Below are 54894 nucleotides of genomic sequence, written 5' to 3' on the forward strand. Positions count from 1 at the left end.
CTGTTGACCGTCACACCCCGAATGTCCTCGATATCCCCCCGCGTGACCGGTTGCCGGTAGGCAATGATGGCCAGGGTTTCCATGGTGGCCCGGGTGTAGCGTGGCGGCTTTTCGGGGTGCAGACGGTCCAGGTATTCACGCATTTCGGGACGGCTCTGAAAGCGCCAACCCGTCGCTACCTGCACCAGTTCTACCCCGCGCTGCGCCCAATCAAGCTGAAGCTCCTGTAACAATACCTTGAGGGTATCGGACCCCAGCGCATCATTGAACAACACCCGCAGCTCGCGAACAGGCACAGGCTGCTGCGCACAGATCAACGCAGTTTCGAGGACCCTTTTGGCATCCACCGTGTTCATGGTTCAGCGATTCCTGGAAAAGTGCCACGCGTTGCAACGGGTGTCACATCAACAGCAGGGGCAATCATTGGTGCGCCGCGCAATGACGCTGGCGCATTGGTAGGGCCCGGCGGGATTCCGGCTGCGGGCTAGGGCCGGCGAGGCCGGTCAGGGCGCATTGTAGCCCAGGCTCCATTCAGACAGCGCCTGGCGCATATCGTCCGGCACAGGGGCACGGAACTCCAATGCCTCACCTGTCACGGGATGCGCAAAAGCCAACCGGTAGGCATGAAGGCCCTGACGTTGCAAGGCCCCAACCGGCGCACCACCGTAGAGGGCATCGCCCACCAAAGGGTGGCGCAGAGACGCCATGTGCACGCGGATCTGGTGCGTGCGCCCGGTGTGCAGGGTGCACTGCACCCAGCACCCGTGGTCGGCCCCCTCTAGAAACAGGAAATCGGTACGGGCTGTTTTGCCGGGATGCAGAGCCAAGTCCACCACCGCCATGCGCAGACGATTGCGAGGGTCTCGCCCGATGGGGGCATCCACCGAGCGGGTCGGGGCGCCCGTCCAGGCCCCATGCGCCATCGCCACGTACTGGCGCCTGACCTTGCGCTCGGCAATCAACGCCACCAGGGCGTCCATGGCCGCACGGTCCCGGGCGACCACCATGAGGCCGCTGGTGTCCTTGTCCAGACGGTGAACGATGCCTGCGCGTGGCACCAGCAGTGCTTTTTCGTCGCGCGCCAACAGACCGTTGAGAAGGGTCCCGCTCCAATTTCCAGGCGCGGGGTGCACCACCAGGCCTGCGGGCTTGTTCACCACCAGCAGGTGTGCATCTTCGTACACCACATCGATGGCCATGGGCTCGGGCCGGAAAGCCTGGCTTTGCAGCGTAGGCCGCATTTCCAGCACCACTTGGTCGCCAGCCTTGACCCGCGTGGCCGCCTTGAGAACAGGCTTGCCATTGAGGCTGACCAGCCCCTGGGCCAGCAACTGCTGCAGATAGCTGCGCGAGAACTCGGGAACCAGATCCACCAGCGCACGGTCCAGCCGCTCGCCGTGTTGGCCTGACCCTATCTGCAGGGAGCGCAACTCGCTGTCCGCGTCGGCCAGTGCTTCCGATTCATCGGCCAGCAGGAGAGATTCGCCCTCCCGCGCCGCAGCCGTTTCGTGTGCTTCGGGAGCACCGCCCGGCGAGTGATCCGCCATCGGACTCAACGGGACGGCAGATAGCGTGTGGGATCGACCGGCTTGCCCTGCCGGCGGATTTCAAAGTGCAGCTTGACACGGTCGGCGTCGGTATTGCCCATTTCGGCAATCTTCTGGCCCTTGCGCACCGCCTGGTCTTCCTTGACCAGCAGGGTCTGGTTGTGTGCGTAAGCGGTGAGGAACGTGTTGTTGTGCTTGAGGATGACCAGGTTGCCATAGCCGCGCAAACCCGCCCCGGCATAGACCACGCGACCGTCGGCCGCCGCCAGCACCGGGTCTCCCGCCTTGCCGGCAATGTCGAAGCCCTTGTTGCGCGCCTCGTCAAACCCGGCAATCAGTGAACCCGATGCAGGCCAGATGAAAGCCAATTCGTCCTCGCCCGCAGGCGCTGCTGCAGGTGCCGGTGTGGCTGGCGCCACCGCCACCACCGTGCCCGACGCAGCAGAGGCTGCGGGCTTGGCACCACTGGCTGCCGATGCAGGAGCCGCAGCAGGGGCGCTAGCGGGAGCGACGGAGGAGGACGTGACCGGGCGTGTCACCACGCCATTGTCGGCAGACGCCACAGCGGCCGGGGCAGCGGAAGGCGGCAACACGCGCAGCACCTGACCAACTTCGATCAGGTTGGCGTTTTCCAGATTGTTCCAGCGGGCAATGTCTTTCCAGCTCTGCCCAGACTCCAGGCCGATGCGAATCAGGGTATCCCCAGGCTTGACCGTGTAGTAACCCGGCTTGCCGGCGTTTTCTGCACCCGGCAGAGGCTTGATGGGCGTGCCCACCACCAAGCCCGGCTGTGCGGCGGGCGCAGGAGCCGAGGCCGACGAAGATGTGCCCCGATCTTCCACAGGAGCCTTGTTCATGCGGGTGCCACAGCCGGAGAGCACCAGCCCCGCCATTGCCACGGTAAAACCCACCACCAGACCACGCGATACGAACATAAGCAATTCCCTTTACGCAATCCCCGATTTTAGGGGGACAAAATGCACGGGTTCGAGCACGTTTTGTTTCAATCCGTGCGGGGTTTTGTCGATCACCAGCAACATTTGCTGCCCGCCCGACAGTGCCATGGGCGCCACCAGACGCCCCCCCACGGCCAATTGATCACACCAGGCCAGGGGCACGGCGTCTCCCCCGGCTGCGGCAATGATGGCCGCGTACGGAGCACCTTTGGCATAGCCAAGCATGCCGTCGCCAAACAGCAGGTGTACGTTGGCCAAGCGAAACGGCCGCAGGTTGTCACGCGCTTTGTCGTGCAGCCCACGCAGACGCTCCAGGGTGTACACCTCGCGGGCCAGCAGGCTCAGCACTGCGGCCTGGTAGCCGCAGCCCGTGCCGATTTCCAGCACACGGCCCAGCCCGCCATGGCGCGCGCTCTCGGCTCCCAGCAGCAGTTCACACATGCGAGCCACCACGCTGGGCTTGGAGATGGTCTGGCCCAGCCCTATCGGCAGGCTGGTGTCTTCGTAGGCCTGATTGACCAGCGCACTGTCCACAAACCGGTGGCGCTCCACGGCGCCCATCGCCTGCAGCACGGGGGCCGATGTGATGCCGCCCGCCGCCAGCTTTTGCACCATGCGCGCTCGGACAGCCGACGAATCCAGCCCCACTCCGGCGGGCGCGGCAGCCACGGCCGGCTTGCGCTGTGCGGCGGACGCCGGTGGTACCACCGGCTTGCCCATGGCGGCGTTGCCGGAAACCGGCAGCTTGGCCGGAAACCCCGGGCGGCGCTGCATCACGCGCCGGGGGCGGCAGCCGCCACCGCTGCCAACCGGGCTGCGGTCTGCGCCCAGTAGCCGAGGTTGTCGTGATCGGTCAGATCCACCTTCAGGGGCGTGATGGACACATGGCCCTGCGCGGTGGCATGAAAGTCCGTGCCCTCGGCATCGTCCTTGGCGGCACCGGCGCCGCCGATCCAGTACATGGCTTCGCCACGGGGGCTTTCCTGCACGATGACACGTTCTGCTGCATGGCGGCGCCCCAGGCGGCACAGCTTGGCGGGGCGCAAGGCCTCCAGCGGCATGTTGGGGATGTTCACGTTGAGCAGCCAGGGGGTTTCATTGACCAGTTGCTGCGCACGCATCTGCGCCACCAGTTCCCGCGCCTTGGCTGCGGCGGCTTCCAGCTCGGCCCAGCCTTTGTCTACTTGCGAAAAAGCGATGGCGGGGATGCCAAAGAGATACCCCTCCATCGCCGCACCCACCGTGCCCGAATAGATGGTGTCGTCGCCCATGTTGGCGCCATTGTTGATGCCTGACACCACCAGATCGGGCCGGTAGCCCAGCAAACCGGTGAGCGCGATGTGCACGCAGTCTGCCGGGGTACCGTTCACGTATCGAAAGCCGTTGGCAGCCTTGTGTACATACAGCGGTGAATGCAGTGTCAGCGCATTGGACTTGGCACTGTTGTTGTGCTCGGGCGCCACGACCTCCACCTCGACGCCTTCGAGGGTCTTGAGCGCATCATGCAGCGCCACGATGCCGGGGGCCTGGAAGCCGTCGTCATTGGAAATCAGGATCTTCATGGTCTGGGTAGAGGTTGCAACGGATTGTAGGTGGGCGGGCAGTCGCTGCACCGTCGGGTGCCGGGGGCGCCTCCGTCGTGGCCCGTCGCTCGTGGGACATCTGGCACGCCAGCGCCCCACCTATCATGCGGGCCATCATTGACAAGACCGACCGACAGGAGACTTTCCCATGCATGCCTGGCTTTGCACAAACCCCACCGGCGTCGAGGCGCTCACCTGGACGGAGCTGCCCACCCCCACCCCCAACGCGGGCGAGGTGCTCATCGAGATCAAGGCCGCCAGCCTGAATTTCCCCGACCTGCTCATCGTGCAGAACAAGTACCAGATGAAGCCGCCACTGCCCTTTGTCCCCGGCTCGGAATACGCTGGCGTGGTAGCTGCCGTGGGCGAAGGCGTCACCCACCTGAAGGTCGGCCAGAACGTGGCCTGCCTGTCGGGCACGGGTGGCTTTGGCACCCACACCCTTGCACCCGCAGCCCTGTGCATGCCGCTGCCTGATGGGTTTTCGCATGTCGATGCGGCCGCTTTCATCATGATCTACGCCACGTCGCACCACGCGCTGGTGGACCGCGCCCAGCTCAAGGCGGGCGAAACCGTGCTGGTGCTGGGCGCTGCCGGGGGCGTGGGCACGGCCGCCATCCAGATCGCCAAGGCCATGGGCGCACGTGTGATTGCAGCGGCATCCAGCGACGAAAAATGCGCACTGTGCACCTCCATCGGCGCCGACGCGACCATCAACTACAGCAAGGACAACTTGCGTGAGGCCATCAAGACCCTCACGGATGGCAAGGGCCCGGACGTGATCTACGACCCGGTGGGCGGCGACTTTGCCGAACCCGCGTTCCGTTCCATCGCCTGGCGCGGCCGCTACCTGGTGGTCGGTTTTGCCTCCGGTCCCATCCCGGCACTGCCTTTCAACCTGGCATTGCTCAAGGGTGCGTCCATCGTGGGTGTGTTCTGGGGTGACTTTGCCAAGCGCGAGCCGAAGGCCAACGCCGCCATGATGGGCGAGCTGGCGCAGTGGTATGCCCAGGGAAAGATCAAGCCCGTGATCGACCGCACCATGCCCATGGCCGAGCTGCCCGCTGCCTACGCCCACATGGGCTCGCGCGGGGTGATGGGCAAACTGGTCATGGTGAACTGAAGGCCAGCCGCGCCCCTTTGGAACGTGTGGACAGATCTCGCAAGGGGTCCTCCCCATGTTCTTGGCTGGCATACCCGTGTGGCCCGGTGTGCCAGCACGCACAGCGCCTCGCCTGTGTCACACTTGTGCATTCCAGCATCCTGACACTGGTGCCCGCCCATGGCCGACCGACCACCTTCCGAGATCGCGCGCGAGACGCTCAAACAACTGGCCGCACGCCGACTGGCCCCCACGCCAGACAACTACCTCGCGATCTACGATGAAATAGCGGGCAGCCGCAGCCCGCAGCCTTTCCCTGAGGGGCCACTGAGTAGCATCCAGCGCGTGCTGCCCGGCCAGACACCCGCACAAAAGCGCCTGCTGGGCCAGTTTGAACGCGCCATCATCACCAAGGACTGGACGTCGCTGCAAAGCGTGATGGTGGGTTACGCCAACCTGGGGTTGCATCCGGCCACTGCCTCCAAGCCCATCGAGGTGGCCGATGCGCCCACCGCGCTGGGCGAACTGCACGCCGAGTTTGCCGAGGCACTGGCCCGCCTCATCGACAACACCCTGCCCGCGCTGGGCGACGACGACCCTCGCGTCATCGACATGGCGCAGCAGCTCGTCACCTTCCTGCGCGAGCCCGCCCCCCTGGTGACCACCGCGCAGCTCATGCTCGGCAACTTCAGCTATCGCCTGTCGTTTGCCACCGAAGAACAAGCCTCCATCCGCGCGAGCCTGCTGGAGCTGCTGCACATGATCTTCGAGAACATCGCCGTGCTCAGCGTGGACGACCGCTGGCTTCAGGGCCAAGCCGAGGCGCTGATGAGTGCCTCGACCCCGCCCCTGACGCTGCGGCGACTGGACGATGTGCAGCGCCGGCTCAAGGACGTGATCTTCAAGCAGACCGAAGCCAAGGCGCGGTCGCTCGAGGCGCAGGAGCAGATGAAAGAGATGCTGGCCACGTTCGTCGAGCGGCTGGCACGCATCACCGCATCCAGCACCAGCTACCAGGGCACCATGGAGCGCTGCGCCGACCTGATCGGCAAGGCCAGCACCCTGCAGGAGATTGCCCCCGTGCTGCAGGAGGTGATGAGCGCCACCCGCGCCATGGCGCTCGACAGCCGCGTGACCCACGATGAGCTGCAGGACCTGCGCGAGCGCACAGAAGCCAAGCGTGCCGAGGTCGCCAAGCTGCAAGAAGAGTTGGACCGCGCCAGCGCCCAGGCGCGACACGACCCGCTGACCGGCAGCCTCAACCGCAAGGGCCTGGACGAGGCCGTGGAACGCGAGATCGCCCGCGCCCGCCGCCTGGGCTCGTCGCTGTGCCTGGCACTGCTGGACGTGGACAACTTCAAGACCATCAACGACCGGCTGGGCCACGCGGGGGGCGACGCTGCCCTGGTGCACCTGGCGCAGGTCACGCGCGAGGTCATGCGGCCGCAGGACTTGCTGGCACGGTACGGCGGCGAAGAGTTCGTCATCGTGCTGCCCGACACCACCGTCGAAGCCGGCGTGGCGGCCATGACCCGCTTGCAGCGCGAACTGACCACGCGCTTCTTCCTGCAAGGCACCGAAAAGGTGCTCATCACCTTCAGCGCGGGCGTGGCCCAGTTGGTCGAAAGCGAGAGCGCCACCGACGCCATCGTGCGGGCCGACCAGGCGATGTATCTGGCCAAGCGCTCGGGCAAGAACCGGGTGATGGCGGCGTGAGCAGGAACACCCCCCTGAGGCGCTGCGCGCCTTCCCCCCGCTCTCGCAGCGCTACGCGCTGCGGGCAGGAGGACGCCGCCAGCGCGGCGGGGCGGCCCTTGCGCGGCGGCCACTGGTCTGGGTTGCGTCAGTTTCTGAGCACGGCGCCCGACGCAAAGGGCAGCTGAATTGACATCCGAGCAAAGACGGCAGTTCCTGCGCAACGCAGCCCTGGCTGCCTCCGTCGCCACCCTCCCCCGCTGGGCCTGGAGCAATCCGCCCGCGCTGCAAAACAACCCCTTTGCCCTCGGCGTCGCCAGCGGCGACCCGGCGCCTGATGGCGTGGTGCTCTGGACGCGGCTCTTGCTGGTCGATCCAGCGCACATGCTGAGCACCCACACCGTGCGGTGGGAGGTGGCGCATGACGCTGGGTTTGCCCAGATCGTGCAAAAGGGCGAGGCCACTGCGCTGCCCGCGCTGGGCCACAGCGTGCATGTGGAGCTGCAAGGCCTGCAACCCGCACGCTGGTACCACTACCGCTTCATGCTGGGCGACGCGGTGAGCGCCACGGGCCGCACGCGCACCGCGCCTGCGGCGGGCGACATGCCCGGGGCGCTGCGGGTGGCGTTTGCCTCGTGCCAGCGCTGGGAGCATGGGCACTACGCGGCCTGGCGCCATCTGGCCGCTGACCAGCCAGACCTGGTGCTGTTCCTGGGCGACTACATCTACGAATACGCCACACCCAAAACCACCACCGATCTGGCGCGCACCCACAGCCTGCGCCATGCCACCACGCTGGCCGACTACCGCGACCGCTACGCCCTGCACAAAAGCGACCCCGCCCTGCAGCTGGCCCACGCCACCTGCCCGTGGGCCGTGACCTGGGACGACCACGAGGTGCAAAACGACTATGCCGCCGAGGCAAGCCGTGGCGAGGGCCCGGGCAGCGCCGCCTTTCTGGCCCAGCGCAGCGCGGCCTGGCAGGCGTTTTACGAGAACATGCCGCTGCGCACGACCAGCCTCCGGGGCCCCGCGTCCGCCGCCGGCTGGGACACGCTACAGATCTACCGCCGCCTGCGCTGGGGCCGACTGGCGCACATCCACCTGCTCGACAGCCGCCAGTACCGCAGCTGGCAGGCCTGCCGCACACCCGAGGCCAGCAGCGCACCCGCCGTGCGCCCCGCCGACTGCGCAGAGCTGGCCCAGCCACAGCGCAGCCTGCTGGGCAGCGCGCAAGAGCGCTGGCTGGACGCAGGCCTGGCCACCGATGCAGCCGGCGTCCACGCCACGCGCTGGAGCGTGATCGCACAGCAGACGCTGTTCTCGCCGCGCCACTACCCGTCTGGCACCGTGCCCACCGACGCCTGGGACGGCTACCCCGCCGCACGCCAGCGCCTGCTGCAATCTGTGGCCCGGCACACGCCGCGCAACACCGTGCTGCTGGGCGGCGACATCCACCAGAACTACGTCTGCCGTGTGCACGCCGACGCCACGCGCGCCAACTCGGCCGTTGTGGCCAGCGAGTTCTGTGGCACGTCCATCAGTTCGCGGTCGGGCACCACGCAGGCCAAGGTGGACGCCATCGTCCGCCACAACCCGCATGTGCTGCTGGCACGCTGCGACCAGCGCGGCTACGGCCTGGCCGACATCACCCCCACGCGCTGGTCCACCACGCTGCGTGTGGTGGACGACCCGCTGCGCGCTGACAGCGGCGCCTCCACGCTCGCCCGGTTTGTGGTGGAAGACGGCCGCGCGGGGCCCCAGGCAGCCTGAGAGGGCGCGGCGCAAGCCTCCAGGCCCGGGAGCCCCTTGTCACTACGCCGCACCAGGGCTCAGAGATGGCCGGAGAACAGCTGCTGACGGTCGGCAACAACTATCTTTTTGATAGCTGCTCAGGCATATTGCACTAGCGCTACCGCCACAAAACACCTTCAATCGCTGCGAAAACCCCTCCAGCAGCCCCTGGCACGCCCTCGCAGGCTGCAGTAAGGCCCCTTACCATGGCCGCTTCGCTGCTTGCACCCACAGGAGACCCGCATGTCACCCACTGCCCTGCCTGCCACGTCGCCCCTGCGCCGCCCGTTCAGTCACAACCTGCTGGCCCCTGCGGCCCTTGCCACCCTGGTGGCCCTGGCGGGCTGCGCCAGCGCTCCCTCCCAGTTCGCCTACACCGTACCCGCGCAGCCCGAGGGCTCGTCCGGCTACACCGAAAAACCGGGCTGGGCCACCGAGAAGTTCGCCGTGGCCGCTGCCAACCCACTGGCCACCGATGCGGGCTACCAGATCCTCAAGGCCGGAGGCTCGGCGGTGGATGCCGCCATCGCCGTGCAGATGGTGCTGACGCTGGTGGAGCCCCAGTCCAGTGGCATCGGCGGCGGCGCCTTCCTGCTGCACAGCAACGGCAAGGTGGTCGAGGCATTTGATGGCCGCGAAACCGCCCCCGCTGCTGCCGATGAAAAACTCTTCCTGGGCGCCGACGGCAAACCCGTGCCGTTCTACGACGGCGTGGTGGGCGGCCGCTCGGTGGGCGTGCCCGGCACCGTGCGCATGCTGGAGATGGCGCACAAGCAGCACGGCAAGCTGCCCTGGGCCACGCTGTTCCAGCCCGCCATCACGCTGGCCGAAGGCGGCTTCAAGGTCAGCGCGCGGCTGCACACCCTGGTCAAGGCCGACGCCCACCTCAAGAAGGACCCGGTGGCCGCCGCCTACTTCTACAAGGCCGATGGCGACGCACGCGATGTGGGCGTGAACCTGCGCAACCCCGAGCTGGCCGCCGTGCTGCGCCGCATCGCCGCCGAAGGCAGCAAGGCCCTGCACGAAGGCGAGATCGCGCAGGCCATCGTGGACAAGGTGCAAAAGCACCCCACCAACCCCGGCAAGCTCAGCCTGGCCGACCTGGCGGGCTACCAGCCCAAGAAGCGCGAGGCGCTGTGCCACGACTACCAGGTGCAAACCAAGGACTACCGCGTTTGCGGCTTCCCGCCACCCAGCTCCGGGGCCATCGCCATCGGGCAGATCCTGGGCATCCTGAAGAACACCGACGCCGCCGCCAAGCCCCTGCAGGACGGCCTGCCCAGCGCGGACTGGCTGCACCTCTACACCGAGGCCGCCCGCCTGGCTTTTGCCGACCGCGCCCAGTACGTGGCCGACCCCGACTTTGTGCAGCCGCCAGCCGGCAGCTGGACCAGCCTGCTTGCGCCCGCCTACCTGGCCGAGCGTGCCAAGCTCATCGGCACCCAGAGCATGAAGGTCGCCCAGCCCGGCAACCCCGGCGCCATCAAGACGGGCTTTGCCCCCATGCCCGACCAGCCTGAATACGGCACCAGCCACATCAGCATAGTCGATGCGTTTGGCAATGCGGTCGCCATGACCACGACCATCGAAGACCAGTTCGGTGCGCGGCAGATGGTGAAAGGCTTCCTGCTTAACAACGAACTCACCGACTTCAGCTTTGCCCCCAACGACGCACAAGGCCAGCCCATTGCCAACCGCGTGCAGCCCGGCAAGCGCCCGCGCTCGTCCATGGCGCCCACGCTGGTGTTCGACAAAGCCACGGGCGAGTTGCTGATGAGCGGCGGCAGCCCCGGCGGCGCGGCCATCATCCACTACACGGCCAAGACGCTGTACGGCGTCTTCAACTGGGGCCTGATGCCGCAGCAGGCCATCAACCTGCCCAACTTCGGCTCCATGAACGGGCCCACGCTGCTGGAAGAAAAACGCTTCCCGCCCGCCACCGTGGAAGCCCTGCGCGCACGCGGCGCCGAGGTGCGCGAGATGAACATGACCAGCGGTCTGCAAGCCATCACGCGCGGCCAGGCACATGGCAAGAAGCTGTGGCTGGGCGGTGCCGATCCACGCCGCGAGGGCGTGGTGATGGGCGACTGAGATCCTGCGCTGCGCAGCCCCACCACGGGGGCGCGCAGCTGCTGCAACGCTCGCACGCTGGCGCGCCCGAACGCCAGCGAAAATCTCCACCATGAATATCCACCGATTGATCCCGACGCTACCACTGACCGCGCACTGGTGCCTGTGGCGCAGCTGCGAGGGCGCAATGCTGGCCTGGACCCTGTGCGTGGCGCCTGCGCAGGCTCAGGTGCGTGCGAGTGCGCCACCGCAGGCGCAGCCCGCCGCGCTGGCCATGGCCGCGCCGCCCCCATCGCCCACACCTGCTGCCCCGCTACAACCGCTGCCAGCGGGCGTGGAGCTGGGCATGGGCGCTGACGCCCTGCGCGAAGCAGTGCCCGGTGCAGCGCGCGTATCGCGCCCGCAGCGCGTTGCCGGAGGTCTGACCGGCCTCTGGCGGCTGGAGCCTGTAGTGATCGCTGGGGTGTCCGGTGCGCAAACCTTTTTCTTCGGCGGGCGGGAACTGCGGCGGGTCGAGTTCGTCGCCGATGCCAGCGACCAAGCCGATGGCGGCGCAGCCGCATTTGGAGCCATGCTCGCCTTTGGCCGCAGCACCTACGGGCTGGAGACCGCCGCCAACGACCCCAGCGGCAGCTATGCCGCATGGACCCACGGAGGCCTGGAGGTGTATGCCCAGCGTGTGCCCGCACCGCGCGCGACCGTGCGGTGGGTGATCAAGCAGAGCGAGGGCAAGGACGCCAGCGAGCTGTGATGCGCGGCCGGGCAATCGCACACGCGACTTTACGACTCCGACGCGGTGATGTGAATAAAAAAGGCCGATAGTGCTTATGAATAAAGCGCCAAAAGCTCCTAAATCAGGAGCGATAGCATCAACGGCAAAGCACCACCAGGCGCCTGTCAATCCGACGAACCTACGATACCACCATCGGCGAGCGGGCTCAGTGCGGTGTCGATGCTGAAGCGGTTCTTGCCCGCCTGCTTGGCTGCATACATCGCGGCATCGGCCTGGGCGAGCAGCGCATCGGCATCGCTGCCATGGCGCGGGAAAAGCGCCGCGCCCACGCTGGCCGAGATGTGTGCAACAGCACCGTCCAGCAGAAAAGGCTGTTTCATCGCAGACAGCACCTTGCCCGCCACAACCTCGCAGTGGTCAGCATGCTCGATGGTGGCCAGCACGATGCCGAACTCGTCGCCGCCCAGGCGCGCCACGGTGTCTTCGGCGCGCACGCAGTCTTCAAGCCGCCGGGCCACCTGCTGCAGCAACAGGTCGCCCGCCGCATGGCCCCACTGGTCGTTGACGGACTTGAACCCGTCCAGGTCCACGTAGAGTACGGCAGCATGCCGCCCATAGCGGCGTGCCGATTCGAGAACACGCGCCAAGCGGTCGTGGAACATCACGCGGTTGGACAGGCCCGTGAGCGCGTCGTGCAGCACATCGTGCGACAGACGCATCTCCAGCTCCTTGCGCGCGCTGATGTCCTGCGTCACCACCACCAGAAAGTCCGGGTGACCCTGGGCGTCTTTGACGAGGCCCAGCGCTTCGTACACCCACAACAGGCCGCCGTCCTTGCGCCGGTAGGCCTTTTCCATCTCGGGGGAGAACACGGGCGAGTGCGCCACCAGGCGCCGTGCCAGGAATCGGCGCACGGCTTCACGTTCGCTCTCGTCACTCAGTCCGAGGAGGTCGCGCTGGCGCAACTCGTCTAGCGAGTAGCCCAGCATGCGGCAGAACTTGTCGTTGGCACGCAGGATGCGGCCTTCAGGCGTGATGTGGGCGATGCCGGTGGCCGCTTGGTGGAAGGTGGCGCGGAACAAGCCCTCGCTGGACGTCAGTGCATCGGCCACGGCCCGCTGGCGTGCCAGCACCACAATGAGCAGCGCGCCAAAACACAGCAGCGCGACACTGGCACCCGCCGCCAAGGCGATGTAGTCAACGCGCCGCTGCATCACCGGCGCCAGCACCTCGTCGGAGGCCGAACCCACCGTCACCATCAACGGGTGGCCTGCCATCGTGCGGTAGCTCAGGATGCGCGGTACACCGTCCACCGCGCCTTCTTCATCGATCAGCTCACTTTCGGGGTCTTGCGTGCGGCGCTGAAACCACGGCAGGCCCCGCGCATCGGCGCCAAAGCTGATCTTGCCCCCCGCCTTGCGGCCGCGCACCACGCCGTCCAGCCCCGTCAGCTCCAGTAGCCCCCATGCGCCCAGGTCGGCCTGGCGGTAAAAGTCAGTGAAGTTCGTCGGGTCCACCGACATCACCACCACACCACCAAAGCGGCCTCCCTCGCCAACGATGCGCAGCGCCATCGGAATGCGCCACTGCCCCGACACGCGCCCCAGCACGGGCTCGCTCACAAACAGGTCATCGCGATCGCTGGCCTGCAGTGCCTTGAAAAAGGCGCGGTCGCTGTAGTTGACGGCCCCAGTCTCCTGGCTGCTGCTGACAATGTCGCCCTGGTCGTTCACCACGCTGATGATGGTGAACATGGGCTCGCGGATCACCCCCCTCTCCACCCAGTCGTGCAGGTCGATGTCGGCGCCCTGCTGCAGGTACTGCTCGCGCACGAAGGCCGCGACCTGCTCGGCCGCCTTGAGGGTGCGGAACACCTGCTGCTCGAAGGCGATGGCCAAGTTGGCATTGGACTGCATGGCCGAGGCAACGGCCTGCTCGCGCTCGAACGCCACGCGCTGCAGCGTGACCAGCCAGAAACCCGCCACAGCAACGATGCAGCCCAGCGCAATCGCCAGGCTCAGCGGCGTGACAAGGCGATAGCGGCGACGCGGGGCTCCGGCCTCAAGACGGTCGTCCGCGTCCGGTGGCCGCGTGGTGTCATCTTTTTGGTGCATGCCCCTCCCAATGTAACGGGGCATGTGCGGCAAGTCGACAACAGGATGGCCACCGGGCGCGGCCCACGCAAATGGAACCCTACGCGAGCCGCGCCAGCACCTTGGGCAGGCTGGCCACCAGCATCGCCACCCCCGACAAGGTCAACATGCCCAGCACGATCTGCCGGAACCGCGCATCGCTGATGCCGTGGTACAGCCGCGCTCCCAGCAGCACGGGCACCAGCATGGCGGGCACCACGATGGCCAGCAACGGCAGTGCTTCTCGGGTGACCAGGCCGGTGGCCAGGTAGGTGAGGAAGGTCACCAGCAGCATGGCCAGGTTGAAGTTCTGGATGATGGCGCGCTGCACGTCCTTGTCCAGACCGCGCAAGGTGCACCACAGGGTGGGCAGCACGCCAGTGAAGCCGCCCAGCCCACCCATCACGCCGCCCGCCATGCCCACCAGCGCGTCGGCCACGCGCCCGCCGCGCGTGATGCGGGGCAACTGCTTGGCCATCAGCATGGCCGGGCACCACAGCACCAGCAGCGTGCCCAGGATGACCTTGAACGCGTCCATGTCAAGGCGGGGCAACACGGCCACGCCAATGGGGATACCCACCAGGCCGCCCAGCACAAAGGGCAGCAGGCGCACCCGGTCGAAACCCCGGCGCACCGTGGCCGCCGCCACCAGCTGGCCGGTGAGTGCGCCGCACACCGCCAGCAGCGCGGCCAGACGGGGCTCCAGCGTCCAGGCCCAGAACGACATGGCCACCATGCCGAAGCCAAAGCCCGACAGGCCCTGCACAAACCCGGCGGCCACTGCACCCAAGGCCACGATCAACAGCACGGAATCCATGTCTCCCCCTCTATCTGGTGTGAACGTGCGCGGGGGCTTGCTTCACCCAATAGCGAACCTCAAGCGCCTGCGGGCTTGGCCATTTGGTAAGTGACACGCATGCCTTGCGCACCCAGCCGCCATTGTGTGCGCTGGCAGCGGGGGCAACGCTGTTGCTACCCATCGCGGTGGCCGTTCAATACAGCGTGGCCTGCTGGCGCGCTGGCAGTTCTCGGTCGTAGGCGGCGCCGTCAAACTCGCCTTGTGTGATGGACGCCAGGATGGCACCGGGGGTGGGCACGGGGCGCGGGGTGCCGGGCGGCACGGCATGCCACAGGCGCGAGCGCTGGATGGCGCGCGCGCACTGGAAGTACACCGCCTGCACATCGACCACGACCACACACTTGGGCGGCTGGCCGTTGACCACAAAACGCGCCAGCAGGTCGGGCGCGACGCTGATGTGCGCGCGACCGTTCACACGCAGCGTCTCGCCCGCGCCGGGGATGAGGAACAGCAGCGCCACGCGCGGGTCCGCCACGATGTTGCGCAGGCTGTCGGCGCGGTTGTTGCCACGGCGCTCGGGCAGCAGCAGGGTCTTGTCGTCCAGCAGTTGCACAAAGCCGGCGGGGTCGCCACGCGGCGAGGCGTCCAGCCCACCGGGGCCGGTGGTGGCCAGCACGGCAAAGGGCGACGCCGCGATCATGGCGCCGTAGGCGGGGTGCACATAGGGCAGCTCTTTGTGGACGGAGGCATCGCTCAGCGGGCCCAGCAGGGCCTCCAGGCGTGGCAGTGTGTCGATGGCGTGCTCGTCGCGGGCGGGGTTCATGGGGCGGCTTCCTTCGGGTGGGTGGGCAAGGGAGCGGCCATGGTGCAGCAGGCCTGCCGCGCTGACAAACGACTTTGCAGCCGGTCATGCGTGCAAAAAACGCACGCATGGGTCTTCGCGAAGGACTGCCTGCGACCACTTCGCCACAGGACCACGTCAGCTGCAGCAACAGAAGCGGCGCGCATCCGGCCCACCGGCCAGACGCGCGCCGCCCCATCGTTCAGCGCGACGGGCGCAGCTTGACACCAGGGAAGTCCACCGGCACTGCCAGCGCCACGTTCACGTAGTTGGTGAACAGGTTGAGCGCCACATGGGCCACGATCTCGACGATCTGCTCGTCGCTCACGCCCTGGTCGCGCAACGCCTGCACATCGGCCGCATCCACCTGGCCGCGTTCGTTGACCAGTTGGAGCACAAAGCGCAGCACGACGGCCGTGCGCGGGTCGGCCGATTCGCCCGCCTGCGCGGCGGCCAGGGCCTCGCCACTCACGCCCGCCTTGCGGCCCAGTGCGGTGTGGGCGGCCAGGCAGTAGTCGCAGGCATTGCGGTTGGCCACGGCCACGGCGATCTGCTCGCCCAGGGCGGCACCGATCACGCCGCCGCCCAGCGCGCCAAACGCGCCCCACATGCTTTGCAGCGCGGCGGGCGAGTTGGCCACGGCGCGGAACATATTGGGCGTGGCGCCAAAGGCTCCGTGGACCTGGTCGAGCACGCTGCGCACAGCGCCGGTGGCGGCGGTGCGGTCAACGAGGGGGACGCGGGCGACGGAAGAAGAAGTAGCGGACATGGCGTGTTCCTTGAAAGTCATGAAGGGTTGGTGAGAACTTGTGCCTGTTCTCGGCACCCCTGCAGTGTCTGGCGCCAGCGCGTACCATTTGGCACATAAAATCCAAAATTCATACCAAATCATCCAAAACCATGACACCACCCTCTCCTGGACCCGTGCAGCCCCCAGCCCCGCTCGACCGGCTGTCGCCGCTGCTGGAGCGGTTTCGGGTGCGGGCGCACCTGTTCCACAACGGGCCGCTGTGTGGCGTGACGCACTTTGCGGCGGCGCCGGGCCGGGGCTTTTTGCATGTGCTGCGCCGGGGCGAGATGGTAGTGACGCACCAGCCCCAGGCGGGCCCACCCGAGCGGCTTCAGGTGTGCGAGCCCAGCCTGCTGTTCTATGCCCGGCCGCTGGAGCACTTCTTTCACAACGCGCCCACCGAGGGCTCGGACTTCATCTGCGCCGCGCTGGACTTTGACGGCGGTGCCAGCCACCCGCTGGCGCGCGCCCTGCCCCCGCTGGTGGTGCTGCCGCTGGGTGCGGTGGACGGGCTGCAGCAGTCGCTGGACCTGCTGTTTGCCGAAACCGACCGCCTGCGCTGCGGCCACCGCGTGCTGGCCGACCGCTTGTTTGAAGTGGTGCTGTTGCAGTTGCTGCGCTGGCTGCTGGACCACCCGCAGCAGGCGCAGATGCCCCCCGGCATGCTGACGGGCCTGGCCGACCCGCAACTGTCGCGCACGCTCACGGCCCTGCACGAGGCACCCGGCGAGCCGTGGAGCCTGGCGCAGATGGCGCAGCAGGCGGGCATGTCGCGCAGCGCGTTTGCCGCGCGCTTCAAGGCCGTGGTGGGGGACACGCCCGCCGACTACCTGGCGCACTGGCGGCTGACGCTGGCGCAGGCTCACCTGCGTGCGGGCCGGTCGCTCAAATCCATTGCCCATGAACTGGGCTATGCCAACCCCTCGGCTCTGTCGCGCGTGTTTGCGCAAAAGCTGGGGATGTCAGCAAGGGAATGGCGCGAAGCGGGGGGCGAAGGACGGTGACACCCCGCCCTGGCAGCGCTGCCGAGGGCGCCCGGTAGCCCCTGGCCCGGACTGTCAAGCCAAAAGCAGCAGATGCGCTAGTGGAATATGCGCCAGAAGCTATCAATTACATAGCATCTGGATGACCCCACCTCACGCTGCAACGCACCCCGCGAGGCGCGTCGCACCAACTCAGACATTGATGGCCGCTGCCGACCCGGCCTGCTTGCGCAGCTCGAACTTCTGGATCTTGCCGGTGCTGGTCTTGGGCAGCTCGCCAAACACCACGGCGCGTGGCACCTTGAAGCCGGCCAGGTGCTTCTTGCAGTGCGCCACGATGTCTTCGGGTGTGGTCTGCGCGCCGGCCTTCAGCTCCACAAACGCGCAGGGCGTCTCGCCCCACTTGGGGTCGGGCTTGGCCACCACGGCGGCGGCCAGCACGTCGGGGTGGCGGTAGAGCACGTCTTCGACCTCGATGGAGGAGATGTTCTCGCCGCCCGAGATGATGATGTCCTTGCTGCGGTCTTTGATCTTGATGTAGCCGTCGGGGTACTGCACGGCCAGGTCGCCGCTGTGGAACCAGCCGCCCGCAAAGGCTTCGTCGGTGGCCTTGGGGTTCTTGAGGTAGCCCTTCATGGCGATGTTGCCCTTGAACATGATCTCGCCCATGGTTTCGCCGTCCTGCGGCACGGGTAACATCGTCTCGGGGTCGAGCACGCGCACGTCGCGCTCCAGGTGGTAGCGCACGCCCTGGCGGGCGTTGAGGCGGGCGCGCTCGCCGATGTCGAGGGCGTCCCACGCCTCGTGCTTGGCGCAGACGGTGGCAGGGCCATACACCTCGGTCAGGCCATACACGTGGGTCAGGTCGAACCCCATTTTTTCCATGCCCTCGATCATCGAGGCCGGTGGCGCGGCGCCCGCCACCATGGCCTTGACGCCTGCGGGGATGCCCGCCTTCATCGCCTCGGGCGCGTTGACCAGCAGCCCGTGCACGATGGGCGCGCCGCAGTAGTGCGTGACGCCGTGGTTGCGGATGGCATCGAAGATGGCCTGCGCGTCCACGCGGCGCAGACACACGTTGACACCCACACGCGCTGCAATGGTCCACGGAAAGCACCAGCCGTTGCAGTGGAACATGGGCAGCGTCCACAGGTACACCGCGTGCTTGGGCATGTCCCACTCCAGCACGTTGCTGATGGCATTGGTGGCCGCGCCCCGGTGGTGGTAGACCACGCCCTTGGGGTTGCCGGTGGTGCCGCTGGTGTAGTTGAGCGCAATCGCATCCCACTCGTCGGCAGGCAGGCTCCAGGCAAAGGTGGCGTCACCACTGGCCACAAAGGCCTCATAGTCGATGCCGCCAATGCTTTGCACGGCGGGGCCGTAGAGGGCGTCCTGGACCTCGATCACCCGGATGGGCGTGGTGCCCGTGCGCAGGGTCAGCGCCTTGGCCATGGTGCCGGTGAATTCCGGGTCCACGATCACGGCCTTGGCCTCGCCATGGTCGAGCATGAAGGCGATGGCCTCGGGGTCTAGCCGGGTGTTGAGGGTGTTGAGCACGGCGCCCGCCATGGGCACGCCAAAGTGCGCCTCCACCATGGGGGGCGTGTTGGGCAGCATCACGGCCACGGTGTCGTTCTTGCCGATGCCTGCCTGCACCAGCGCGCTGGCCAGCTGGCGGCAGCGCGCGTAGGTCTGGGCCCAGGTCTGGCGCAGCGTGCCGTGCACGATGGCCAGGCGATCGGGGTAGACCTCGGCCGTGCGTTCGATGAACGACAGGGGCGACAGGGCGGCAAAGTTGGCTTCGTTGCGGGGCAGGTGCTGGTCAAAGATGGAGGTCATGGGTCGGTGCAAGAAGGTGAACAACACACAGCCTAGCGCCGCAGGCTGACACGAAAGCAACACGGGCCATACGTCAACGGTGTTGGCTGCGGTGCAGCAGCCTCACAACCTTCGCTTGTGGCTTTGCTTGACGCGGTACATGGCCGCGTCGGCGCTGGCCATCAGTGTGCGCGCATCCTGGGCGTCGCGGGGGAACAGGCTCAGGCCGATGCTGGCGCGCACCGGCAGCGGCTGGCCGTCAATGTCCAGCGGCGGCTCGAAGGCGTGCTGTAGCTTGGTCACGATCTGCAGCGCAGCCTCTTCGGAGTCCACGTTTTCGCAGAGCACCGTGAACTCGTCCCCTGCGAGCCGGGCCACGGTATCCACCTGCCGCACGGCGCCGACGATGGTGCGCGCCACCGCCTGCAGCACCAGGTCGCCCACGGCATGCCCGCGCGTGTCGTTGATGGCTTTGAACTCATCCAGGTCCACAAACAGCAGGGCACAACTGCGGCCGCTGCGGCGCGACAGCTCCAGTACCTGCGTGAGGCGCTGCTCGAACATGCGGCGGTTGGGCAGGCCGGTGAGTGCGTCGTGGTGCGCCAGGTGGGCCATGGCATCGCGGCTGAGGTTCAGCTCGGCCAGCTGCCGGCTGATCTGCTGCTCCATGTCCTGGAAGCTGCGGGCCAGCTCGCCCACCTCGTCTCCCCGGTGAACGGGCAGCGCGCCATGCGCCTGGCCGCGCGAAAACGCCTGCGCCGCCTTCACCATGACCTGCAGCGGTTGGGTGACCAGGCGCGACACACCGGCCGCCAGGGCCACGCCCACCACACTGAGCACCAGCAAGATCTTGAGGATGCTGCGCCCCAGATCCAGCACCTCGCCCTGCACCACCGCCAACGGCTGCGAGAGCCCCACCACCATGAAGCGCCCCTCGTCCGCGTTGCCAAACGGCATGCGCACAAATGCAAACACTCGCGCCTCTTCGTCGTCGGTACCGGGCTGGCTGAGCACCGCCTCTTCAGCACGGCCATCGACCAGCGCAGCCACCTGCGGGAACGACTCCTGGATCAGGATGCGCTGGCCCCGGTCAAAGCCAAAGGTCTGCGCGGCGTCCGGGTGCACCAAAAAGTCGCCCCAGCGGTTGCTCAGATAAAACCCGTAGGGCGTAGGTAAGGCGGCGTTGAAGTTGTGCAGAAACGGCGCGGCCGCCACCCGCACCACCACCACGCCCCGCAGCTGGCCCCCCTGCACCACGGGCGACGCCATGTTGAACACGGGCACGGCAGCCTCCTGCGCAGCGTCTTCGTGGTTGATGCCGAACTCGGACACATACACCTCCCCATCGGGCAGGCTGAGGGCCTCGAAAACGAACGGAAAGTGCGACTTCTCCTGCAACTGGTCATCGGGCACGCGCACCAGCTTGTCGCCCTGGCGGTCGATGCGCACCAGCTCCAGCCCGTAGTCGCTGGCGCTGATGAAGCGGATCTGCAAATAGGCGGGATGGGCCTGCAGGTTGGCCTTGAACAGGTCGGCCAGCCGTCCCTGGTCTTGTTCGACGGCAGCGGCGTCGGCCAGAAAGGCTGTGTCGCGCGCCACCGTGCCAAAGCCCGCCTGCATGTGGCGCGCCAGCACCTGCGTGGTGGCCAGCAGCGAGCGCTCGGCCCGCCCCTGCAGGCGTTCACGGCTCGAATCGAACGTGTAGTAGCCCGCCAGAATGGCAGCGAACACGCTGAACGAGGCCAGCAGGGCCCCCAGCCTCAGCGCGATGCTCCATTTCACGCGTGCCATCGGTCAGAACCGGTTGGGTCGGTCGCCCGACACGATGCGTTGCCACAGGCGTGCGCGCAGGGCTTCGTCTTCCACCGGTTCCAGCCACAGGATGGGGCCCATGGGCACATCGCCCGCCAGCGCAGGCGGCTCGTCCAGCGTGTTGGCCAGGCCCTGTCGCCGCGTGAATTCTCGGCTCACGGCGGGGTCGAGCATGTAGTTGATCCACTCGGCAGCCAGAGCCACCTGGGTGGAGCGGCGGGTGATGGCCCAGCAGTCCAGCCAGGCCAGTGCGCCCTCCTTGGGCACCACGTAGCCCACATCCAGCCCCGCATCGCGCAGCTGCTTGAGCTGCTGCTGGCCGTAATTGGCATGCATCACCGCCACCTTGTGTTTGCGGAACAGCTCGACCGACTCCTCGGGCAGGCTGTAGAACGACCGCACATTGCGCCGCAGGGCCACCAGGTCCTTGGCCAGCGGGCTGAAACGGGCGGGGTCGATGCGAAACGGCGGCAGGCCCCGGCGCATGGCAGCCAGCGAAAACCCGTGGCTGCTGCCGTCGAACGCCAGCACCTTGCCCTGCCAGCGGGGGTCCCACAGCACGGAGATCGAATGCGGCGGGGTGCTGAACTGCTGACGGTCGTACACCAGCCCCATCTCGGAATAGGTGAAGGGCATGGCATAGACCTCGCCCCGCCAGCCAATGCCCGAGATGGTGTGCAGCTGACGAAACCGGGGCAGCTGCCCTGCGGTGTTGCGGATGTTGCCCAGGGGCAATGGCGCGAGCTTGTCATGGAGGATCAGCCGCGCAATTTCTGCCGTGTTGGCGGCCACGAGGTCAAAACCCGGCCCGTCGGTGCTGTCCATCTTGGCGCGCAAGACGTCGTCCGATGCCACGGTGGTGATCTCCACCTTGACCCCGTGGCGCTTCTCGAACACCTCTACAAAGTCCGGGTCGGCATAACCCGGCCAGGCCAGCACCCTGAGGACCGTCGCGGCCTGCGAGGCCGCCGGCAGCAATACGAGCCCCGCCAGCGCCACCAGCAGCACAGGCAGGCTGGTGCACCACCTTCGCAGCGCCCTGCCCGCCAAAGCCCCCCGACACGCCGTGAACCCCATGCCAAAAGCCTTTCCAGCAATAACTGGTTACAAACAGTTTACGCGGACAATAGGGCGCGTGACGATCCCTCAGTCTTTCATTCAGGAACTGCTCACCCGTGTGGACGTGGTGGACATCGTGGGGCGCTACGTGCAGCTCAAGAAGGGCGGTGCCAATTTCATGGGACTGTGCCCGTTTCACGGGGAAAAGTCGCCCTCTTTCAGCGTCAGCCCCGCCAAGCAGTTCTATCACTGCTTTGGCTGCGGCAAGAATGGCAATGCCATCAGCTTTCTGATGGACCACGCGGGCATGGGGTTTGTCGAGGCCGTCCAGGACCTGGCCCAGAGCGTGGGCCTGCAGGTGCCCGATGACGACATCTCCCCGCAGGAAAAGGAACGCGCCGCCGCCGCGCGACAGAAACAAGCCACGCTGAACGAGGTGCTGGAGAAAGCCGCCGACGCCTACCGCCGCCACCTGCGCGAGTCGCAGCGCGCCATTGGGTATTTCAAGGGCCGGGGTGTTTCGGGCGCGGTGGCCAAGCGCTACGGCCTGGGCTACGCGCCCGAAGGCTGGCGCAGCTTGGCCAGCGTGTTCCCAAGCTACGACGACCCGCTGCTGGAGGAAAGCGGCCTGGTCATCGTCAACGACGAAGACGGTGGCAAGCGCTATGACCGGTTTCGCGACCGGGTGATGTTTCCCATCCGCAACGTCAAGGGCGAGTACATCGGCTTTGGTGGCCGGGTGCTGGGGGACGACAAGCCCAAGTACCTCAACTCCCCCGAAACCCCGGTATTTCACAAGGGGCGCGAGCTGTATGGCCTGTTCGAGGCCCGCACGCCCATCCGCGAGGCGGGCTACGCACTGGTCACGGAGGGCTACATGGACGTGGTGGCCTTGGCGCAACTGGGCTTTCCGAACGCGGTGGCCACGCTGGGCACGGCATGCACGCCCGAGCACGTGCAAAAGTTGCTGCGGTTTACCGACGCGGTGGTGTTCAGCTTTGACGGCGACAACGCCGGGCGGCGTGCCGCGCGCAAGGCGCTGGACGGCGCCTTGCCCCATGCCACCGACACGCGCAGCATCAAGTTTCTGTTCCTGCCCGCAGAGCACGACCCGGACAGTTTCATCCGCGACCATGGCACCGACGCCTTTGCGCGCCACGTGAGCAACGCCATGCCGCTGAGCCGCTTCCTGGTCGAATCGGCCAGCGAAGGCTGCGACCTGGCCACTGCCGAGGGCCGCGCCCACATGGCCAGCAATGCACGCCCGCTGTGGACGGCACTGCCAGACGGCGTGCTCAAGCGCCAGCTGCTGGGCGAGCTGGCCGAGCTGACCCAGCTCAATGCCCGCGACCTGTCCGACCTTTGGGGGCAGGCAGCCGCCCGTGACGGCCTGCGCTCTGCACACCACGCGCCGCCGCAGCGCCAACAGCCCCGCCCCGCCCCTGATGACGCCCCCAGCTGGGATGTCCCGCCCGACACCGATGGCTGGCAACCCCACAGCGAATCGACAGGCCAGGCCTACGACCCCGGGTACAGCAGTTATGGCAACCAGGGGGGCTATGGCGGCCAAAGTGGCTATGGCAGCGGCAGCAAGCCCCCGTTTCGCAAGGGGGGCGACTGGAAAAGCGGCGGAGGCTGGAAAAAACGTGACAAGGACGCTCCGTGGCCACCCCAGCCCCGCCTGCCCCGCACACCGGCCATGGGCCGGGCCGACCACGCAGCGCGGCTGCTGCTGTCGCACATGGCGTTTCTTGAAGAGCTGACGCACGACGACCACACCACGCTGTCGGCCCAGCCCGCACCCCATGGGCCGCTGTTTGCATGGCTGGAGGCGCAGTTTCATGAACATGGCCCCCTGGCCTGGGCCGTGCTGCGCGAAAGCCTGCGCGATCACGAGTGCGAAGAGCTGGCCGTCAAGGTGATGACCGGCTCGCATGCGCAGACCGAGGGCGAACTGCACGAATTGCGACTGGAGCTGCGCGATCTGCTCACCCGCATGCAGATCGAAGACATCAAGGAGCAGCAAAAAGTGCTGGTGCTGCAAGTGGCGCAAGACCCGTCGGCCCTGGAGCGCTACCGGGTACTGGCCGAAAAGCGCAAGGAACTGGAGCAAATAGCGCCAAAAACCACTTGAATCGAGCCCGGGCGGTATAATATAAGGTTAGTTATTGGCAAGAGCGACAGCAGCACCTCCGAGCCGGGCCACCGTGACAAACGCGCACCTATGCGCTGATGGGTCCACTTATCGCAAGGACTGCACACCAAATGATCGCCCAGACATCTTGCCGCTGAGGGTGTCCCCTCCAGACGCAAAGCCCTGGTTGCTTTGCGTTGCCACCCGCGCCGGGATCTGAGGCGCTTGCGTTTTCTTTGTGTCCGTTTTTGATTCTGAGGTTGCTCCATGCCCGCTCAAAAGTCCGCGAAGTTGCCCAAGTCTGCCTCAGGCACCGCCGCAAAGGCTGTCTCCAAAACCGCGGCCAAAGCGCCGGCCAAGGCGCCCCCCAAAAAGGCCGCTGCCGCCGCGCCCGCCCCGGTCGCCAAGAAAGTGAAAACTGTGCCCGTGAAAAGTACCGCCGAGCTGATCAAAGCTGCCGATGAGTTGCTGAAGAAGAAACCTGCCCGCGCCAAAGCTGCGGCTGCCTCCGAAGACGAAGACACCCCCAAGAAGCGCCCTGGCCGCCCCGCCAAGGCAGCCGGTGCCGCCGAAGCCAAGGCCCCCGCCAAGCGTGGCCGCAAGCCCAAGGCAGCTGCCGGTGGCGATGAAAGCGTGGACGATACCGACCTGTCGGACATCGAAGCCGACCTCGAAGGCGAGATCGAAGAGACCCCCGAGGCAGCCGCCACGGTCGAGAAGGTCAAGCCCCTGCGCATGAAGATCAGCAAGGCCAAGGAACGGGCCTTGATGAAGGAATTCGGCCTGGACGAAACCGTCCTGTCCGAAGAAGACATGCAAAAGCGCCGCCAGCGCCTGAAGGCCCTGATCAAGCTGGGCAAGACACGCGGCTACCTCACGCACGTTGAAATCAACGACCACTTGCCCGACAAGCTGGTCGATGCCGAAACCCTCGAAGCCGTCATTACCACCCTGAACGACCTGGGCGTGGCGGTGTACGAGCAGACGCCTGACGCCGAAGCGCTGATCATCACGGACAACGCTCCCGCAGGCGCCACCGAAGAAGAAGCCGAAGAAGCCGCAGAAGCCGCGCTGTCTACCGTGGACTCGGAATTCGGCCGCACCACCGACCCGGTTCGCATGTACATGCGCGAAATGGGTACCGTGGAGCTGCTGACCCGCGAAGGCGAAATCGAAATCGCCAAGCGCATCGAAGGCGGCCTGATGGCCATGATGGAGGCGATCAGTGCATCGCCAGCCACCATCGCCGAGATCCTCAACATGGGCGAGGAGATCCGCGAAGGCAAGGTCGTGATCTCGACCATCGTGGACGGCTTCTCCAACCCCAACGAGGCCGACGACTATGTGGCCGAAGAAGACTTCGACGAATTCGACGAAGCCGATGACGACGACGGCAAGGGCGGCTCCAAGGCGCTGACCAAGAAGCTCGAAGAACTCAAGAAGCAGGCGCTGGAGCGCTTCGACAAGCTTCGCGAGCTGTTCGAAAAAGTGCACAAGGTTTACGACAAGGAAGGCTACGGCACCCCTGCGTACGTGAAGGCCCAGCAGGCCCTGTCGGCCGAGCTGATGACCATCCGCTTTACCGCCAAGACCATCGAGAAACTGTGCGACATGGTGCGCGGCCAAGTGGACGACGTGCGCAAGAAGGAGCGCGAGCTGCGCCGCATCATCGTGGACAAGTGCGGCATGCCCCAGGAAACCTTCATCAAGGACTTCCCGCCCAACCTGCTGAACCTGCAATGGGTCGAGAAGCAAGCCGCTGCGGGCAAGCCCTGGTCGGCCGTGATTGCACGCAACATTCCACCCATCCAGGACCTGCAGCAAAAGCTGATGGACCTGCAGTCGCGGGTGGTCGTGCCACTGGCAGAGCTGAAAGGCATCAACAAGCGCATGAACGAAGGTGAAGCCACCTCGCGCGATGCCAAGAAGGAAATGATCGAGGCCAACCTGCGCCTCGTGATCTCGATTGCCAAGAAGTACACCAATCGTGGCCTGCAGTTCCTCGACCTGATCCAGGAAGGCAACATCGGCCTGATGAAGGCGGTGGACAAGTTCGAATACCGCCGTGGCTACAAGTTCTCGACGTACGCCACATGGTGGATTCGCCAGGCCATCACGCGCTCGATCGCCGACCAGGCGCGCACCATCCGTATCCCGGTGCACATGATCGAGACGATCAACAAGATGAACCGCATCAGCCGCCAGCACTTGCAAGAGTTTGGTTTCGAGCCCGATGCGTCCATCCTGGCTGCGAAGATGGAGATCCCCGAGGACAAGATTCGCAAGATCATGAAAATCGCCAAGGAGCCGATCTCCATGGAAACGCCGATCGGGGACGACGACGACAGCCACCTGGGCGACTTCATCGAGGACGGTGCGAACACCGCCCCTATCGAAGCCGCCATGCAGGCTGGCCTGCGCGACGTGGTCAAGGACATCCTGGATGGCCTGACCCCCCGCGAAGCCAAGGTGCTGCGCATGCGCTTTGGTATCGAAATGACCAGCGACCACACGCTGGAAGAAGTGGGCAAGCAGTTCGACGTGACCCGCGAGCGCATTCGCCAAATAGAAGCCAAGGCGCTGCGCAAGCTCAAGCACCCCAGCCGTTCGGACAAGCTGCGCAGTTTCATCGACTCGCTGTAAGTCTCGCGACTCAGCCTTCGTTGGCTACAACGCCCTGCCCCCGCACCTGCGGCGCAGGGCGTTTTTCATGGTGCGCAGCCCCGAAAAACGGCTATGCACAGCACCCTCCTCCGCGTTTACCCTGATGCCGGCGACAGCAGACTGACAGTTTGGATGGCGACCATTGCGCGCACAGCCCGGGTAGTAGTGTGCGGATCCCCAAGCATGCCACCACAGGCTGACGGCGTTGCTTCGGCGTGGTAACGCCGAAGCAACGCCGTCAGGGCGCTCCAGCAGCGGCCTGAAGATCAGATTCCCGACGCCCTTTCTGCCTCCCCTCTTGTCAAAGGACTTTCCATGTCTGCAGAGATCGACCGCCGCCGGGCCATTGCCCAATCTGTTGCTACCGCCCTGGCATGGACCACGCTCGGCTCCTCCGCATGGGCGCAGAGCGCTGCGACGGCGGCACGCCCTGCCCCTGCAGCCAAGGCGCCCAAACTGGCAGGCACCGTGCGCATCGTCATCCCCGCCAACGCCGGTGGCGGCTGGGACCAGACAGGCCGAGCCCTCGGAGCCGCCATGGTGGCTGCCGGCGCTGCAGACCAGGTGGAATACGAAAACATGGGTGGCAAGGGCGGCACCATCGGCTTGGCCAAATACGCCGAAAAGTACAGCAACGACCCCAACACGCTGCTGATGGGAGGTATGGTGATGGTGGGCGCCGTGGCGCTGCAAAAGCCTGCGGTGGACATGACACACATCCAGCCCCTGGCCCGGCTCACCAGCGACTACCTGGTGGCGGCCGTGGCGGCCAACTCCCCCATCAAGACCACCAAGGACCTCGCCGATGCGCTGCGTGCCGACCTCAAGGCCGTGCCCATTGCCGGGGGCTCGGCGGGTGGTGTGGACCATATCTATGCCGGCGTGCTGGCGCGCGCTGCCAAGGCCAGCCCCGAGGGGCTGGTCTACAAACCCTTCGCTGGCGGTGCCGAGGTGGTCGAGGCGGTGCTGTCGGGCAACGCGGCGCTGGGCCTGTCGGGCTACAGCGAGTTCAACGAAGCCATTGCTGGCGGCAAGCTGCGCGCTGTGGGTGTGTCATCGCGCCGCAGTGTCTTTGGCGTGCCGTCGTTCCGCGAGCAAGGGCTGGACGCCGTGATGGCCAACTGGCGTGGCGTGTTTACTGGCAAGGGCGTGCCTGCTGCGCGCGCGGCAGAAATGCTCGCCGCCGTCGATGCAGCCACCCACCATGAATCCTGGTTGCGCACGCTCAAGCAGAACCGGTGGGAACCCTCTTGGCTCACCGGCAAGGATTTGGCAGAGTTCATGGAGCTAGACCTCACCACCGCCCGCGTGATGGTGTACCTGCTCAAGCTGAAGGCCTGAGAAGGTCTGAACGCCCCCGCCACAAGCGCCTCTGAGCACCAGCCGACAGGCCTGCTGCAGAACCTTTGGAGCCTCTGATGAAAATGTCCAACTACTCCATCGGCGCACGCATGGCCACCGCCCTGGGCCTGGTGCTGGCCCTTCTGCTGGGCGCCGCGCTGTTCGGCATTGCAGCCCTGTACCAAACGCTGGGCACCTACGACACCACGGTGCAACAACGCGTGGCCCAGGAGCGCGCCGTGAGCCGCATGGAAAGCGAGTTCAAGACCCAGGTGCTGGAGTGGAAGAACACCCTGCTGCCCGGCGAGGACTCGCGCAAACGCGAGTTGCACTGGGCCGCCTTCCAGGCCAGCGAAAAACGCGTGGCCGACGCCGCCAAGGCACTGGAGCCCCAGTTGACCGACCCACAGGAAAAGGCGGCGCTGCAAAAGTTCACCCAGGCCCACGCACAGATGGCACAGGGCTACCGCAAGGGCTTTGAAGTGTTCCAGTCGCTCGGTTTTGTGCCGTCGGCGGGGGATGCGGATGTGGCCGACATCGACCAGGGTCCGGCCAAGCTGCTGACAGCGTTGAGCGAGCAAGTGGCCGCCAGTAGCGCTGCTATTGCACAGCAGGCGGCGCAGGACGCCCGGCGCGCACTGTTCAGCAGCCTGGTGGCACTCGCGCTGGTCACGGCGCTGGGCGCTTGCGCAGGGTGGCTCCTGACGCGTTCAGTGGTGCGCCCTCTGGGGGTAGCGGTGTCGGTGGCGCACAAGGTCGCAGCGGGCGACCTCACCACCAGCATCGAGGTGGAGGGCAAGGATGAGCCCGCGCGCCTGCTGGAGGCCTTGCGCGCCATGCAGGACAACCTGGAGAACGTGGTCTCCGGCGTGCGCGGCAACGCCGAAGGGGTGGCCAGCGCCAGCGCCGAAATCGCCCAGGGCAACGCCGACCTCAGCCTTCGCACCGAAGAGCAGGCATCGTCGCTGGACGAAACCACGTCCTCCATGCAGCAGCTGCAAGCCACGGTGCAGCAGAACGCCTCCAACGCCCAGCGCGCGAACGAGCTGGCCAAAAGCGGGGCCACTGTGGCGCAGCGCGGCGGCGACGTGGTTACGCAGATGGTCGAGGTGGTGCAAGGCATCCAGGACAGCTCGCGCCGCATTGCCGACATCATTGGCGTCATCGACGGCATCGCGTTCCAGACCAACATCCTCGCGCTCAATGCCGCCGTCGAGGCCGCCCGCGCCGGTGAACAAGGCCGGGGCTTTGCCGTGGTGGCCAGTGAGGTGCGCAACCTCGCCACCCGCAGCGCCAGCGCCGCGCGCGAGATCAAGCAGCTCATCCAGACCAGTGTGGAGCGCGTGCAGGCCGGCTCCGACCTGGCGCGCAATGCAGGCACCACGATGGCCGAGGTGGTGTCGTCCATCCAGGGCGTGAGCGCGCTGATGGAGGAAATCAGCCAGGCCAGCGCCGCACAGACCAGCGACATGCTGCGCGTGACGCAGGCCATCGTGCGCATGGACGAAGCCACGCAGCAAAACGCTGCGCTGGTAGAAGAAAGCGCCGCCGCCGCAGGCAGCCTGAGCGGGCAGGCGCGCCAGCTGGTGGAGGCCGTGGAGGTGTTCCGCCTGCGGCACACCCATCCCGCGCTGCCCGCGCCGCGCGCCTGACACCGGGCGCACAGGGCAGTTGCCCCTCACGCTGCCCTGCGATGGCACCGCGGCCCAACGGAGCCACGGCCCCGGCCTACACGTGAACGCTATCAATACAATAGCTGCTCAGGCATATTGCACTAGCGCAAGCGCCCGAAAACCCTCAAAACCTGCCTGAGGCCCGGCTAACACAAGTCGCAGGCAGCCCCTGCGCTGTGTCAGTCGATCTTCACGTTCGCGTTCTTCACCACCAGTGCCATGCGGGCCGCTTCGCTGCGGAAGAAGGCTGCAGCAGGCTCGGGCGGCGTGAGCTTGATTTCGTAGCCCTGCGCAATCAACGCGTCGCGCGCCTCGGGCATCTCCATGGCGGCCTTGAAGCCGTTGTACAGCCGGGCCAGCTCTGCCTTGGGCAAGCCTGCAGGCGCGACGGGGGCGATCCACCCATCCAGCTCGTAGCCAGGTAGACCTTGCTCGGCAATGGTGGGCACGCCCGGCAATGCAGCCACACGGACGGCCGTGGTCACGCCCAGCGCGCGCAAAGCGCCCGCCTTGATGTGCGCCGCAGCCGGTGCCACCGCCACCACACCCAGCTGCACCTGCCCGCCCAGGATGTCGTTCATGAGCGGGCCCATGCCCCGATAGGGGATGTGTTTGATATCCAGCTTGGCCTGGTCCAAAAACATGGCCGCACCCAGGTGCAGGATGGTGCCGTTGCCGGACGAGCCGTAGTTGAGCACGCCAGGTTTGGACTTGGCCAGGGCAAGCAGCTCCTGCACGGTCTTGGCGGGCACCGAGGGGTGAGCGACCAGCACAAACGGCGTGGCGCCCAGGATGGTGATGGGCGTGATGTCGGCCAGCGAATCGAACGGAATGTTCTTGTACACGCTAGGGTTGACCACGTGGTTGTTGGATACAACCCCGATCACCGAGCCATCCTTGGGCGCGCGCACGATCTGCGTGGTGCCGGTGATGCCGCCTGCGCCCGGAAGGTTCTCGATGACGATGGGCTGGCCCAGCGCCTTGGCCAGGCTGGTGCTGATGGCGCGGATGGCGCCGTCGGCCCCCGATCCTGCCGACAGCGGCAAGATCACGCGCAACGGCTTGCCGTCGCCCTGCGCGTGCGCCATGCGCGGCAGGCCCCAGGCCACAACGCCCAGTGCGGCAGCACCAGTGGCCAGGGCCTGGCGGCGTGTGAGGCAGATGGGGTGAAAGTCGAGGGTGGATGGGGGCACGGTTGTCTCCGGTGGTAGGTGTGTGGAATCCAGGGGCCCGCGGTCTGCGCCGCGTGGAGAACCCCGTCGTCAAAGAAAAATCAGGCAATGGCCCCGGTGGCCTGCAGCCCGGCCACTTCATCGGCCGTGTAGCCCAGGCCCTGCAGCAGCTCGGCCGTGTGCTGACCCAGGCGCGGCGGGTCGCAGCGCACATCCAGGCGCTGGCCCGCCATGCGCAGCGGCATCAGCGTGATCCGCGCCGTCTGGCCCGCGCGCGCGCCATCAGGCAGCGTGATGTCGGCGAGGCCGCCGGTGGCTTGCAGGTGCGGGTCGTCAAACAGTTCTTCGGGCCGGCGGATGGGTGCAAACGGCAGGCCGTGGCGCTCGAAGACGGCCGCCAGTTCGTCGGCCGTGTGCTGCGCCAGCCGCTCGCGCAGCACCGGCATCAGCGTGGGGCGGGCACGCACGCGGTCGTTGTTGGTGGCCAGGCTGGCGTCGGCCTTCAGGTCGGCGTAGCCCATGGCGTCGCAGAAGGTCTGCCACTGCGCGTCGCTCACCGCAGCCAAAAAGATCTGCCCGCCGTCCTTCACGCTGAACACGTCGTACACGGCCCACGACGAGATACGGTCGGGCATGGGCGCGGCCGGTTGGCCGGTGACGGCGTACTGCATCATGTGCTGCCCGACCAGGAACACGTTGTTCTCGAACAGGGCCGAGTCCACCTCCTGCCCCCGCCCGGTGATGCCGCGCTGCATCAGCGCCGCCATGGCGCCAATCGCGCCAAACATGCCACCCATGATGTCGTTCACGCTGCTGCCTGCGCGCAGCGGGTCGCCAGGGCGCCCGGTCATGTAGGCCAGACCGCCCATCATCTGCACCACCTCATCCAGCGCCGTGCGGTGCTCATAGGGGCCGGGCAAGAAGCCGGTGTGGTTGACGTAGATGAGGCGCGGGTTGATCTGGCTCAGCGCGGCATAGTCCAGGCCGTATTTCGTCATCACGCCGGGCTTGAAGTTTTGCGCCACCACGTCGGCCGATGCCGCCAGCTTGCGCGCCACAGCAAGCCCCTCGGGGCTGCGCAGGTCGAGCGCAATGCTTTTCTTGTTGCGGTTGAACATGGGGAAGAAGCCCGCGCCCGCGCCCAGCAGGTGGCGCGTGCGGTCGCCATCCACGGGCTCGACCTTGATGACCTCGGCCCCCAGGTCGGCCAGCACCATGCCGCAGGTGGGGCCCATGACCATGTGGGTGAACTCCACCACGCGCAGGCCTTCCAGCGGCAGGCGGGGGGACGAGAGAGGGGCGGATGTGTCGTGCATGTTCAGAGCGTTCAGAAAGGGGTTCAGGCCGTTGCGGCTTCGCGCAGCACTGCAGGTGCGGCATTCTGCGGCAGCCCGGCCTGCCAGAGGGTGCCATGCAGGGTCTCGCCCGCCAGCCAACCGGCCACGCGCTGGCGCAGTGCCAGCAAAGCGACCACGTCGATGCCGGTGGCGACGCCCATGCGCTCCAGCATGAACACCAGGTCTTCGGTGGTGACATTGCCGCTGGCGCCCGGTGCATGCGGGCAGCCGCCAATGCCCGCCAGGCAGGCGTCAAAGCGGGTGATGCCCGCCTGCCAGGCCGCGTACACGTTGGCCAGACCCATGCCGCGCGTATCGTGGAAGTGCGCGCAGGCCAGGCGGTCACCCACCAGCGCACGCGCTTTGCCAAACAGGCGGGCGACCGAGGCCGGGTCGGCATAGCCCACGGTGTCGGCCAGGCTCACGCGGTCAGCGCCCGCGTCCAGCAGCGCACGCATCAAGCGCAGCACTTCGCTCTCGGACACCTCGCCCTGCAGCGTGCAGCCAAAGGCCGTGCCCACGCCGCCTTCAATCAGGGTGCGGCTGCCGCTGGCATCGCGCAGCGCACGGACGCGGGCTACCTCGGCCACCACCTCGTCGGGCGTCTTGCGCAGGTTGGCCAGGCTGTGGGCGTGGCTGGCAGACAGGGGCATGATCATCAGGTCGGCGCCCAGCTCCAGCGCGCGCTCGGCACCTTTGTAGTTGGGTACCAGCACCGAGGCAACGAGACCCGGCAGGGTCTTGGCATGGGCCAGCACCTCGGCCGTGTCTGCCAACTGAGGCAACAGCCGGGCGGGCACGAAGGAGCCCACCTCGATCTCGCGCTGGCCTGCGGCGTAGGCGGCGTTGATCCATTCGATTTTGTGCGCAGTGGACACCACCATGGCAATGCTTTGCAGGCCGTCGCGCAGGCCCACTTCACGGACGATGGCGCAGGGCTGCAGGTCGGGCGGGATCGGGGAGGTGCTCACGGGATGTTTCTTTCGGGTCGGTCTGGGCAAGATTTTAAAAATTCCCGAATGAATCACAAAATACATCTCGGAAGCCATAACATTCCCAAACGGAACATCAAAACCCTGGAGGGTTGCCATGCGTGACCTGGATCTTCAGACCCTGCGCCTCTTTGCCGCCGTGTGCGAGCAGCGCAGCATTGCGCGTGTGGCCGAGCAGGAGTCCATCGTGGGCTCGGCCATCAGCAAACGGCTGGCGCAGCTGGAAGACGCCGTGGGCACCCAACTGTTAGTGCGCAAACGACGGGGTGTGGCACCCACCCCGGCGGGCGAGACACTGCTGGAGCACGCCCGCACCATGCTGGCCAGCGTGGGGCAGATCGAGCGCGACATGGCGGCCTACGCCACCGGAACCCGGGGCCATGTGCGCATGCTGGTCACAGCCTCGGTCATGGCCGAGTCGCTGGCCGACGATGTGGCGGCCTTTCTGCAAGACCCGGCACACCGCAACATCCAGATCAGCCTGGAGGAACGCGTGAGCCCGGACGTGGTGCAAGGCGTGCGCGACGGCAGCGCGTCCATCGGCATCTGCTGGGACGCAGCCGACCTGTCGGGCCTGGAAACCAACGCCTACCGCAGCGACCACCTGGCTGTGGTGGCACACGAGTCGCACCCCGTGGCCCAGCTGCAGAGCGTGCGGTTTGCCGACGTACTGGAGCACGAATTCGTCAGCATGCCCGCGCTCAGTGCAGTGCAGGTGCTGCTGGCGCGGGCCGCTGCGGTGGAGGGAAAAATGCTGGCCCACCGCGTGCTGGTGTCCAACTTTGACGCCGCACTGCGGGTGGTGCGCGCCAACCTGGCCATCAGCGTGGTGCCGCGCGAAGTGGCCCAGCCGTTTGCCCAGTTGGCACCGGTGCGCATCGTCCCGCTGAGCGACCCCTGGGCCCAGCGGCGCTTTGCCATCTGCTACCGCAGCGCCCAGTGGCTGCCCCCTGCGGCCCAGTTGCTGGTGGGGCATCTGGCGGGGCTGGGACGCGCCTGAAGAGGCCCAAAAACCGTGGCCCTGTCGCAACAGTTTGATACGCAACATCGTATTTTTCGCCACTAGCGCATGTGTGCTGTGCGTTCTGAGCTACTAAACTTGTAGCAAAATGGGTTCCGCGCTATAGTCTCAGCGCATCAGCGGGCCCGTTTGACGGCCACCCGCACTGAATCCAGATCCAACACTTGCGCGAGGAGAAGCGTCCATGAGCTCCAAAGAAAATGCTTCCATCAACCAGCTCTTCGAGCGACTTGAATGCCGCTATGCGCTGCGCGTGCTGTGGGCCCTGAAGGACGGCCACCCCCAGACGTTCCGCCTGTTGCAGGACAGTGTCGGTGGCATCACCCCCAACACGCTCAACACACGCATCAAAGAGCTGCGCGAAGCCGGTTTTGTGGACCATGGCAGCGACGGCTACACCGTCACTCCCTCGGGCGCTGACCTGCTCAAGCGCCTGTCGGACGTGCAGGCCTTTGCCACCCGCTGGGTCGCAGGCCGCGCCAAGAAGGCCTGAGCCCCTCAGCTTCCCCCCTGCTCCCCCAGGGAAAAGCCCCGCCGGACTTCCGAGCGGGGCTTTCGCTAAAATGAGGGTCAAATTAGCTTCAAGCGCCAACAATACAAGCGCCTAAAGCTATATTTTTAATAGCAAACAAGGAATTCCCATGGCACTGACCACCACCGCATCCGGCCTGCAATACGAAGACACCACCGTGGGCGAAGGCGCCGAAGCCACCAAAGGCCAGAACGTGTCGGTGCACTACACCGGCTGGCTGTACAACAACGGTGAACAAGGTGCCAAGTTCGACTCCAGCCGTGACCGCAACGACCCCTTTGAATTTGCACTGGGCGCCGGCATGGTCATCAAGGGCTGGGACGAAGGCGTGCAAGGCATGAAGATTGGTGGCCAGCGCACCCTGATCATCCCTGCCGCCCTGGGCTACGGTGCACGTGGTGCGGGCGGTGTGATTCCCCCGAACGCCACACTCAAGTTCGACGTGGAACTGCTCAAGGTGGGTCGCTGATCGCAGCCCCTTGCTTGTCCCACAAAACGAAAGCGGCCCACGGGCCGCTTTTTCATGTCCACGCATCACGCGAGTGAGCAGATGAACTCACGGGCTCCAACGTTCCTACAAATCAACGCGGCGCCACAACCCAGTGGCCTCAATCAAACAGCGCCTTGTCCAGCCGCTCGAACTTGGCATCCCCCACCGCCTCACGGATCTTGGGGGCCAGGGCAGCCAGGTCTTCAAAACTGCCCGCGCCCTCCACCGCCAGGTTCAGGCGAAACCCACGCAAGCCCAGCGCCGCCGTCAGCTCGGTCGCTATCGGGTAGGCCGCCTGGTAGCGCTCCATGGGCGAACGTCCAGAGCCTTCCAACGGCGATGCCACTGTCCCCAGATCGGTGGCTGGAGCTTCTGCCAACGCGGCGGCGACAGGGGCAGCAGGGGCTGCGCTGCTGGCAACGGGGGTCACGGCTGCGGCTGACGTGTGCCCCCCCACCGGCGCCAGCAGCCCCTGGGCGATCATGGACTGCACGTCATCCTGCGTGATGCCCATGGCCGCTGTGGCCGCCAGAATCTCCCCCGTGGTGCGCTTGCCATCAAAAAGAATGAAGGCCGAGCGCTGGCGCGAACTCAGGCTGCCATGACGGTCCTTGAGTGCTTCCTGTCCAGCGGGGGTTTTGACGAGAACCATGAGTCTCCTAGTAGTGAGCAATGGTGGGGACCGCCGCAAAGCTATCACCTGCAAACCAGAATCCCATGTTTTGGCAACTCTGCAAATCGGGGTTTACACATAACCCCTGGCGGCATCGGCCCCTCACATCTCCGAGCGGATGCGTGGCAGCGGCGGCGGGGGCCGGGTGATCCAGCTGACCACCAGGGTGACGAGCAAGCCACACGGCACACCAAACACCCCGGCTGAAATGGGCTGGATGCCAAACCACAACCCGTCGGCCAGCAGCCAGCGCGGCAGCATCTGCATGGCAGGCACGTGCGACAGCATGTAGTACACCGTGATGGCCAGCCCGCCCAACATGCCCGCCACCGCGCCCTGCCGCGTGGTGCCACGCCAGAAGATGCCGAGCACCATCACCGGCACAAAGGCGGATGCCGCCAGCGAAAACGAAGCCGACACCATGGGCAAGATTTCGGACGGCTTGAGCGCCGCCACAAACGCGGCCGACAGGGCCACGGCGAGCAGCGTGAACTTGGTCAGGATCACCCGCTGCTCGGGCGACGCTTGGCGGCGCGTGTCCTGAAAGTACAGGTCGCGCACGAGCGCATTGCTGATGGTGAGCAGCAAGCCGTCGGCCGTGGACAGCGCCGCTGCCAGGCCCCCTGCCGCTACCAGGCCCGACACTACATACGGCAGCCCGCCCAGTTCGGGCGTGGCCAGCATGATGAGGTCGGCCCCCAGCCGGATCTCGCCAAACTGGATCAGGCCATCGCCGTTCACGTCTTCCACCGACAGCAGCGAGCTGTCCACCCGCGCCCACTGCGCCATCCAGGTGGGCAGGGCCTCAAAACTGCTGCCCACCAGGTTCTGCATGACCTCGAACTTCACGAGCACCGCCAGCGCAGGCGCGCTGAGGTACAGCAGCGCAATGAAAAACAACGACCAGCCCACCGACGCACGCGCCGCCGACACCGTAGGCGATGTGTAGTAGCGGGTCAACAGGTGGGGCAGCCCAGCGGTGCCCACCATCAGGCAGAACATCAGCGCCAGAAAATTGCGGCGCGTGAGTTCGTAGTCCCGCTGCTCTTCGGGTGTGCCGTTGGGGTCGCCTGCGTAGGCCTGGCTATGGGGTGGCAGCCCACCCAGTGGGCGTGCGCGCTCATAGTTCTCGCGCATTTCGCGGGTCCAGCGCTCGCGGGCCGCCGCGGCATCGCGGGGCAGCGCGGCCAGCTCGCGGCTGGCGGAGACGATCAGGCCCACATCGGCGTTCTGGGCACGCAGGGCACGGATGCGCTCGCGCCCCTTCTCGCGCTCGCGCTCCAGGGCCGCTTCCACATCTTGCAAGCGCGCCTCGAAGTCCTTGGCGCGCTGCAGGTAGGCCTGCACCACCTGGTGCTCTGCAGGGGAGTCGAGCAGCTGTGCCTCCAGGTCGGCAATCTTGCTGATCTGAGCGCCATACACCAGTGGCGCCAGCGGGTTGCCCAGCTGCTTGTATGCCAGCCACGACACGGGAATCATGAACGCCAGCAAAAGCACTACGTACTGCGCCACCTGCGTCCAGGTGATGGCCCGCATGCCGCCCAGGAACGAGCACAGCAGCACCCCACCCAGGCCCAGCATGATGCCGATCTCGAACTGCACGCCGGTGAGGCGCGAGGCAATCAGCCCCACCCCGTAGATCTGCGCCACCACGTAAGTGAACGAGCACAAGACGGCGGCCAGCGCAGCAATGACGCGCGGCCAGCGCCCGCCAAAACGCACATGGAAAAAATCGGGAATGGTGTACAGGCCCATGGCGCGCAGGTGTGGCGCAATCAGCATGGCCACCAGGCAAAATCCACCCGTCCATCCCAGCAGATAGGCCAGGCCACCGGCCTGCCCCGGCGTGCCCGAAAAGCCCTGCAGGTACAGCGCGCCCGACAGGCTGATGAACGACGCCGCACTCATCCAGTCGGCCGCCGTGGCCATGCCGTTGTACATGGGCGGAATACGCCGCCCGGCCACGTAGTAGTCCTCGGGGTCCGTCGTGCGGCCATAGACGCCGATGCCCGCATACACCATCACGGTGAGGAACAAGAAGATCGGGCCGATCCAGTGGCGCGACAGACCCTGGTGCTCAGCCCAGGTCATCAGGGCCAGAAAACCCAGCACGCCCGCCACATAGAGCGCCAGGATGCGGTGCAGCCGCCACAAATAGGCGCGGTCTGCCTCTGCACTGCTTGGCTTGCGCTCAGCCATGGGAGCGGTCTTCAGTCGGAGGAGCGGAAAGCTCCAGCGCCTCGCGGTGCTGCTGGTCCTGCCGCTCGAAGTGGTTCATGGCCCAGCCGTAAGCGACCACGATGCCAATGAACACCAGCACGGCGCCCTGGGCCGCAATCCAGTAGCCCAGGGGCCAGCCACCCAACACCAGCACCTGCAGGTCGCGGGCAAAATAGGTGGCGCCAAACGACACCAGGGCCCACAGCAGGAGCAAACCTGCCTTGAGCCACAGGTGGCGCACGTCGTGCAAGTCGGGGGGAAACGGCCCCGCCATCTCGGCGTCGGCGGGGCGGGTAGCGGACTGCTGCAACGGCATCACGGGCGCGGTGGCGAGTGGTGCTGTCAGCACATGGCAGCCCGGTCGGTGCGTCAGCCTGCCAGTTGCTGCCAGGTGGCAATCACGCTGTCAGGGTTGAGCGAGATCGACGAAATCCCCTCTTTGGCCAGCCACTGCGCAAAGTCAGGGTGGTCGCTGGGGCCCTGGCCGCAGATGCCGATGTACTTGCCCTGGGCCAGGCAGGCCTTGATGGCCTGGTGGATCAGTGCCTCGACAGCGGGGTCACGCTCATCAAAGTCTTGCGCCAGCAGCTCCAGGCCCGAGTCGCGGTCCAGGCCCAGGGTGAGCTGGGTCAGGTCGTTGGAGCCGATGGAGAAACCGTCGAAGAACTCCAGGAAGCGGTCAGCCAGGATGGCGTTGCTGGGCACCTCGCACATCATGATGACCTTGAGGTCGTCCTTGCCACGCGAGAGGCCGTGGGTAGCCAGCAGCTTGGTCACGCGCTCGGCCTGGCCCAGCGTACGCACAAAGGGCACCATCACCTGCACGTTGGTCAGGCCCATGTCGTTGCGCACGCGCTTGAGCGCCTCGCACTCCATCGCAAAGGCTTCACCGAAGTCTTCGCTGATGTAACGCGCTGCACCACGGAAGCCCAACATCGGGTTCTCTTCCTCGGGCTCGTAGCGGCTGCCGCCGATCAGCTTGCGGTATTCGTTGGACTTGAAGTCCGACAGGCGCACGATGACGGGCTTGGGCCAGAAGGCGGCAGCAATGGTGGCCACACCTTCTGCGACCTTGTCTACGTAGAACGCGCGGGGCGATGCGTGGCCGCGGGCCACGGATTCCACAGCCTTCTTCAGGTCGGCATCGATCTGCGGATAGTCCAGGATCGCCTTGGGGTGCACGCCAATGTTGTTGTTGATGATGAACTCGAGCCGCGCCAGACCCACGCCCTCGTTGGGCAGCTGGGCGAAGTCAAAGGCCAGCTGGGGGTTGCCCACGTTCATCATGATCTTGGTCTTGATGGGGGGCATCGCGCCGCGCTGTACTTCGGTGACTTCGGTTTCGAGCAGGCCGTCGTAGATCTTGCCCGTGTCGCCCTCGGAGCAGCTCACCGTGACCAGCGTGCCATCCTTCAGACGCTCGGTCGCGTCGCCGCAGCCCACCACGGCCGGGATACCCAGCTCGCGCGCAATGATGGCGGCGTGGCACGTGCGGCCACCCCGGTTGGTGACGATGGCGCTGGCGCGCTTCATCACGGGCTCCCAGTTGGGATCGGTCATGTCGGTCACCAGCACGTCGCCAGGCTGGACCTTGTCCATCTCGGAGATGTTGTGCACCAGGCGCACGGGGCCGGTGCCGATCTTCTGGCCAATCGCGCGGCCTTCGGCCAGCACGGTGCCGTGGCCCTTGAGCTTGTAGCGCAGCTCGGCCTGGCCCTTGGCCTGGCTTTTCACGGTTTCAGGGCGGGCCTGCAGGATGTAGAGCTGGCCGTCGGTGCCGTCCTTGCCCCACTCGATGTCCATGGGGCGGCCATAGTGTTGCTCGATCACCAGCGCGTAGCGGGCCAGTTGCTCCACGTCGGCGTCGGTCAGCGAGTAGCGGTTGCGCTGCTCGGTGGGCACATCAATGGTCTTGACCAGCTTGCCGCTGGCGGCCTTTTCCTCAGGCGTGGAGAACACCATCTGGATCAGCTTGCTGCCCAGGTTGCGGCGGATGAGCGCCTTCTTGCCTGCCTGGAGCATGGGCTTATGCACGTAGAACTCGTCGGGGTTCACGGCGCCCTGCACCACCGTCTCGCCCAGGCCGTAGCTGCTGGTGATGAAGACCACGTCCTCAAAGCCGGATTCGGTGTCGATGGTGAACATCACGCCGGCGGCGCCCAGGTCGGAGCGCACCATGCGCTGCACACCGGCTGACAGGGCCACCACATCGTGCTCGAAGCCCTTGTGCACACGGTAGGAAATGGCGCGGTCGTTGTACAGCGACGCGAACACTTCCTTCATCTTGTGCATGACTTCGTCGATGCCCACCACGTTCAGGAAGGTTTCCTGCTGGCCAGCAAACGAAGCGTCGGGCAGGTCCTCCGCAGTGGCCGACGAGCGCACGGCAAACGAGGCCGCGGGGTTGCCAGCGCTCAGCTTGGCAAATTCGTCGGCAATGGCCTTTTGCAGGTCAGCCGGGAAAGGCTGGGCCTCGACCATGGCGCGAATCTCGGCACCGACCTGTGCGAGGGCGCGCACGTCCTCGGTATCCAGGCTTTTGAGCTTGGCGCTGATGCGGTCGGCCAGGCCGTCGTAAGCCAGGAACTCGCGGAACGCGTGGGCGGTGGTGGCAAAGCCCGTAGGCACGCGCACGCCCTGTGGCAGCTGGGAGATCATCTCGCCGAGGCTGGCGTTTTTACCGCCAACGGCCTCGACATCGGTCATTCTCAGGTTTTCAAACGGTACGACCAGGGCGGTCGGGCTGAAAAGTGCAGACATGGGAAAGCTCCAGAAGTTGAAACCGGGTCTGCGCGCCTGCCCCCTGAGAGCGATGGGCGAGCGGCCATGCACAGGCTGCAGCTTTGTCGTTGTGGTTGTAGGCCGACGGTGTGCATGGTGAGAATTGGATAATTGTGACAATTGTAGGCCCGCGCATCTGGCAACGGGCTGACGCTTTCACGCGACTGACGCAAATCGGGGAATCGCCACTTCATTGTGGTGTCCACCCGGCTGGCGCAAGCCGCATCCAAAAAAAGGGGCTCCATGCACTCGCGCACCGTATTTTTTGTCTCTGACGGCACCGGCATCACCGCCGAAACCTTCGGCAACGCCATACTGGCCCAGTTCGAGATGAAGCCGCGCCATGTGCGCCTGCCCTTCATCGACACCGTGGACAAGGCGCACCAGGCGGTGCGTCAGATCAACCACACCGCAGAGGTCGAGGGCAAGAAGCCCATCGTTTTCACCACGCTGGTCAACATGGACGTGCTCAAGGTCATCCAGGAGGGCTGCAAGGGCATGCTGCTGGACATGTTCGGCACCTTTGTGCACCCGCTGGAGGAAGAACTGGGCATCAAGTCGCACCACCGCGTGGGGCGCTTCAGCGACGTGAGCCGCAGCAAGGAATACACGGACCGCATCGAGGCCATCAACTTCAGCCTGGCCCATGACGACGGCCAGAGCAACCGCGACCTGGCGGGGGCCGACGTGATCCTGGTGGGCGTGAGCCGCAGCGGCAAGACCCCCACCAGCCTGTACCTGGCCATGCAATGTGGCTTGAAAGCCGCCAACTACCCCCTGATCCCCGAGGATTTCGAGCGCCGCCAGCTGCCCCCGGCCCTGGTGCCGTTTCGCAGCAAGATCTTTGGCTTGACCATCAGCCCCGACCGCTTGGCCGAGATCCGCGCCGAGCGTCGCCCCAACTCCAAATACGCCAGCATCGAGAACTGCCGCGCCGAAGTGGCCGAGGCCGAGGCCATGATGCGCCGCGCGGGCATCCGGTGGTTGTCCACCACCACCAAGTCGATCGAAGAGATCGCCACCACCATCCTGCAGGAAGTGCGACCCGAGCGGCTGGTGTATTGACCCCGGCGATCGCATCAACCAAGCTAATTACCGAGACGGTGTTCGCCCCCAGACTCGGAGCTTATGGGTCCAGCAGCCCCATCCGAATAGCTATGAATTTGATAGCTATAAACACATAATTCACTAGCGCATGCGCCCGTTTTTACCCAAAGCCCGCTGCACTCAAGGACTGCAGGGCCCACGAGGCGCAGCGGCTACCGGCAGTCCAAGGGGCCACAGCCCCTCCTTCTAAGCCGCCCCTACTTCACTGCAAACCGCACATTCGCGGCCTTCTTGCTGGGCAGCGTCACCAGCGCCACCACCTTCGTACCTGAGGCCACCTTGAAAGCGCCCTTGGCTTCGAGCTTGCCTTCGCCTGCGGGCGCCAGCACAGCCTCCGATTTTTCGGTGCCGTTGAGCAGGGTGAGCTTGGCGCTCACGCCCTCGGTCTTGGCGGGTTTGCCGTGATCGCGCAGGTGCAGGGTGATGGTGTCGGGTTTGGCGACTAGTTCGTAGTCCATGTCGTTGGCCTCGGCCACGATGCCGCCGTGTTGGGGCTTGTGGTCGTGGCCTGCGCCGTGGTCGCCAGCGGCGTAAGCGGCGGTGGTGGCCACAGCTGCGAGGGCCAGGGCGGCGAAAAGTTGGCGGGTGGTTTTCACAGGAGTCCTTTCAAAGGGGGGATGAAAAAAGCAAACAAACAAAGGGAGCAAAAAAAGAAAAGGAAAACCAGCTCAGAACGCCTCGGCGTTCTTGTCGTCCAGCAGGCGTTCGGCGTCTTTGCGGCCAAACAGCCAGAACAGGGCCGGGGTGAGGAAGGTGTCGAGCAGCGTGGAGCTGATGAGGCCGCTGAAGATGACCACGGCCACCGGGTGCAGGATTTCGGTGCCGGGGCGTTCGGCCTCCAGCAGCAGCGGGGCCAGGGCAAAGGCGGTGACCAGGGCGGTCATCAGCACGGGGCTCAGGCGCTCCAGCGAGCCGCGCACGATCATCGCGGTGTCAAAGCGCTCGCCTTCCACGCGCATGAGGTTGAGGTAGTGGCTCACCTTCAAAATGCCGTTGCGCACAGAGATGCCCGCCAGCGTGATGAAGCCGATCAGCGCCGCCACCGACAGCGGCTGGCCCGACACCCACAGCCCCAGCACCGCGCCCACCAGCGCCAGCGGGATGTTGACCATGATGAGTGCCGACAGCGTGGCCGAGCGGTAGCGCGTATAGAGCACCACAAACATCAGCACCAGCGAGACGATGGCCAGCAGGCCCACCAGGCGGCTGGCTTCTTCCTGCGCCTGGAACTGGCCGCCCAGGGTGATGAAGTAGCCCTCGGGCAAGCGGGTGACGCCCACGGCCTGGCGGATGTCGGCCACCACGTCGGACAGCGCCCTGCCCTGCGCGTTGGCCGACAGCACGATGCGGCGCTTGCCGTCGTCGCGGCTGATCTGGTTGGGGCCGTCGCCCTCTTCGATGGTGGCCAGGCGCGACAGGGGCACGGGGCCACGGGGCGTGTCGATCAGCACACGCGCCAGGCCGTCGATGGAGCGTGCGCTGTCGGGCAGGCGCACCACCAGCGCAAAGCGGCGGCTGCCTTCCACCACCTGGGCCACTTTCTCGCCCTCCACCAGCGTCTGCAGCGCGGCCAGCACCTGGGGTACGGGCACGCCCATTTGTGCAGCGGCGGCGTAGTCCACGCGCACGGTGATCTGCGGCGCCAGCACCTGCTTTTCCACCTCCAGGTCGGCCAGGCCGGGGATGCCCGCCAGCCGCGCGCGCAGGGCCTCGGCCTGGCCGCGCAGGGTGTCCAGGTCGTCGCCAAAGAGCTTGATGGCGATCTGCGAGCGCACGCCCGACAGCATGTGGTCGATGCGGTGCGAGATGGGCTGGCCAATGGCGATGGCCGCAGGCAGGTGCGCGAGACGGCTGCGGATGTCGGCCTGCACCTCGGCCATGCTGCGCTTGAGCTGGGCCGCAGGCAGCAGGCCCACGTCCAGCTCGCTCACGTGCACGCCTTCGGCATGTTCATCCAGCTCGGCGCGGCCGCTGCGCCGCCCCACGTGCGTGACCTCGGGCACCTGGCGCACCAGCACCTCGGCCTGGCGGGCCAGCGCGCTCGATTCGGCCAGCGTGACGCCGGGGTTGAGCCGCATGCCGATGAGCAAAGTGCCTTCGTTGAACGGCGGCAGAAAGGTGGTGGGGAAGAACGGCACCGCCGCTGCCGACAGCGCCACCGCCACCGCGCTCACGGCCAGGGCCGTGCGTGGGCGCGCCAGCACGGCCGAGAGCCCGTTGCGGTAGCGCGCCTTGAGCCAGGCCACCACGCGGGTGTCGCCATGGTCCAGGTTCTTCATGCGCGGCAGGAGGTAGAAGGCCAGCACCGGCGTGACGGTGACCGACACCAAGAGCGAGGCCAGCGTGGACACGATGAACGCAATGCCCAGCGGCACAAACAGCCGCCCCTCGATGCCCGGCAGTGCAAACAGCGGCAAGAACACCAGCACGATGATGGCCGTGGCATACAGGATGCCCGAGCGCACTTCCATGGACGCGAGCTTGACCACCTCGATCGCGTGCAGGCGGTGGTGGGGGTGCTTGGCGCGGTCCATCTTCAGGCGGCGCAGCACGTTTTCTACATCGACCACCGCGTCGTCCACCAGGCCGCCGATGGCAATGGCCAGGCCGCCCAGCGTCATGGTGTTGATGGACAGGCCGAAATACTTGAACACCAGCGCCGTGATGAAGATGGACACCGGGATGGCCGTGAGCGCAATCACCGTGGGCCTGAGCGTGCCGAGGAATACGAACAAAATCACCGCTACGAACACCGAGGCGCCCATGAGCTTGCCCTGCAGCGTGGTGACCGAGGCCTCAATGAAGCTCGCCTGGCGGAAGGTGACGCGTGGCGACTCCATGCCTGCGGGCAGCGAGTTCTTCAGGTCCACCAGCGCGGCCTCGATGCTGCGCGTGAGGCCGATGGTGTCGGCCGTGGGTTGCTTCTGGATGCCCAGGATGACGGCGCCCTGCCCTTCAAAGCCCGCATCGCCCCGCTTGGTGGCGGCGGCAAAGGTGGCATCGGCCACCTGGCGCAGCAGCACGCTCTGGCCGTTTTTGGCGGTGAGGGCCAGGTTCTGCAGGTCTTCGAGCCGCGAGGTGCGGCCCAGGTGGCGGATGAGGTATTCGCGCCCGCCCAGCTCTAGAAACCCGCCCGAGGTGTTGGCCGCAAAGCCCTTGAGCGCGCCCGTGAGCTGGTCGTGCGTGATGCCCAGCGCCGCCATGCGCGCCGTGTCGGGCAGCACCTGGAACTGGCGCACCTCGCCGCCAATGGGGATGACCTGCGCCACACCGGGGATGGCCATGAGGCGCGGGCGCAGCACCCAGTCGGCGTATTCGCGCACGGCCATGGGCGTGGTCTTGCCCGCGTCGATGGGGATGGCCACCTGCATGATCTCGCCCATGATGGAGCTGATGGGCCCCATGCGTGGCGTGATGCCACTGGGCAGGCCCTCTTCCATGGACGACAGGCGCTCCGACACTATCTGGCGCGCGCGGTAGATGTCGGTGCTCCAGTCGAAGGTGACGTAGATGAACGACAGCCCCGCGCTGGAGGTGGAGCGCACGCTCTCCACACCGGGCAGGCCGTTCATCGTGGTCTCCAGCGGGAAGGTGATGAGCTGCTCCACCTCTTCAGCGGCCATGCCGCCCGCCTCGGTCATGAGGGTGACGGTGGGTTTGTTGAGGTCCGGGAACACGTCCACCGGCGTGCGCGAGAGCGTGAAGGCGCCGTAGGCCATGAGCACGGCGGCGGCGATGAGCACCAGCAGCCGGTTGACCAGGCTGTTTTCGAGAAGCCACTTGAACATCGTGACTCCTTAGCGGACCTGGTTGATGAGCGTGGCGCCCTGCGTGGCCACGCGGTCGCCGGGCTGGAGGCCCGAGGTCACGGCCACCGAGGTGCCATCGAGCGGCACCGCCGTGACCACCCGGGGCACAAAGCGCTCGGGCGACTCCTTGACCCAGACGATGGTCTGGTTGGCCGGGTTGCGCAGCAGCGAGGCAGCGGGCACCTGCACGCCATCGACCTTGTCGGTGGACTGCACGAACACGCGCACGGGTTGGCCTATTGCCAAGTGAGCCAAGTTGCCCAGCGCAGACGAGTCGCCCGCAAACTGCAGCGGCTGCGCCTGATCACGCAGGCTGCGCGCCGCGCCCAGAAAGCGCAGTGGCACGCGCTGCCCGGCCACGGCCAGCGTGGCACCGGCCACGTTGTGCGCCTGCGCCGGGTCGTAGGCCAGGGCCTCGATGCGCAGGCGCGATGGGTCCACCACCTCAAACACCAGCTCGCGCGCATCCACCACCTGCCCGGCCACGGCATTGGCCGAAGCGATGACGCCCGACACCGGGGCCACCAGCGCATCGCGTGTGGCCAGGCCCGCGCCCACGGCGCCCAGGCGCTGGGTGAGGCTTTGCAGCTCGCTCTCGGCAGCCTCGATGTCCTTGCGCGGCACGGTGTCGGCCAGCTCCGTCAGGCGCGCCACGCGCCGCGCAGCCAGGTCGCGTGCAGCGCGCAACTCAGCCTGCTGGGCCAGTTGGTTGGAGCGCTCGATGGCGCCCGCCGTGGGCACCACATAGGCCAGCACCTCGCCCTTGCGCACCGCCTGGCCAACGCCGGGCAGGCCCTTGGGCCCGGCCTCCAGCCGCCCGGCCAGCACGGCCTGCACCTTACCGCCTGCGTTGGGGTCCATCACCACGGTGCCGGCCAGTTCAAAAGCCCTAGCGTGCTGCCCGGCGGCCGTCACCAGAGTGCGCACGCCCAGTTGGCGCTGTGCGGGTTTGGGCAGAAACACGCTGCCGTCGGGCTGGCGGCTGGTGCCATTGCCGGCGGGCGCCGGTGGCGCGTCGCCATGGTCGTGGCCGGGGCCTGCCAGGGCTGGCAGGGGCGCGCTGAGCACGGCGGCCATCAGCAGGGCCAACACCTTGGGCATGGGAGTCAATCGCTTCATGCTGCACCTCCCACGCGCTGGTTGTTGCCCATGCGGGCAGCACGGCCCCGGTGCAAACCCCACACACCGACCAGCGCCAGCAGCACGGCGGCCACGGCGCCTGCGATCAGCACAGTGCGGCGGGCCAGGCCTGCGGGTGCGGCATCGGTGTGGGCGGCGGGGTGCAGGTCGATCTCGCCTGCGAGCAGGTCAGTCTCATTGCCTGCGGCCACGGTGGCGGTGACGGGGCTCACACCCTCGGCCAGCGGCGCAGCCAGGGTGGCCTGGAACTCGCCCTCGGCCACGCGGGTGAAGGGCACGTTGGTGCCCGCAATGTCCAGCTCCAGCCGGGCGTCTTTCACGGGGCTGTTGTCGCCCGCGTGGTCCAGATAGAGCGCGATTTTTTGCCCGTCGAGCACGCCCACGAGTTCAAACAGGTCGGAGGTGGCGGCAAAGCGCGGCAGGGCTGTGCCCGCTGCGGCGGCGGGGGCTTCGCCATGGTCGTGGCCAGCATCGGCCAGCGCTGTCGGCGGTAGCAAGCCCAGCAGCAGGGCCAGGCCCAGTGTGGAGAAAGCGGAAGAGAGTGTCATGGTTGTCTTAAAAATTGGTCGGGATTCACAGGGAGTTCATTGCGGCAGCAGGCCCAGGGCCTGGCGCAGATGGGAGATGGCGGCCGCTGCGTCGATGCGGGCGCGAGCCAGCTGGCGTTCAGCCTGGGCGGCCTCCAGCTCCACACGCAGGCGTGTGGGGCCGTCGGCTTCGCCCAAGCGGAAGGCCTTGTCGATAAAGCCGCGTGTGCCCTGCGCCAGCACCGCGTGCCGTGCCAGCGCATCGCGCTGGGCCTGCGTGGCCTTCACGCGGGCCACGGCGGCGGCGATGTCGGCGGCCAGGCGCCTCTGCTCCACGGCAGCACGCGCCTCGGCATCGATGGCATCGGCGCGTGCTGTAGCCTGTTTTGCCTGCGCACGGTCGCCCCCGCCCAGGGGTATGCGCAGGCCCACGGTGAAGGTCTGCTGGTAGCGGTCGCCCGCCTGCTCGCGGCCGCGCGTGGCGGCCACCGTCAGCTCGGGGTTGGCGCGGGTTTGCACGGCGGCCAGGTCGGCGGCGCGGCGGGCCACCTCGGCTTGGTCCTGCCAGTCGGCCGCCGCTGGGTGCTGGGCAGCGGCTGCCGTGGCATCGGGCACGGGGGGCTCGGGCTCGGCCCCGTCCGCCAGCGCCAGGGTGGGCGCGGCCTGCACGCCCCAGGCGGCCAGTGCGGCCTGCGCTGCGTCCCGCGCGCCCTGGGCCTCGGCCATGGCGGCTTCGGCCTGGGCCACGGCGCCGTCGGCCTGCGCCTGGTCGGCACGCGACAGGTCGCCTGCACGCACGCGGCGCGCCACGTCGGCGGCCAGGCGCTGCGCGTTCAGCAGCCGGTCTTGCGCCAGTGCCTGATCGGCCTGCGCGCGCTGCGCGCCCCACCACGCTTCGCGCACGGTGGCGGCCAGTTGCAGCTGCGCGGCGCGCTGGCGGCTGTCCAGCGCCTGCGCTTCGGCGTCGGCCAGCGCGGCCTTGCGGGCGCGCTCGCCGGGCAGCCACAGCGGCAGGGCCAGACCCACTTCGGCTTCGCGGCTGCCCTGGTTGCTGCCAGGGCGGTCGGTTTTGGTGGACAGCTCCAGCGCCATGGGCTCGGCCGTCCAGGCCGCTGCGACGCTGCGTGTGGCCTGCACGGCCTCGCGCCGCAAAGCTGCAGACTGCGCTTCGGGCTGGCGGTTCCAGGCCTGGTCAAACAGGGCCTGGAGTGTGAGCGGCGCTGTGCCGGGGATTGTGGTCTGGGCCTGCGCAGCGCTGCTGCCCAGCACCCAGCCCAGCGCCATCACCACCAGCGCGGCGATGGGCGTGTGTTGTCGTTGTTTCGTTGGTTGCATCCGATTCCTCTGCAGTGGCCAGGGCCACAGGTTGAAATCGGCGAGGCGTGATGGGAGGAGGAGCCGATCAGCGGCGCGCGCAGGCGTCAGCGCGCGGGTCGCGACTGCCTCGAAAGGCAGCTCTTCAACACCATCAACAAAATGGAAACGGGACAGCCCGGAGCCCCCGCCTCGCCGCTCAGGCGAGGACGGACCAGTTGGGGCGTTCGGGGCGTGATAGCGGCGCTGGAGGCCAGGCTGGTGCAGCCTGGCCCGGCGGGCGTGCCGCAGTCACCACGATGGCGTGGTCACCGGGACTGTGCGCGAGACCGCTACCCGCGCCATGGCAGGCGTGACAGTCCATGTCCACCGGGGTGGCACTGGATGTCTTGGATGGATGGGCAGGGGATTCATCGGCCACATGATCGTGCACATGGTGGCCAAAGTGCGAGGCTTGCGGTGCCGTTTCATGCCCGCAATAAGGCGAAGCAGCCGCCCAGATGGACTGGAGCGGCATGAACACCAACAGGAAGATCAACAGCAAGCGGCGCATGGGCAGCCGGATTCTAGGGAGGTTTGTAGAACCCCTACAAAAACAGCGGATCGCCCGAATCAGCCCAAGGGACTTTGGGTGATTGAGTGGCAAAAGGCCCCAGGCCTGAATCCGCAGCTGGATTCACGCGGCAGGCGCCCTACCTGCAGGGACGAGGGCAGCATACGCCCCATCCCCTGCATGACATCAAGCAGCAACCGCCTCGGGCTGCACTACCTGCGCCTTGGCCCCTTCAGCCACCACTGGCATGCGGATCAGGTGGTCAAACGCGCTCAGTGCTGCCTTGGAGCCATCTCCTGCTGCAATCACGATCTGCTTGAACGGCACCGTGGTGCAATCGCCCGCAGCAAACACGCCGGGGATGTTGGTGCGACCATGCGAGTCGACGATGATCTCGCCAAACTTCGACAGCTCCACCGTGCCCTTGAGCCATTCGGTGTTGGGCACGAGGCCGATCTGCACAAACACACCTTCCAGCTGCACTGTGTGCTCCACGTTGGTCGCGCGGTCCTTGTACTTGAGGCCGTTGACCTTGCCATCGGCGCCGGTGATCTCAGTCGTCTGCGCGTTCGTGTGAATGGTCACATTGGACAGGCTCTTGAGCTTGTTGACCAGCACGGCGTCGGCCTTGAGCTGGTCGGCAAACTCGATGAGCGTGACGTGGGCCACCACGCCAGCGAGGTCGATAGCCGCTTCCACACCGCTGTTACCGCCGCCGATCACCGACACGCGCTTGCCCTTGAACAGCGGGCCATCGCAGTGCGGGCAGTAGGCCACGCCCTTGTTCTTGTACTCGGCTTCGCCTGGCACGTTCACGTTGCGCCAGCGGGCGCCGGTGGACAGGATCACCGTCTTGGCCTTGAGCGAGCCGCCGTTGGCCAGCTGCACTTCGATCAAACCACCGGGCTGCGCGGCGGGGATGAGCTTATCGGCGCGCTGCAGGTTCATGATGTCCACGCCATAGGCGCGGGTGTGGGCTTCGAGCGCGGCGGCGAACTTGGGGCCGTCTGTTTCCAGCACCGAAATGTAGTTTTCGATCGCCAGCGTGTCGTTGACCTGGCCGCCAAAACGCTCGGCCGCCACGCCGGTACGGATGCCCTTGCGGGCGGCATACACAGCTGCTGCTGCGCCAGCGGGGCCACCACCGACGATGAGCACGTCATACGGGTCCTTGGCGCTGAGCTTGGCGGCTTCGCGGGCGGCGGAGCCGGTGTCCAGCTTTGCGACGATCTCTTCGATGGTCATGCGGCCCGAGCCGAACACCTGACCGTTCAGGAACACCATGGGCACGGCCATGATTTCGCGCTCGGTCACTTCCTGCCGGAAGGCACCGCCTTCGATCACGGTGGTCTTGATCTTCGGGTTGACGACGGCCATGAGCGACAGCGCCTGCACCACGTCCGGGCAGTTGTGGCAGGTCAGGCTCATGTAGACCTCGAAGTTGAAGTCGCCGTCCAGGGCCTTGATCGAATCGATCACGTCCTGCTCGACCTTGGGCGGGTGGCCGCCGGTCCACAGCAGGGCCAGCACCAGCGAGGTGAACTCGTGGCCCAGTGGCAGGCCAGCAAAACGCAGCGAGTTGGTGGCGCCCACGCGCTGCAGGCTGAACGATGGCTTGCGTGCATCGTTACCGTCGGTACGCAGGGTGATCTTGTCGCTGCGCAGCGATTGGATGGTCGTCAGCAGCTCGCGCATGTCGCGCGCTGTCTCGCTGTCGTCCAGGGAAGCCACCAGCTCAAACGGCTGCTGCACGCGCTCCAGATAGGCGGCGAGTTGGGTCTTGAGTTGTTCGTCGAGCATGGTGGTGTCCTTTGAAATTCGAGTTGTGTTGTCTGGGAGGTTGAAGCCAAACGGGCTGCAGTTCAAGCCTGCATCTCAACTTCCGGGCGTAAAAAAGCCGGACGGCACGGCGCACAGGCGCCATGACGGTGTCCGGCTTCAGAGGCCGAGAAAAGCGAATGCTTAGATCTTGCCGACCAGGTCCAGCGAAGGCGTCAGGGTCTTGGCGCCTTCCTTCCACTTGGCGGGGCAAACTTGGCCAGGGTTGGCGGCGGTGAACTGGGCAGCCTTGAGCTTGCGCAGAGTTTCCGACACGTCGCGGGCGATTTCGTTGGAGTGAATTTCCATGGTCTTGATCACACCATCGGGGTTGATCACGAACGTGCCACGCAGTGCCAGACCTTCTTCAGGAATGTGCACGCCGAAAGCGTTGGTCAGCTGGTGCGTTGGGTCGCCCACCAGGGGGAACTTGGCCTTGCCCACGGCGTCGGACGTTTCGTGCCACACCTTGTGCGAGAAGTGGGTGTCAGTGGTCACGATGTAGACCTCGGCACCGGCCTTCTGGAATTCAGCGTAGTTGTCGGCAGCGTCTTCGATTTCGGTGGGGCAGTTGAAGGTGAAGGCTGCAGGCATGAAGATCAGCACGGACCACTTGCCCTTCAGGCTGGCTTCGGTCACTTCGATGAATTCACCCTTGCCGTCACGGTTGACAAAAGCGGTGGTCTTGAAGGGCTGAACTTGCGTATTGATCAGGGACATTGCTGTTTCCTTTGTGGTTGGTTGACTGAACAGGACTGAAGTTTAGGCATTTCTCAGCCATCAATCCAATTAATTGATTGCATTGAATCAATTGCCAATTACTATACAACGCCCTGTGCGACCTCCCGATGACAACCCTGGTGCGCCACGGGGCACGCCGGATGTGAACGCGAACGCCTCTCAGCATCACACGCAGCCCGCGCGCCGCCGCAGGGGCTTGCCTTGCGCTGCTGGATACGGGTCACGACAATCGACGCCCAATTCACACACTACAAGGAGTCCCCATGAAAGGTGACGCACAGGTCATTGGCCATCTGCAGGCCCAGCTCAAGAACGAACTCACGGCCATCAACCAGTACTTCCTGCACTACCGCATGCTCAAGCACTGGGGCTTCGACAAGCTGGCCAAGAAGGAATATTCAGAATCCATCGGCGAGATGAAGCATGCCGACTGGCTCATGGACCGCATCTTCACGCTGGACGGCCTGCCCAACCTGCAGGACCTGGCCAAGATCCAGGTCGGCGAAGACGTGCCAGAGATCCTGGCCTGCGACCTGCGCGCCGAACAAGGTGCCCAAGCCACTATCAAGGATGGGATCGCCCACTGCGAAAGCGTGCGTGACTATGTATCGCGCGACCTGCTGCAAAAGATCCTGGACGACACCGAGGAGCACATCGACTTCCTCGAAACCCAGATCGACCTGATTGGCAAGGTAGGCCTGCAAAATTACCTGCAGTCGCAGATGGGCGATGTGGAGTAACGCCACGGATTCACCAGAATGGTCCACGAAAGCGGGCACAAAAAATCAAAACGGGCTTCGGCCCGTTTTTTTGTGCCTGTGCGCTGCAGCTGTTGAGATGCCCCACCCGTGTTGCCATGCCCCCAGCAATCACGGGTTGTTGCAAGTGCACATCAACGGAAGAAAATTCCCGCAACACAAATGCGAATGCTTCTCAACAAAAGTAGAATGTCAGCCTACCACCAGCGGCCGGGTTCAGTGACACCCTGATTCCCGAGCCCGCCAGCAAGCCAGTCAGCCCGGCTCCAGCCGCCCGTTGCAGCCAGCGTTTGTGCGTTTTGTACCCACACACCTGTCTGGAGCTCTTTGCTGATGCCGCACCGTACGTCCCGCCCCTGCCTTGCGGGGCCCTTGCCCACATACACTCCCGGGTCTCCCCGGGCCCTGCCATGAAGGCCACCCGCGTCAATGGACGCTACCGGCTGGCCATCACCTCCCGCGCCGTGGCGGCGATAGGGGGCGGCTACGCACTGGCGGCAGGCTTCTCGGCGGCGCTGTCGCTCCTGCTAGCGCAATGCATGCCCCGCGTTGAGGCTGTGCTCACGGCCACCATGCTCTCGTGGGTGGTGTATGCCACCGCCGCTGGCTGGGCTTTTTACACACGCACCGCCTGGGGCGCCTGGGGTGGCACGCTGCTGCCCGCACTGGTGCTGGGCGCCTGCGCCACGGCACCGCATTGGATGAAGGCAGCGGCATGACCAGCAGCACACTCCCCTCCCGTCCCCCGGCAGAACGTGCCCCTGCAGCCACCGTGGCCAGCACCGCGGCTGAAGCAGCACGCTCAACCAAGAAGCCCAAGGCGCCCAGCGACCGCGAAGGATTCCGCCAGGCCATGTCTTGGCTGCACACCTGGGCCGGATTGATCCTGGGCTGGCTGCTATTTGCAATCTTCCTGACCGGCACGCTGTCGTTCTTCAAGAACGAGTTCAACTTGTGGATGCGCCCCGAGATGCATGGACTGCAGCCGGTGGATGCCACCGATCCGCAGGTAGCGCAAAAAGCCCTGGACGCGCTGGTGCGCCGGGTGCCCAACGTCACGCAGTGGATCATGCACCTGCCCGACGACCGCGACCCCGCCGTCAACATCCTGTGGCGCGACACGGGCAATGGCCGCTTCGAAACGCTGCGCATGCACCCGCAGACCGGCGAGGCCATCGACACCCGCCAGACGATGGGCGGCGACTTCTTCTACCGCTTTCACTTCGAGTTGCGCACCGCGCAAAAGGGCCGCTGGACCTTGCAGGGCCGCTGGGTGGTGGGCGTGGCCACCATGCTGATGTTTGTGGCGCTGATCTCGGGCGTGATCACGCACCGCCGCATCTTCAAGGACTTCTTCACCTTCCGCCCCGCCAAGGGCGGGCAGCGCGCCTGGCTAGACGCGCACAACGTCACCGGCGTGCTGGTGCTGCCTTTCTATCTGATGATCACCTTCAGCGGGCTGATGATCTTCCACACGCTGTACATGCCTGCGGGCATTGCCACGGCCTACCAGGGTGAGAACGGCGTGGACTCCAACGCGTACTTTGCCGACCTGCAGGGCGAGAAGGCCGAAAGCCGCCCCCGGCGCGGCCCCGGCGACAAGGTGGAGCCCCTGCCCGCCATCGCCCTGCCGCCCATCCTGGCCGAGGCCCGCACCCGCTGGGACGGCGGGCGCATTGGCAGCGTGCAGGCACGCCGCGATGCCAAGGGCCGCGCCGTGGTCGAAGTCACCCGCCACGAGGGCGACCGCCTGCAATACCGCCCGCCGCGCCTGCTGTTTGATGCCCCCACCGGCCAGTGGCTGGACCAGGCCGATGCCACCGGCCCTGCCGTCAAGACCTACGGCGTGCTGTACGGCCTGCACATGGCGCGGTTTGCCGATGTGGGCCTGCGCTGGGCGCTGTTTGGCTTTGGCGTGTTGGGCAGCCTGATGATCGCCACCGGCATGGTGCTGTGGTCGGTCAAGCGCAGCGCCAAGTCGCAGACGCAGGCCAGCCGCACAGGGATCGCCGCCAGTAAAGACAACAGGGCGGGCGTCGCACCCACCAAGGCGCCGTTTGGCGAGCGCCTGGTGGCAGCCATCAACATTGCCACGCTGGCGGGCCTGCCGCTGGCCTGCGGCGTGTACATCGCCTCCAACCGCCTGATCCCGCTGAACGCTGAGGGCCGGGCCGATGTGGAACTGGCCTGGTTCTTCAGCGCCTGGGGCCTGGCCCTGCTGTGGGCGCTGGCCCGCGCCGTGGTGCGGCCCAGCCGCATGGGCTGGTCGGTGCCGCTGGGCGCGGCGGGGCTGGTGTGGGCGCTGCTTCCTGTCATCAACGCCCTGACCACCCACACCCACCTCGGCGTCACGCTGCCGGCGGGCGAATGGGTGTGGGCCAGC

General features: G+C 66.3%; 44 protein-coding genes. 17 read left to right on the forward strand and 27 right to left on the reverse strand.

Annotation, left to right across the window (positions count from 1 at the left end; translation table 11 throughout):
• The 5 genes from ISS20_RS05220 to surE form a co-directional block, all read right to left on the reverse strand.
• On the reverse strand, positions 1 to 356 hold a 356-nt coding region (locus ISS20_RS05220), incomplete at its 3' end, for an SMC-Scp complex subunit ScpB (RefSeq protein ID WP_291434383.1).
• Between the two features lie 147 nt (positions 357 to 503).
• Entirely contained in the window at positions 504 to 1547 is a 1044-nt protein-coding gene (locus ISS20_RS05225; RefSeq protein WP_291434385.1) for an RluA family pseudouridine synthase, read from the reverse strand.
• A 5-nt stretch (positions 1548 to 1552) separates the two neighbouring features.
• On the reverse strand, positions 1553 to 2482 hold the full coding sequence (locus ISS20_RS05230; RefSeq protein ID WP_291434387.1) for a peptidoglycan DD-metalloendopeptidase family protein: 930 nt from the start codon (positions 2480 to 2482) through the stop codon (positions 1553 to 1555).
• Positions 2483 to 2494: 12 nt separating this feature from the next.
• Complete coding sequence (locus tag ISS20_RS05235; protein ID WP_291434389.1) at positions 2495 to 3277, reverse strand: protein-L-isoaspartate(D-aspartate) O-methyltransferase; 783 nt, start codon at positions 3275 to 3277, stop codon at positions 2495 to 2497.
• Positions 3277 to 4065, reverse strand: coding sequence for a 5'/3'-nucleotidase SurE (surE, locus tag ISS20_RS05240; RefSeq protein ID WP_291434390.1), 789 nt, complete (start codon positions 4063 to 4065; stop codon positions 3277 to 3279). Before surE ends, ISS20_RS05235 begins: the two co-directional genes overlap by 1 nt.
• Positions 4066 to 4234: 169 nt before the next feature.
• Between surE and ISS20_RS05245 the strand changes: the two genes are divergently transcribed.
• From ISS20_RS05245 to ISS20_RS05265, 5 genes are all read left to right on the forward strand, one after another.
• A complete protein-coding gene (locus tag ISS20_RS05245; RefSeq protein WP_291434391.1) occupies positions 4235 to 5209 on the forward strand; it encodes an NADPH:quinone oxidoreductase family protein in 975 nt (324 codons plus the stop codon).
• A gap of 159 nt (positions 5210 to 5368) precedes the next feature.
• The gene (locus ISS20_RS05250) at positions 5369 to 6904 is read left to right on the forward strand and encodes a GGDEF domain-containing protein (protein WP_291434393.1); all 1536 of its coding nucleotides are present in this window, start codon (positions 5369 to 5371) and stop codon (positions 6902 to 6904) included.
• 168 nt (positions 6905 to 7072) lie between these two features.
• The gene (locus ISS20_RS05255; protein WP_291434395.1) at positions 7073 to 8656 is read left to right on the forward strand and encodes an alkaline phosphatase D family protein; all 1584 of its coding nucleotides are present in this window, start codon (positions 7073 to 7075) and stop codon (positions 8654 to 8656) included.
• Positions 8657 to 8920: 264 nt separating this feature from the next.
• Positions 8921 to 10768 (forward strand): gamma-glutamyltransferase family protein, encoded by a 1848-nt coding sequence (locus ISS20_RS05260; RefSeq protein ID WP_291434397.1) that lies wholly within the window; start codon positions 8921 to 8923, stop codon positions 10766 to 10768.
• A gap of 91 nt (positions 10769 to 10859) precedes the next feature.
• A complete protein-coding gene (locus ISS20_RS05265) occupies positions 10860 to 11498 on the forward strand; it encodes a hypothetical protein (protein ID WP_291434399.1) in 639 nt (212 codons plus the stop codon).
• Between the two features lie 146 nt (positions 11499 to 11644).
• Here the strand turns inward: ISS20_RS05265 and ISS20_RS05270 are convergent, their stop codons facing one another.
• From ISS20_RS05270 to ISS20_RS05285, 4 genes are all read right to left on the reverse strand, one after another.
• Positions 11645 to 13594: a diguanylate cyclase gene (locus ISS20_RS05270; protein WP_291434401.1), complete on the reverse strand. Its 1950-nt coding sequence runs from the start codon at positions 13592 to 13594 to the stop codon at positions 11645 to 11647.
• Between the two features lie 79 nt (positions 13595 to 13673).
• Positions 13674 to 14429: a sulfite exporter TauE/SafE family protein gene (locus ISS20_RS05275; RefSeq protein WP_291434403.1), complete on the reverse strand. Its 756-nt coding sequence runs from the start codon at positions 14427 to 14429 to the stop codon at positions 13674 to 13676.
• 175 nt (positions 14430 to 14604) lie between these two features.
• Entirely contained in the window at positions 14605 to 15234 is a 630-nt protein-coding gene (locus tag ISS20_RS05280; protein WP_291434404.1) for a pyridoxamine 5'-phosphate oxidase family protein, read from the reverse strand.
• 220 nt (positions 15235 to 15454) lie between these two features.
• A complete protein-coding gene (locus ISS20_RS05285) occupies positions 15455 to 16021 on the reverse strand; it encodes a peroxidase-related enzyme (RefSeq protein WP_291434406.1) in 567 nt (188 codons plus the stop codon).
• A gap of 131 nt (positions 16022 to 16152) precedes the next feature.
• On the opposite strand from ISS20_RS05285, the gene ISS20_RS05290 reads away from it, so the two are divergent.
• Positions 16153 to 17046 (forward strand): AraC family transcriptional regulator, encoded by an 894-nt coding sequence (locus ISS20_RS05290; RefSeq protein ID WP_291434408.1) that lies wholly within the window; start codon positions 16153 to 16155, stop codon positions 17044 to 17046.
• A gap of 171 nt (positions 17047 to 17217) precedes the next feature.
• On the opposite strand, the gene ISS20_RS05295 is transcribed toward ISS20_RS05290, so the two are convergent.
• From ISS20_RS05295 to ISS20_RS05305, 3 genes are all read right to left on the reverse strand, one after another.
• Entirely contained in the window at positions 17218 to 18864 is a 1647-nt protein-coding gene (locus tag ISS20_RS05295) for an acyl-CoA synthetase (protein WP_291434410.1), read from the reverse strand.
• Between the two features lie 102 nt (positions 18865 to 18966).
• Positions 18967 to 20634: a diguanylate cyclase gene (locus ISS20_RS05300; protein WP_291434412.1), complete on the reverse strand. Its 1668-nt coding sequence runs from the start codon at positions 20632 to 20634 to the stop codon at positions 18967 to 18969.
• A 3-nt stretch (positions 20635 to 20637) separates the two neighbouring features.
• Positions 20638 to 21732 (reverse strand): extracellular solute-binding protein, encoded by a 1095-nt coding sequence (locus ISS20_RS05305; protein ID WP_291434413.1) that lies wholly within the window; start codon positions 21730 to 21732, stop codon positions 20638 to 20640.
• 58 nt (positions 21733 to 21790) lie between these two features.
• On the opposite strand from ISS20_RS05305, the gene dnaG reads away from it, so the two are divergent.
• From dnaG to ISS20_RS05325, 4 genes are all read left to right on the forward strand, one after another.
• Entirely contained in the window at positions 21791 to 23848 is a 2058-nt protein-coding gene (gene dnaG, locus ISS20_RS05310) for a DNA primase (protein WP_291434415.1), read from the forward strand.
• Between the two features lie 267 nt (positions 23849 to 24115).
• Positions 24116 to 26491, forward strand: coding sequence for an RNA polymerase sigma factor RpoD (gene rpoD, locus ISS20_RS05315; protein WP_291434418.1), 2376 nt, complete (start codon positions 24116 to 24118; stop codon positions 26489 to 26491).
• Positions 26492 to 26827: 336 nt separating this feature from the next.
• Positions 26828 to 27853, forward strand: a complete 1026-nt coding sequence (locus tag ISS20_RS05320) for a tripartite tricarboxylate transporter substrate-binding protein (RefSeq protein ID WP_291434419.1) — start codon at positions 26828 to 26830, stop codon at positions 27851 to 27853.
• A 77-nt stretch (positions 27854 to 27930) separates the two neighbouring features.
• On the forward strand, positions 27931 to 29505 hold the full coding sequence (locus tag ISS20_RS05325) for a methyl-accepting chemotaxis protein (protein ID WP_291434420.1): 1575 nt from the start codon (positions 27931 to 27933) through the stop codon (positions 29503 to 29505).
• Positions 29506 to 29705: 200 nt separating this feature from the next.
• On the opposite strand, the gene ISS20_RS05330 is transcribed toward ISS20_RS05325, so the two are convergent.
• The 3 genes from ISS20_RS05330 to ISS20_RS05340 all read right to left on the reverse strand — a co-directional run bounded on the left by ISS20_RS05330 (position 29706) and on the right by ISS20_RS05340 (position 33006).
• Complete coding sequence (locus ISS20_RS05330; protein WP_291434473.1) at positions 29706 to 30644, reverse strand: tripartite tricarboxylate transporter substrate binding protein; 939 nt, start codon at positions 30642 to 30644, stop codon at positions 29706 to 29708.
• 155 nt (positions 30645 to 30799) lie between these two features.
• On the reverse strand, positions 30800 to 32014 hold the full coding sequence (locus ISS20_RS05335) for a CaiB/BaiF CoA-transferase family protein (RefSeq protein WP_291434421.1): 1215 nt from the start codon (positions 32012 to 32014) through the stop codon (positions 30800 to 30802).
• 23 nt (positions 32015 to 32037) lie between these two features.
• Complete coding sequence (locus tag ISS20_RS05340; protein WP_291434422.1) at positions 32038 to 33006, reverse strand: hydroxymethylglutaryl-CoA lyase; 969 nt, start codon at positions 33004 to 33006, stop codon at positions 32038 to 32040.
• A 118-nt stretch (positions 33007 to 33124) separates the two neighbouring features.
• On the opposite strand from ISS20_RS05340, the gene ISS20_RS05345 reads away from it, so the two are divergent.
• From ISS20_RS05345 to ISS20_RS05355, 3 genes are all read left to right on the forward strand, one after another.
• Positions 33125 to 34027 (forward strand): LysR family transcriptional regulator, encoded by a 903-nt coding sequence (locus ISS20_RS05345; RefSeq protein WP_291434423.1) that lies wholly within the window; start codon positions 33125 to 33127, stop codon positions 34025 to 34027.
• Positions 34028 to 34232: 205 nt separating this feature from the next.
• Complete coding sequence (locus ISS20_RS05350) at positions 34233 to 34541, forward strand: winged helix-turn-helix transcriptional regulator (RefSeq protein ID WP_056639856.1); 309 nt, start codon at positions 34233 to 34235, stop codon at positions 34539 to 34541.
• Between the two features lie 148 nt (positions 34542 to 34689).
• Positions 34690 to 35049 carry an FKBP-type peptidyl-prolyl cis-trans isomerase gene (locus tag ISS20_RS05355; RefSeq protein ID WP_056061897.1) on the forward strand — a complete coding sequence of 120 codons (360 nt, stop codon included), beginning with the start codon at positions 34690 to 34692 and terminating at the stop codon, positions 35047 to 35049.
• 139 nt (positions 35050 to 35188) lie between these two features.
• Here ISS20_RS05355 and ISS20_RS05360 read toward each other — a convergent pair whose 3' ends face one another.
• The 4 genes from ISS20_RS05360 to ppsA form a co-directional block, all read right to left on the reverse strand.
• Positions 35189 to 35722: a hypothetical protein gene (locus tag ISS20_RS05360; protein WP_291434430.1), complete on the reverse strand. Its 534-nt coding sequence runs from the start codon at positions 35720 to 35722 to the stop codon at positions 35189 to 35191.
• 123 nt (positions 35723 to 35845) lie between these two features.
• Positions 35846 to 37942, reverse strand: coding sequence for a VC_2705 family sodium/solute symporter (locus ISS20_RS05365; protein ID WP_291434432.1), 2097 nt, complete (start codon positions 37940 to 37942; stop codon positions 35846 to 35848).
• Positions 37935 to 38279 carry a sodium/substrate symporter small subunit gene (locus ISS20_RS05370; protein WP_291434475.1) on the reverse strand — a complete coding sequence of 115 codons (345 nt, stop codon included), beginning with the start codon at positions 38277 to 38279 and terminating at the stop codon, positions 37935 to 37937. Before ISS20_RS05370 ends, ISS20_RS05365 begins: the two co-directional genes overlap by 8 nt.
• Before the next feature lie 53 nt (positions 38280 to 38332).
• Positions 38333 to 40723: a phosphoenolpyruvate synthase gene (ppsA, locus tag ISS20_RS05375; RefSeq protein WP_291434434.1), complete on the reverse strand. Its 2391-nt coding sequence runs from the start codon at positions 40721 to 40723 to the stop codon at positions 38333 to 38335.
• A gap of 264 nt (positions 40724 to 40987) precedes the next feature.
• Between ppsA and ISS20_RS05380 the strand changes: the two genes are divergently transcribed.
• A complete protein-coding gene (locus ISS20_RS05380; protein WP_056061884.1) occupies positions 40988 to 41809 on the forward strand; it encodes a pyruvate, water dikinase regulatory protein in 822 nt (273 codons plus the stop codon).
• A gap of 239 nt (positions 41810 to 42048) precedes the next feature.
• On the opposite strand, the gene ISS20_RS05385 is transcribed toward ISS20_RS05380, so the two are convergent.
• From ISS20_RS05385 to ahpC, 8 genes are all read right to left on the reverse strand, one after another.
• Positions 42049 to 42447 (reverse strand): hypothetical protein, encoded by a 399-nt coding sequence (locus tag ISS20_RS05385; RefSeq protein ID WP_291434437.1) that lies wholly within the window; start codon positions 42445 to 42447, stop codon positions 42049 to 42051.
• 72 nt (positions 42448 to 42519) lie between these two features.
• Positions 42520 to 45639 (reverse strand): efflux RND transporter permease subunit, encoded by a 3120-nt coding sequence (locus tag ISS20_RS05390; RefSeq protein ID WP_291434439.1) that lies wholly within the window; start codon positions 45637 to 45639, stop codon positions 42520 to 42522.
• A 9-nt stretch (positions 45640 to 45648) separates the two neighbouring features.
• Positions 45649 to 46779, reverse strand: a complete 1131-nt coding sequence (locus ISS20_RS05395) for an HlyD family efflux transporter periplasmic adaptor subunit (protein WP_291434441.1) — start codon at positions 46777 to 46779, stop codon at positions 45649 to 45651.
• Positions 46776 to 47348 carry a hypothetical protein gene (locus ISS20_RS05400; protein WP_291434443.1) on the reverse strand — a complete coding sequence of 191 codons (573 nt, stop codon included), beginning with the start codon at positions 47346 to 47348 and terminating at the stop codon, positions 46776 to 46778. Before ISS20_RS05400 ends, ISS20_RS05395 begins: the two co-directional genes overlap by 4 nt.
• Before the next feature lie 36 nt (positions 47349 to 47384).
• On the reverse strand, positions 47385 to 48662 hold the full coding sequence (locus tag ISS20_RS05405; RefSeq protein WP_291434445.1) for a TolC family protein: 1278 nt from the start codon (positions 48660 to 48662) through the stop codon (positions 47385 to 47387).
• 178 nt (positions 48663 to 48840) lie between these two features.
• Positions 48841 to 49194, reverse strand: a complete 354-nt coding sequence (locus ISS20_RS05410; protein ID WP_291434447.1) for a hypothetical protein — start codon at positions 49192 to 49194, stop codon at positions 48841 to 48843.
• Positions 49195 to 49380: 186 nt separating this feature from the next.
• Positions 49381 to 50994: an alkyl hydroperoxide reductase subunit F gene (gene ahpF, locus ISS20_RS05415; RefSeq protein ID WP_291434449.1), complete on the reverse strand. Its 1614-nt coding sequence runs from the start codon at positions 50992 to 50994 to the stop codon at positions 49381 to 49383.
• A gap of 162 nt (positions 50995 to 51156) precedes the next feature.
• Positions 51157 to 51732 carry an alkyl hydroperoxide reductase subunit C gene (ahpC, locus tag ISS20_RS05420; RefSeq protein WP_291434469.1) on the reverse strand — a complete coding sequence of 192 codons (576 nt, stop codon included), beginning with the start codon at positions 51730 to 51732 and terminating at the stop codon, positions 51157 to 51159.
• Between the two features lie 284 nt (positions 51733 to 52016).
• Here ahpC and bfr point away from each other — a divergent pair, with 284 nt between their 5' ends.
• The 3 genes from bfr to ISS20_RS05435 form a co-directional block, all read left to right on the forward strand.
• The gene (gene bfr / locus ISS20_RS05425; protein ID WP_099729799.1) at positions 52017 to 52493 is read left to right on the forward strand and encodes a bacterioferritin; all 477 of its coding nucleotides are present in this window, start codon (positions 52017 to 52019) and stop codon (positions 52491 to 52493) included.
• Positions 52494 to 52921: 428 nt separating this feature from the next.
• Positions 52922 to 53230 carry a hypothetical protein gene (locus tag ISS20_RS05430; RefSeq protein WP_056061811.1) on the forward strand — a complete coding sequence of 103 codons (309 nt, stop codon included), beginning with the start codon at positions 52922 to 52924 and terminating at the stop codon, positions 53228 to 53230.
• A gap of 134 nt (positions 53231 to 53364) precedes the next feature.
• Positions 53365 to 54894: PepSY-associated TM helix domain-containing protein (locus tag ISS20_RS05435; protein WP_291434477.1), on the forward strand; the 1530-nt coding region annotated here is incomplete at its 3' end.

The organism is Acidovorax sp. (genome assembly GCF_016783915.1).
Taxonomy (GTDB): Bacteria; Pseudomonadota; Gammaproteobacteria; order Burkholderiales; family Burkholderiaceae_C; genus Acidovorax.

What these genes read in the sequence shown, in the direction of transcription:
- ISS20_RS05380 (WP_056061884.1), top strand. Translation starts at nt 40,988, where the DNA reads ATGCACTCGCGCACCGTATTTTTTGTCTCTGACGGCACCGGCATCACC.
- ISS20_RS05400 (WP_291434443.1), bottom strand. Translation starts at nt 47,348, where the DNA reads ATGACACTCTCTTCCGCTTTCTCCACACTGGGCCTGGCCCTGCTGCTG.
- ISS20_RS05235 (WP_291434389.1), bottom strand. Translation starts at nt 3,277, where the DNA reads ATGCAGCGCCGCCCGGGGTTTCCGGCCAAGCTGCCGGTTTCCGGCAAC.
- ISS20_RS05410 (WP_291434447.1), bottom strand. Translation starts at nt 49,194, where the DNA reads ATGCGCCGCTTGCTGTTGATCTTCCTGTTGGTGTTCATGCCGCTCCAG.
- ISS20_RS05260 (WP_291434397.1), top strand. Translation starts at nt 8,921, where the DNA reads ATGTCACCCACTGCCCTGCCTGCCACGTCGCCCCTGCGCCGCCCGTTC.
- ISS20_RS05350 (WP_056639856.1), top strand. Translation starts at nt 34,233, where the DNA reads ATGAGCTCCAAAGAAAATGCTTCCATCAACCAGCTCTTCGAGCGACTT.
- ISS20_RS05405 (WP_291434445.1), bottom strand. Translation starts at nt 48,662, where the DNA reads ATGCAACCAACGAAACAACGACAACACACGCCCATCGCCGCGCTGGTG.
- ISS20_RS05290 (WP_291434408.1), top strand. Translation starts at nt 16,153, where the DNA reads ATGACACCACCCTCTCCTGGACCCGTGCAGCCCCCAGCCCCGCTCGAC.
- ISS20_RS05230 (WP_291434387.1), bottom strand. Translation starts at nt 2,482, where the DNA reads ATGTTCGTATCGCGTGGTCTGGTGGTGGGTTTTACCGTGGCAATGGCG.
- ahpC (WP_291434469.1), bottom strand. Translation starts at nt 51,732, where the DNA reads ATGTCCCTGATCAATACGCAAGTTCAGCCCTTCAAGACCACCGCTTTT.
- ISS20_RS05320 (WP_291434419.1), top strand. Translation starts at nt 26,828, where the DNA reads ATGTCTGCAGAGATCGACCGCCGCCGGGCCATTGCCCAATCTGTTGCT.
- ISS20_RS05395 (WP_291434441.1), bottom strand. Translation starts at nt 46,779, where the DNA reads ATGAAGCGATTGACTCCCATGCCCAAGGTGTTGGCCCTGCTGATGGCC.
- ISS20_RS05365 (WP_291434432.1), bottom strand. Translation starts at nt 37,942, where the DNA reads ATGGCTGAGCGCAAGCCAAGCAGTGCAGAGGCAGACCGCGCCTATTTG.
- ISS20_RS05360 (WP_291434430.1), bottom strand. Translation starts at nt 35,722, where the DNA reads ATGGTTCTCGTCAAAACCCCCGCTGGACAGGAAGCACTCAAGGACCGT.
- ISS20_RS05345 (WP_291434423.1), top strand. Translation starts at nt 33,125, where the DNA reads ATGCGTGACCTGGATCTTCAGACCCTGCGCCTCTTTGCCGCCGTGTGC.
- ISS20_RS05245 (WP_291434391.1), top strand. Translation starts at nt 4,235, where the DNA reads ATGCATGCCTGGCTTTGCACAAACCCCACCGGCGTCGAGGCGCTCACC.
- ISS20_RS05325 (WP_291434420.1), top strand. Translation starts at nt 27,931, where the DNA reads ATGAAAATGTCCAACTACTCCATCGGCGCACGCATGGCCACCGCCCTG.
- ppsA (WP_291434434.1), bottom strand. Translation starts at nt 40,723, where the DNA reads ATGTCTGCACTTTTCAGCCCGACCGCCCTGGTCGTACCGTTTGAAAAC.
- ISS20_RS05430 (WP_056061811.1), top strand. Translation starts at nt 52,922, where the DNA reads ATGAAGGCCACCCGCGTCAATGGACGCTACCGGCTGGCCATCACCTCC.
- ISS20_RS05285 (WP_291434406.1), bottom strand. Translation starts at nt 16,021, where the DNA reads ATGTCCGCTACTTCTTCTTCCGTCGCCCGCGTCCCCCTCGTTGACCGC.
- surE (WP_291434390.1), bottom strand. Translation starts at nt 4,065, where the DNA reads ATGAAGATCCTGATTTCCAATGACGACGGCTTCCAGGCCCCCGGCATC.
- ISS20_RS05335 (WP_291434421.1), bottom strand. Translation starts at nt 32,014, where the DNA reads ATGCACGACACATCCGCCCCTCTCTCGTCCCCCCGCCTGCCGCTGGAA.
- ISS20_RS05390 (WP_291434439.1), bottom strand. Translation starts at nt 45,639, where the DNA reads ATGTTCAAGTGGCTTCTCGAAAACAGCCTGGTCAACCGGCTGCTGGTG.
- ISS20_RS05265 (WP_291434399.1), top strand. Translation starts at nt 10,860, where the DNA reads ATGAATATCCACCGATTGATCCCGACGCTACCACTGACCGCGCACTGG.
- ISS20_RS05295 (WP_291434410.1), bottom strand. Translation starts at nt 18,864, where the DNA reads ATGACCTCCATCTTTGACCAGCACCTGCCCCGCAACGAAGCCAACTTT.
- ahpF (WP_291434449.1), bottom strand. Translation starts at nt 50,994, where the DNA reads ATGCTCGACGAACAACTCAAGACCCAACTCGCCGCCTATCTGGAGCGC.
- ISS20_RS05270 (WP_291434401.1), bottom strand. Translation starts at nt 13,594, where the DNA reads ATGCACCAAAAAGATGACACCACGCGGCCACCGGACGCGGACGACCGT.
- ISS20_RS05300 (WP_291434412.1), bottom strand. Translation starts at nt 20,634, where the DNA reads ATGGCACGCGTGAAATGGAGCATCGCGCTGAGGCTGGGGGCCCTGCTG.
- bfr (WP_099729799.1), top strand. Translation starts at nt 52,017, where the DNA reads ATGAAAGGTGACGCACAGGTCATTGGCCATCTGCAGGCCCAGCTCAAG.
- ISS20_RS05280 (WP_291434404.1), bottom strand. Translation starts at nt 15,234, where the DNA reads ATGAACCCCGCCCGCGACGAGCACGCCATCGACACACTGCCACGCCTG.
- rpoD (WP_291434418.1), top strand. Translation starts at nt 24,116, where the DNA reads ATGCCCGCTCAAAAGTCCGCGAAGTTGCCCAAGTCTGCCTCAGGCACC.
- ISS20_RS05225 (WP_291434385.1), bottom strand. Translation starts at nt 1,547, where the DNA reads ATGGCGGATCACTCGCCGGGCGGTGCTCCCGAAGCACACGAAACGGCT.
- ISS20_RS05275 (WP_291434403.1), bottom strand. Translation starts at nt 14,429, where the DNA reads ATGGATTCCGTGCTGTTGATCGTGGCCTTGGGTGCAGTGGCCGCCGGG.
- ISS20_RS05355 (WP_056061897.1), top strand. Translation starts at nt 34,690, where the DNA reads ATGGCACTGACCACCACCGCATCCGGCCTGCAATACGAAGACACCACC.
- ISS20_RS05305 (WP_291434413.1), bottom strand. Translation starts at nt 21,732, where the DNA reads ATGGGGTTCACGGCGTGTCGGGGGGCTTTGGCGGGCAGGGCGCTGCGA.
- ISS20_RS05370 (WP_291434475.1), bottom strand. Translation starts at nt 38,279, where the DNA reads ATGCCGTTGCAGCAGTCCGCTACCCGCCCCGCCGACGCCGAGATGGCG.
- ISS20_RS05250 (WP_291434393.1), top strand. Translation starts at nt 5,369, where the DNA reads ATGGCCGACCGACCACCTTCCGAGATCGCGCGCGAGACGCTCAAACAA.